General features: G+C 74.9%; 50 protein-coding genes and 1 pseudogene (1 of these 51 running past the window's edge). 15 read left to right on the forward strand and 36 right to left on the reverse strand.

The window, feature by feature from the left end:
• The 4 genes from AB0H75_RS20240 to AB0H75_RS20255 all read right to left on the reverse strand — a co-directional run.
• Positions 1-1,016, reverse strand: a 1,016-nt coding sequence (locus AB0H75_RS20240) for a HAMP domain-containing protein (RefSeq protein WP_367798207.1), incomplete at its 3' end; no start/stop codon positions are given.
• A gap of 146 nt (positions 1,017-1,162) precedes the next feature.
• Complete coding sequence (locus AB0H75_RS20245; RefSeq protein WP_367798209.1) at positions 1,163-1,519, reverse strand: STAS domain-containing protein; 357 nt, start codon at positions 1,517-1,519, stop codon at positions 1,163-1,165.
• Between the two features lie 143 nt (positions 1,520-1,662).
• On the reverse strand, positions 1,663-3,093 hold the full coding sequence (locus tag AB0H75_RS20250) for an MFS transporter (RefSeq protein WP_367798211.1): 1,431 nt from the start codon (positions 3,091-3,093) through the stop codon (positions 1,663-1,665).
• 110 nt (positions 3,094-3,203) lie between these two features.
• Positions 3,204-3,812: a TetR/AcrR family transcriptional regulator gene (locus AB0H75_RS20255; protein WP_367798213.1), complete on the reverse strand. Its 609-nt coding sequence runs from the start codon at positions 3,810-3,812 to the stop codon at positions 3,204-3,206.
• A 96-nt stretch (positions 3,813-3,908) separates the two neighbouring features.
• Between AB0H75_RS20255 and AB0H75_RS20260 the strand changes: the two genes are divergently transcribed.
• Positions 3,909-4,643 carry a MerR family transcriptional regulator gene (locus tag AB0H75_RS20260; protein ID WP_367798215.1) on the forward strand — a complete coding sequence of 245 codons (735 nt, stop codon included), beginning with the start codon at positions 3,909-3,911 and terminating at the stop codon, positions 4,641-4,643.
• 66 nt (positions 4,644-4,709) lie between these two features.
• Here the strand turns inward: AB0H75_RS20260 and AB0H75_RS20265 are convergent, their stop codons facing one another.
• From AB0H75_RS20265 to AB0H75_RS20280, 4 genes are all read right to left on the reverse strand, one after another.
• Positions 4,710-5,156, reverse strand: coding sequence for a CBS domain-containing protein (locus AB0H75_RS20265; RefSeq protein ID WP_367798217.1), 447 nt, complete (start codon positions 5,154-5,156; stop codon positions 4,710-4,712).
• A 176-nt stretch (positions 5,157-5,332) separates the two neighbouring features.
• Positions 5,333-5,995, reverse strand: a complete 663-nt coding sequence (locus AB0H75_RS20270; protein ID WP_367798219.1) for a TrkA family potassium uptake protein — start codon at positions 5,993-5,995, stop codon at positions 5,333-5,335.
• A complete protein-coding gene (locus tag AB0H75_RS20275; RefSeq protein WP_367798221.1) occupies positions 5,988-7,340 on the reverse strand; it encodes a TrkH family potassium uptake protein in 1,353 nt (450 codons plus the stop codon). The genes AB0H75_RS20270 and AB0H75_RS20275 overlap by 8 nt, the downstream gene beginning before the upstream one ends.
• A 343-nt stretch (positions 7,341-7,683) precedes the next feature.
• A complete protein-coding gene (locus AB0H75_RS20280; RefSeq protein ID WP_367798223.1) occupies positions 7,684-7,923 on the reverse strand; it encodes a DUF2945 domain-containing protein in 240 nt (79 codons plus the stop codon).
• A gap of 124 nt (positions 7,924-8,047) precedes the next feature.
• Between AB0H75_RS20280 and AB0H75_RS20285 the strand changes: the two genes are divergently transcribed.
• Complete coding sequence (locus tag AB0H75_RS20285; RefSeq protein WP_367799031.1) at positions 8,048-8,596, forward strand: NADAR family protein; 549 nt, start codon at positions 8,048-8,050, stop codon at positions 8,594-8,596.
• A gap of 175 nt (positions 8,597-8,771) precedes the next feature.
• Here the strand turns inward: AB0H75_RS20285 and AB0H75_RS20290 are convergent, their stop codons facing one another.
• Together AB0H75_RS20290 and AB0H75_RS20295 are read right to left on the reverse strand one after the other, a co-directional pair.
• A complete protein-coding gene (locus AB0H75_RS20290) occupies positions 8,772-10,904 on the reverse strand; it encodes an ATP-dependent RecD-like DNA helicase (RefSeq protein ID WP_367798225.1) in 2,133 nt (710 codons plus the stop codon).
• A 111-nt stretch (positions 10,905-11,015) separates the two neighbouring features.
• The gene (locus AB0H75_RS20295; protein ID WP_367798227.1) at positions 11,016-12,170 is read right to left on the reverse strand and encodes an acetate/propionate family kinase; all 1,155 of its coding nucleotides are present in this window, start codon (positions 12,168-12,170) and stop codon (positions 11,016-11,018) included.
• A 103-nt stretch (positions 12,171-12,273) separates the two neighbouring features.
• On the opposite strand from AB0H75_RS20295, the gene AB0H75_RS20300 reads away from it, so the two are divergent.
• The 4 genes and pseudogenes from AB0H75_RS20300 to AB0H75_RS20315 form a co-directional block, all read left to right on the forward strand.
• The gene (locus tag AB0H75_RS20300; protein ID WP_367798229.1) at positions 12,274-12,762 is read left to right on the forward strand and encodes a (2Fe-2S)-binding protein; all 489 of its coding nucleotides are present in this window, start codon (positions 12,274-12,276) and stop codon (positions 12,760-12,762) included.
• The gene (locus AB0H75_RS20305) at positions 12,759-13,730 is read left to right on the forward strand and encodes a xanthine dehydrogenase family protein subunit M (protein ID WP_367798231.1); all 972 of its coding nucleotides are present in this window, start codon (positions 12,759-12,761) and stop codon (positions 13,728-13,730) included. The genes AB0H75_RS20300 and AB0H75_RS20305 overlap by 4 nt, the downstream gene beginning before the upstream one ends.
• Complete coding sequence (locus tag AB0H75_RS20310) at positions 13,727-15,757, forward strand: xanthine dehydrogenase family protein molybdopterin-binding subunit (protein ID WP_367798233.1); 2,031 nt, start codon at positions 13,727-13,729, stop codon at positions 15,755-15,757. Before AB0H75_RS20305 ends, AB0H75_RS20310 begins: the two co-directional genes overlap by 4 nt.
• Before the next feature lie 42 nt (positions 15,758-15,799).
• Positions 15,800-16,222 (forward strand): annotated as a pseudogene (locus AB0H75_RS20315) (DUF6328 family protein); the annotation flags it as partial.
• Between the two features lie 44 nt (positions 16,223-16,266).
• On the opposite strand, the gene AB0H75_RS20320 reads toward AB0H75_RS20315, so the two are convergent.
• From AB0H75_RS20320 to AB0H75_RS20380, 13 genes are all read right to left on the reverse strand, one after another.
• Positions 16,267-16,656, reverse strand: coding sequence for a cation:proton antiporter (locus AB0H75_RS20320; RefSeq protein WP_367798235.1), 390 nt, complete (start codon positions 16,654-16,656; stop codon positions 16,267-16,269).
• The gene (locus AB0H75_RS20325; protein ID WP_367798237.1) at positions 16,653-16,925 is read right to left on the reverse strand and encodes a monovalent cation/H+ antiporter complex subunit F; all 273 of its coding nucleotides are present in this window, start codon (positions 16,923-16,925) and stop codon (positions 16,653-16,655) included. The genes AB0H75_RS20320 and AB0H75_RS20325 overlap by 4 nt, the downstream gene beginning before the upstream one ends.
• The gene (locus tag AB0H75_RS20330) at positions 16,922-17,512 is read right to left on the reverse strand and encodes a Na+/H+ antiporter subunit E (RefSeq protein ID WP_367798239.1); all 591 of its coding nucleotides are present in this window, start codon (positions 17,510-17,512) and stop codon (positions 16,922-16,924) included. The genes AB0H75_RS20325 and AB0H75_RS20330 overlap by 4 nt, the downstream gene beginning before the upstream one ends.
• Positions 17,509-19,074 carry a Na+/H+ antiporter subunit D gene (locus tag AB0H75_RS20335; RefSeq protein WP_367798241.1) on the reverse strand — a complete coding sequence of 522 codons (1,566 nt, stop codon included), beginning with the start codon at positions 19,072-19,074 and terminating at the stop codon, positions 17,509-17,511. Before AB0H75_RS20335 ends, AB0H75_RS20330 begins: the two co-directional genes overlap by 4 nt.
• A 28-nt stretch (positions 19,075-19,102) precedes the next feature.
• A complete protein-coding gene (locus tag AB0H75_RS20340; RefSeq protein ID WP_367798243.1) occupies positions 19,103-19,915 on the reverse strand; it encodes a Na(+)/H(+) antiporter subunit C in 813 nt (270 codons plus the stop codon).
• Positions 19,912-22,674 (reverse strand): Na+/H+ antiporter subunit A, encoded by a 2,763-nt coding sequence (locus AB0H75_RS20345; protein WP_367798244.1) that lies wholly within the window; start codon positions 22,672-22,674, stop codon positions 19,912-19,914. Before AB0H75_RS20345 ends, AB0H75_RS20340 begins: the two co-directional genes overlap by 4 nt.
• Before the next feature lie 124 nt (positions 22,675-22,798).
• Positions 22,799-24,049, reverse strand: a complete 1,251-nt coding sequence (locus AB0H75_RS20350; RefSeq protein WP_367798246.1) for an alpha/beta hydrolase — start codon at positions 24,047-24,049, stop codon at positions 22,799-22,801.
• Between the two features lie 296 nt (positions 24,050-24,345).
• On the reverse strand, positions 24,346-24,906 hold the full coding sequence (locus AB0H75_RS20355; RefSeq protein ID WP_367798247.1) for an AAA family ATPase: 561 nt from the start codon (positions 24,904-24,906) through the stop codon (positions 24,346-24,348).
• 40 nt (positions 24,907-24,946) lie between these two features.
• The gene (locus AB0H75_RS20360) at positions 24,947-25,366 is read right to left on the reverse strand and encodes a hypothetical protein (protein WP_367798249.1); all 420 of its coding nucleotides are present in this window, start codon (positions 25,364-25,366) and stop codon (positions 24,947-24,949) included.
• Positions 25,367-25,475: 109 nt separating this feature from the next.
• On the reverse strand, positions 25,476-26,483 hold the full coding sequence (locus AB0H75_RS20365) for a carbohydrate kinase (RefSeq protein WP_367798251.1): 1,008 nt from the start codon (positions 26,481-26,483) through the stop codon (positions 25,476-25,478).
• Complete coding sequence (locus tag AB0H75_RS20370) at positions 26,480-27,310, reverse strand: PIG-L family deacetylase (RefSeq protein ID WP_367798253.1); 831 nt, start codon at positions 27,308-27,310, stop codon at positions 26,480-26,482. The genes AB0H75_RS20365 and AB0H75_RS20370 overlap by 4 nt, the downstream gene beginning before the upstream one ends.
• 102 nt (positions 27,311-27,412) lie before the next feature.
• Complete coding sequence (locus AB0H75_RS20375) at positions 27,413-28,807, reverse strand: tyrosine-type recombinase/integrase (RefSeq protein ID WP_367798255.1); 1,395 nt, start codon at positions 28,805-28,807, stop codon at positions 27,413-27,415.
• Between the two features lie 305 nt (positions 28,808-29,112).
• Complete coding sequence (locus tag AB0H75_RS20380) at positions 29,113-30,504, reverse strand: tetratricopeptide repeat protein (RefSeq protein ID WP_367798257.1); 1,392 nt, start codon at positions 30,502-30,504, stop codon at positions 29,113-29,115.
• 109 nt (positions 30,505-30,613) lie between these two features.
• On the opposite strand from AB0H75_RS20380, the gene AB0H75_RS20385 reads away from it, so the two are divergent.
• On the forward strand, positions 30,614-31,423 hold the full coding sequence (locus AB0H75_RS20385) for a DUF1206 domain-containing protein (RefSeq protein WP_367798259.1): 810 nt from the start codon (positions 30,614-30,616) through the stop codon (positions 31,421-31,423).
• Between the two features lie 107 nt (positions 31,424-31,530).
• Here the strand turns inward: AB0H75_RS20385 and AB0H75_RS20390 are convergent, their stop codons facing one another.
• Together AB0H75_RS20390 and AB0H75_RS20395 are read right to left on the reverse strand one after the other, a co-directional pair.
• Positions 31,531-32,625: a glycerophosphodiester phosphodiesterase family protein gene (locus tag AB0H75_RS20390; RefSeq protein ID WP_367798261.1), complete on the reverse strand. Its 1,095-nt coding sequence runs from the start codon at positions 32,623-32,625 to the stop codon at positions 31,531-31,533.
• Between the two features lie 99 nt (positions 32,626-32,724).
• Positions 32,725-34,662, reverse strand: a complete 1,938-nt coding sequence (locus AB0H75_RS20395) for a DUF2264 domain-containing protein (protein ID WP_367798263.1) — start codon at positions 34,660-34,662, stop codon at positions 32,725-32,727.
• Positions 34,663-34,729: 67 nt separating this feature from the next.
• On the opposite strand from AB0H75_RS20395, the gene AB0H75_RS20400 reads away from it, so the two are divergent.
• From AB0H75_RS20400 to AB0H75_RS20410, 3 genes are all read left to right on the forward strand, one after another.
• Entirely contained in the window at positions 34,730-36,091 is a 1,362-nt protein-coding gene (locus tag AB0H75_RS20400; RefSeq protein ID WP_367798265.1) for an OFA family MFS transporter, read from the forward strand.
• Between the two features lie 235 nt (positions 36,092-36,326).
• The gene (locus tag AB0H75_RS20405; protein WP_367798267.1) at positions 36,327-38,405 is read left to right on the forward strand and encodes a glycogen debranching N-terminal domain-containing protein; all 2,079 of its coding nucleotides are present in this window, start codon (positions 36,327-36,329) and stop codon (positions 38,403-38,405) included.
• Between the two features lie 202 nt (positions 38,406-38,607).
• On the forward strand, positions 38,608-40,209 hold the full coding sequence (locus AB0H75_RS20410) for a BBE domain-containing protein (protein ID WP_367798269.1): 1,602 nt from the start codon (positions 38,608-38,610) through the stop codon (positions 40,207-40,209).
• Here the strand turns inward: AB0H75_RS20410 and AB0H75_RS20415 are convergent, their stop codons facing one another.
• From AB0H75_RS20415 to AB0H75_RS20455, 9 genes are all read right to left on the reverse strand, one after another.
• Positions 40,210-40,887, reverse strand: a complete 678-nt coding sequence (locus tag AB0H75_RS20415; RefSeq protein ID WP_367798271.1) for a response regulator transcription factor — start codon at positions 40,885-40,887, stop codon at positions 40,210-40,212.
• Entirely contained in the window at positions 40,827-42,806 is a 1,980-nt protein-coding gene (locus AB0H75_RS20420) for a sensor domain-containing protein (protein WP_367798273.1), read from the reverse strand. Before AB0H75_RS20420 ends, AB0H75_RS20415 begins: the two co-directional genes overlap by 61 nt.
• Positions 42,807-43,010: 204 nt before the next feature.
• On the reverse strand, positions 43,011-44,375 hold the full coding sequence (locus tag AB0H75_RS20425) for an amidase (RefSeq protein ID WP_367798275.1): 1,365 nt from the start codon (positions 44,373-44,375) through the stop codon (positions 43,011-43,013).
• Between the two features lie 126 nt (positions 44,376-44,501).
• Positions 44,502-45,296, reverse strand: a complete 795-nt coding sequence (locus tag AB0H75_RS20430; protein WP_367798277.1) for an amino acid ABC transporter permease — start codon at positions 45,294-45,296, stop codon at positions 44,502-44,504.
• Positions 45,293-45,961 carry an amino acid ABC transporter permease gene (locus AB0H75_RS20435; protein WP_367798279.1) on the reverse strand — a complete coding sequence of 223 codons (669 nt, stop codon included), beginning with the start codon at positions 45,959-45,961 and terminating at the stop codon, positions 45,293-45,295. Before AB0H75_RS20435 ends, AB0H75_RS20430 begins: the two co-directional genes overlap by 4 nt.
• Before the next feature lie 4 nt (positions 45,962-45,965).
• Complete coding sequence (locus AB0H75_RS20440) at positions 45,966-46,796, reverse strand: glutamate ABC transporter substrate-binding protein (RefSeq protein WP_367798281.1); 831 nt, start codon at positions 46,794-46,796, stop codon at positions 45,966-45,968.
• A gap of 12 nt (positions 46,797-46,808) precedes the next feature.
• Positions 46,809-47,552: an amino acid ABC transporter ATP-binding protein gene (locus AB0H75_RS20445; RefSeq protein ID WP_367798283.1), complete on the reverse strand. Its 744-nt coding sequence runs from the start codon at positions 47,550-47,552 to the stop codon at positions 46,809-46,811.
• Between the two features lie 122 nt (positions 47,553-47,674).
• On the reverse strand, positions 47,675-48,523 hold the full coding sequence (locus AB0H75_RS20450; RefSeq protein ID WP_367798285.1) for a glutamate ABC transporter substrate-binding protein: 849 nt from the start codon (positions 48,521-48,523) through the stop codon (positions 47,675-47,677).
• The gene (locus tag AB0H75_RS20455; protein ID WP_367798287.1) at positions 48,520-49,206 is read right to left on the reverse strand and encodes a response regulator; all 687 of its coding nucleotides are present in this window, start codon (positions 49,204-49,206) and stop codon (positions 48,520-48,522) included. Before AB0H75_RS20455 ends, AB0H75_RS20450 begins: the two co-directional genes overlap by 4 nt.
• A 156-nt stretch (positions 49,207-49,362) precedes the next feature.
• On the opposite strand from AB0H75_RS20455, the gene AB0H75_RS20460 reads away from it, so the two are divergent.
• Positions 49,363-52,302: a response regulator gene (locus tag AB0H75_RS20460; RefSeq protein WP_367798289.1), complete on the forward strand. Its 2,940-nt coding sequence runs from the start codon at positions 49,363-49,365 to the stop codon at positions 52,300-52,302.
• Here the strand turns inward: AB0H75_RS20460 and AB0H75_RS20465 are convergent.
• Positions 52,245-53,276, reverse strand: a complete 1,032-nt coding sequence (locus AB0H75_RS20465) for a DUF5685 family protein (protein WP_367798291.1) — start codon at positions 53,274-53,276, stop codon at positions 52,245-52,247. The two genes, AB0H75_RS20460 and AB0H75_RS20465, sit on opposite strands and share 58 nt — an antisense overlap.
• Positions 53,277-53,437: 161 nt before the next feature.
• Between AB0H75_RS20465 and AB0H75_RS20470 the strand changes: the two genes are divergently transcribed.
• Genes AB0H75_RS20470 through AB0H75_RS20485 form a run of 4 tightly spaced genes read left to right on the forward strand, consistent with a single transcriptional unit; the run spans position 53,438 to position 57,008 of the window.
• Positions 53,438-54,346 (forward strand): ATP-binding cassette domain-containing protein, encoded by a 909-nt coding sequence (locus tag AB0H75_RS20470; protein ID WP_367798293.1) that lies wholly within the window; start codon positions 53,438-53,440, stop codon positions 54,344-54,346.
• Positions 54,343-55,152, forward strand: coding sequence for an ABC transporter permease (locus tag AB0H75_RS20475; protein ID WP_367798295.1), 810 nt, complete (start codon positions 54,343-54,345; stop codon positions 55,150-55,152). Before AB0H75_RS20470 ends, AB0H75_RS20475 begins: the two co-directional genes overlap by 4 nt.
• 9 nt (positions 55,153-55,161) lie before the next feature.
• Positions 55,162-56,373 (forward strand): sensor histidine kinase, encoded by a 1,212-nt coding sequence (locus AB0H75_RS20480; protein ID WP_367798297.1) that lies wholly within the window; start codon positions 55,162-55,164, stop codon positions 56,371-56,373.
• On the forward strand, positions 56,364-57,008 hold the full coding sequence (locus AB0H75_RS20485) for a response regulator (protein WP_367798299.1): 645 nt from the start codon (positions 56,364-56,366) through the stop codon (positions 57,006-57,008). The genes AB0H75_RS20480 and AB0H75_RS20485 overlap by 10 nt, the downstream gene beginning before the upstream one ends.
• Before the next feature lie 3 nt (positions 57,009-57,011).
• On the opposite strand, the gene AB0H75_RS20490 is transcribed toward AB0H75_RS20485, so the two are convergent.
• Positions 57,012-57,128: the end of a sulfotransferase family protein gene (locus tag AB0H75_RS20490; protein ID WP_367798301.1), read on the reverse strand. Its footprint extends 588 nt past the window's final position; only the last 117 of its 705 coding nucleotides appear in the window; its start codon lies off the right edge, out of view; the stop codon is at positions 57,012-57,014.

Here is a 57,128-nt window from a genome sequence, read left to right on the forward strand (position 1 = left end):
GTCTGCGCCAGCGCGGCCACCTCGCCCTTGGCCTCCACCGTGATCTTCTGCGACAGGTCGCCCCGCGCCACCGCCGTGGCCACCTGCGCGATCGAACGCACCTGATTGGTCAGGTTGGACGCCATCACGTTGACGTTCTCCGTCAGGTCCTTCCACGTCCCCGACACGCCGCGCACGGTCGCCTGGCCGCCCAGGTTGCCCTCGGTGCCGACCTCCCGGGCCACCCGCGTCACCTCGTCGGCGAACGACGAGAGCTGGTCCACCATCGTGTTGAGGGTGTTCTTCAGCTCCAGGATCTCGCCGCGCGCCGAGACGGTGATGCGCTGCGACAGGTCGCCGCGCGCCACCGCCGTGGCCACCTGCGAGATGTTGCGGACCTGGTCGGTGAGGTTGCCCGCCATGAAGTTCACCGAGTCGGTCAGCGCCCGCCAGGTGCCGGCCACGCCCTTGACGTCGGCCTGCCCGCCGAGCTGACCCTCGGTGCCGACCTCGCGGGCGACGCGAGTCACCTCCTCCGCGAAGGAGGAGAGCTGGTCCACCATCGTGTTGACGGTGTTCTTCAGCTCCAGGATCTCGCCCCGGGCGTGCACGGTGATCTTCTGTGACAGGTCGCCGCGCGCCACCGCCGTGGTGACCTGGGCGATGGAGCGCACCTGGTCGGTGAGGTTGCCGGCCATCGCGTTGACCGACTCGGTCAGGTCCTTCCAGGTGCCCGAGACCGCCGGCACCTCGGCCTGGCCGCCCAGCCGTCCCTCGGTGCCGACCTCGCGGGCCACCCGGGTGACCTCGGAGGTGAACAGCGACAGCTGGTCCACCATGCCGTTGAAGACCGAGGCGATCTCCCCGAGCAGGCCGCCCGCGTCGTCCTCCGGGAGCCGGGTGCGGAAGTCGCCGTCCCTGACCGCCGTCAGGCCCGCGAGGAGCCGGCGCAGCTCGGGCTCGCCGACCTCGCCGGAGCCTCGGGCACGCTTGCCTCGCGTGGTCGGACGGGACGTGCCGACGGTGGGGTCGTTCATGACCGCTCCTCCGTGTCGCCCGGGGGGCCGATACTCAGGTAGCGGAGAGACTAGCCGTCCGCGCCCCTCCCGTACGCTAACCGCACGTTGTCATCCCCGTATCACACCCCGTGCACGTTCCCCTCCGCAGGGTCCCCGCAGGGCGGTCAGCCGGAACGTTCCGCCGACTCCAGCGCCGCCGCCACCGCGTCGTCCACCGTCTCGTGGACCGGGACGTGCGACAGGACGCCCGTCACCTCGAACAGGCGGGCCGGGAGGGGCTGGACGCCGGCCAGGCGGGCCGTGCCGCCGCTGCGCAGGCAGGTGGTGGCGCACATCAGCAGGACGTGCAGGCCGGAGCTGTCCATGAACGGCACCCGGGACAGGTCGAACACGACCTGGCCGCCGGGAGGCTCCAGCACGTCCCTGACGTAATCCTCGAGCTGGGCGCGGTTGGTGGCGTCCATCTCGCCGGCCACGGCGATCACGGTCACCCCGGGCAGGCGCTCGCAGGCAAGCGTCAAGGACGGCATCTACCTCGTCACCGCTCTCGCCGGCAGTTCTTGAGCATCAATGAAGGATAGTCCGCCGGAGTCATCCGCGATATCCCGCATTTAACGGCCCGCCCGTCCTCGGGGATGCGGTCCGCCCGGTAACGCGAGAAAGGTCAGTGCCCGTGACCGTGCCCATGACCATGACCGGTACCGGTGGGCCTGCCGGGCGGCACCAGCCCAAGCGACACCAGCGCCGCCGCCCCGGCCGCCGCGGCGCACACCACCAGCCCGGCGGCGAACCCGCCGGTGCCCGCCGCGCCGCCGGGCACGAGGCTGGACGCGGCGACCGTGGAGACCACCGCCACGCCGATCGAGCCGCCCAGCTCGTGGAAGGTGCTGATCACGCCGCCGGCGACGCCGTTCTCGCCGGGCGGGACGTTGGCCAGGGTGGTCGTGGTGGCCGCCACGAACGCCGGCCCGATCCCCAGCGCGGCCAGGACGAACCCGGGCAGCAGCGTGGCGTACGGGCCGGCCTCGGGGGAGATCCGGGTCATCAGCGCCGCCCCCGCCGCCGCCAGCACGAACGCCGCCACCGCCACCGGCCGCCCGCCGATCCTGGGGACCAGACGCCCGCCCGCGTGCGCGCCGAGCGTGATCGCGACCGCCACGGGCAGGAAGAGCAGGCCGGTCTCCAGGGCGCTGAACCCCGCCACGTGCTGCAGGTAGAGCGAGCTGAGGAAGAACAGCCCCAGCATGAGCCCGGTGGCCACCAGCATGACGAACATCCCGGAGATCACCGGCCGCCTGGCCAGGGTCGCGGCCCGCACGAGCGGGGCCCGTACCGACCGCTCGACCACCACGAACAGCGCGTAGAGCAGCGCCGCCCCGGCCAGCGGCAGCAGCGTCCCGGCCGCGCCCCACCCGGCGTCGCCCGCCGTCACCAGGCCGTAGATGAGCAGCGCGGTCGCCGCGGTGACCAGCAGCGCGCCGGGCACGTCCACCCGGCCGGCCCGCCCGGGAACGGCCGGCACGACGGCCGGTACGGCGGCCAGCACCAGCAGCCCGACGGGCACGTTCACGAAGAACACCCAGGTCCAGCCGGGACCCGCCGTCAGGACCCCGCCGAGGAGCACGCCGAGCGCGGCGCCGGAGCCGCCGACGGCCGCCCACACGCCGAGCGCCCGCGCGCGCCGCTCCCCGTGGAAGACGGTGGTGATGACGGCCAGGGCGGCGGGGGAGAGCAGGGCCGCGCCCGCTCCTTGCAGCGCCCGCCCCGCGATGAGCGCCGCGCCGCTCCCGGCCAGCCCGCACAGCAGCGAGGCCACGGTGAACAGGCCGAGCCCGGCCAGCAGCGTCCGGCGGGCGCCGAGCGCGTCGGCGAGCCGCCCGCCGAGCACCATGAGGCCGCCGAAGCACAGCGTGTACGCGGTCACCACCCAGGTCAGCGCGCCGCGGCCGAGCGCCAGGTCCGTCCCGACGGCGGGCAGCGCGACCTGCACGACCGTGATGTCGATGATCAGCATGAACTGGGCCAGGCAGAGCAGCGCCAGCACGCTCCACCCGGCCGCGTGCCGCACCCCGGCGCGGGACGTGTCGACTTCCATCCGTCACTCCTTAACTCGAACAGTGGTGTTCAAGTTAGCACGCGTGACGGTACCCCGGTAGGGTTCAAGGGTGCGTGCTGGACGCCAGGCGGGGGCGTCAGGTGGGCGCGTCAGGCGGAGCCGCGCGCCCCGGACGTCAGGAGCGACAGCACGGTGGTGACCAGCACGTGCTCCACCTCCTCCGGCGCGAGCCGCCCGGCCTCCCGCTCCTGGGCGGCGCTGTGGACGACCGAGAAGAACGCCGTCACCAGCCACTGCAGCGGCAGGTCCGTACGGAAGTCGCCGCCGCGCCGCCCGCGCTCGATCAGCCGCTCCACCCGGCGCAACGGGCCCTCGTGGTGCTGCCTGATCCGCTCGGTGGCGATGACCCGGTCGGCGGCCACGAACAGCCGGCGATGCCGGTCGAGGATCTCCCACGACGAGCGCAGCAGCCGGATCATGGCCTCCGGCGGCGGCGCGGTGTCGAGCGAGGGGTCCTCCAGGACCGCGTCCGCCAGGCCGACCGCGTGGTCCATCACCGCGTCCACCAGCGCCTCGCGCGAGGGGAAGTGCCCGTACAGCGTGACCCTGCCCACCCCGGCCGCCTTGGCGATGTCGGCGACGCTCGCGGACGGGTCGGAGCTGAGCAGCCGCGTGCCGGCCTCCAAGATGGCGGCGATGTTGCGCTCGGCGTCGGCCCGCCGGGCGGGCACGGGCTGTCGGGGCGCGGTCCTCACCATGCTCCCCACCCTACGACGCCGCCCCCCGCCTCCCGGCGAGCCCGTCCGGCGACACGCTTGCACCGGACGCGGCGTCAGGTCCTAGCGTCGTCGGATGTGAACGCAAGACGCTGGAGGATCGGCGAGCTGGCCGCCGCGACGGGCGTGACCGTCCGCACCCTGCGCCACTTCGACCAGATCGGCCTGCTGCGTCCCGCCGGGCGCTCGCCCGCCGGGCACCGCGTCTACACCGGTGACGACGTGCGCAGGCTCTACCGGATCCTGGCGCTGCGGGAGCTGCGGCTGCCGCTGGCCGAGATCGCCCGGTCGCTGGAGGCCGGCACCGACCTGCGGGCCATCCTCGCGCGCCAGCTCGGACAGGTGGAGCGGCAGCTCGCGGCGCAGCAGGACCTGCGCCGCCGGCTGCTGGGCCTGGCCGGGGCGCTCGGCGGCACCGGCCGCCCGTCGATCGACCAGCTCATCGAGACGATGGAGGCGATGATGCAGGCCAGGCACTTCACCCGGGAACAGCTCGCCCGCTTCGAGGAGCGCCACCGCGAGCTCGGCCAGGACGGCCTCGCCCGGCGGATGCGGGAGCTGGGCGACCTCGCCGCCGAGGCCAGGGAGCACGCAGGACGCGGCACGGACCCCGCCGACCCGGCGGCGCAGGACCTCGCCCGCCGCTGGACGGCCGCCCTCACCGCGCTGACGGGCGGCGACCGGAGCGCGGTGTCCGCCGTCTACGCCAAGATCGAGGCCCGCGGCCCGGAGGCGGCCACCAAGGGCGTCCTCAGCGAGCCCGCCTGGGCCTTCCTCACGCGGGCCTTCGCCGCCGGCTTCCCCGCCACCTGACCCGGCTCCGCCCGGACCCGGCCCCGCCCCCGGACCCGGCCTCGCTCGGACCCGGCCTCGTCCCGCTCAGGGTCGCAGCGCGTGGTCCATGAGGGACTGCAGCGTCACCGCGCCCGCCAGCCGCCCGCCGGCGTCCACGACCGCCACCAGGGGGCTGCGGGTGCGGGCCATGAGCGCGGCCAGCTCCAGGACGGTCGCCTTCACGTCGGCGACCGGCAGCTCGCGGGGCTGCTCGGGCAGGCACTCGCGTACCGTCCGGTCGCCCAGCTCGCGCAGGAACAGGTCGGCGTGGGCCTCGTCCACCACCCGCGCCAGCGCGGGGTCGTCCTGGCAGTACGCCGGCACGGCCAGCCGCAGCACCTGCGTGCCGGGCAGGATGCTCAGCGGCCGGCCGTCGTCGTCGACGAGGACGAGCCCCGGCAGGTCCTGGTCGGCCAGCAGCCTGGCCGCCTCCAGCGCCGGCGTGTCCAGGGTGACCGTCGGGAAGCCGACGGCGAGATCGCGTGCGCGCATCGATGTCCTCCGGCCCACAGCCTAGCCACGGCCCGCCCGCCCGCGAGCGCGCCCGCCCGATCTGCCGCCGCCGCGGCGCGGCGACCCCGACGGCTGCGCGGACACTGGGCGACCACTGGGCCATCACCGGGCGATCACTGGGCCATCACGGGGCCATCACGGGGCCATCGCTCCGCTCACGGCAGCTCCGCGAAGCGCTCGACCTCCTCCGTCCGCCCCGACACCAGGATGACGTCGCCGTAGGACAGCTCGGTCTCGGCGGTCGCGTACGTGAACGGCTCGCCGGGCGGCTTGACCGCGACGATCGTGACGCCGCGCTTGCGCCGCAGGTTGGACTCGCCGAGCGGCACGCCCACGTACTCCTTCGGCGGCTTGATCTTGGCCAGCGCGAAGTCCCCGTCCACCTGCATGAAGTCCAGCATCCGCCCGCTGACCAGGTGCGCGACCCGCTCGCCCATGTCGTGCTCGGGGAAGACGACGTGATGGGCGCCGATGCGGTCGAGGATGCGGCCGTGCTGGGAGCTGACGGCCTTGGCCCAGATGTCGTTGATCTCCAGCTCGACCAGCAGCGACGTGGTGAGGATGCTGGCCTCGATGTCGCTGCCGACGGCCACCACCGCCCGGTAGAAGTCGGGCACGCCGAGCTGGCGCAGCGCCTCCATGTCGGTGGCGTCGGCGGTGGCGATCTGGGTGATCTGCCCCGACAGCGCCTGCGTGATCTTCGGCCGGTGGTCGATGGCCAGGACCTCGGTGCCGCGCCGGGTCAGCTCCAGCGCCAGAGAGGTGCCGAAGCGTCCCAGCCCGATGACGACGACCGGATTGCTCTTGTACTCAGCCAACGATGACTCGCTCCTCGGGTAGCTCGTAGCGGCGGGTGCGCCGGTTGAGCGCCAGCGCCGACCCCAGCGTCAGCGGGCCGATCCGGCCGACGAACATCAGCAGGGCGAGCAGCACGTGCCCGGCCGTGCCGACGTCCGCGGTGATGCCGGTGGACAGCCCGGCGGTGCCGAAGGCCGAGATGACCTCGAAGAGCACCTGGTCCAGCCCGTGCGGGGTGAGCGCGAGCAGCACGTACGTCGAGACCGCCACCAGCGTCACCCCCAGCACCGTGATCGTGACGACCTGGCGCTGCGTGGTCTCCGGCAGCCGCCGGCGGCCGATGTTGACCCGGCTCTCGCCCCGCATCTCGGCCCAGACGATGAAGGCGAGCATGCCGAACGTCGTCACCTTGATGCCGCCCGCGGTGCCGGCGCTGCCGCCGCCGACGAACATCAGCAGGTCGGTGGCCAGCCAGCTCGACGGGTACATCTGCGAGATGTCCAGGACGTTGAAGCCCGCCGAGCGCGGCATGACGGCGGTGAAGAAGGCGGCCATCACCTTGGTGCCGTCGTCGAGCGGGCCGAGCGTCGCGGGGTTGCGCCACTCGGTGGCCAGGAAGACGAGGGTGCCGAACGCCAGCAGGATCGTGCTCGTCCCGACGGTGACCCGGGTCAGCACCGTCCACTTGCGCGGCTGCCGCCAGTGCCGGGCCAGCTCGAACACCACCGGGAACCCCAGCCCGCCGACGATCGCCGTGAGCGCCACGGTCAGGCAGATCCAGGGGTCGGTGACGAACCGGACGAGGCTGTCGGGCCACAACGCGAACCCGGCGCTGTTGAACGCCATGATCGCGTGGAACCCGCCCAGGTACAAAGCGCGCCCCAGCGGCTCGCCGTAGCCGATGAGGAACCGGCCGGTCAGCACGACGGTGGTCACCGCCTCGCAGACCAGGCTGAAGGTCACCACCTTGAGCACCAGCCGGCGCACGTCGCTCATGCTGAGCGTCTTGGTCTCGGCCTGGGCGGCGATCCGCGCCCGCAGCCCGAGACGGCCCGACACGAGCAGGGTGAACACCGTGGCCAGCGTCATGATGCCGAGGCCGCCCACCTGGGCCAGCCCGGCGATGACCACCTCGCCGAGGACCGACCAGTGCGCCTCGGTGTCGACCAGCACCAGCCCGGTCACGCAGACGGCCGAGGCGGCGGTGAACAGCGCGGCCGGCCAGCCCGCCGACACGCCCTCGGTGGTGGCGGCGGGCAGCGACAGCAGCAGCGCGCCCAGCCCGATCGCCACGGCGAACCCGGCCACCACGACCTGGGCGGGATGCGTGAAACGCGCTAAGAGGGCGGGAGCGGCACGCATCATCGACCGCCGCCATGAGCCCAGCGCATCGCGCAACACCCTCCGGAGAACTCGGCCGGCGGTCTCCGGCCGACCGGACCTCCCGGCGCATCGCGCCTCACCATAACAACCCCCGCGAACGCCGGCGCACGCCGCTCGGCACCGGTCACTTGAGCAGGTCGTGCCCCTGATTCAGCAGAGAGTACCGCCACCGCGCCCGGGTCGCGTCACCGGAGGGCCATCCATGATCCGCGGCCGGTCGCCGGCGCCGGTCGCCGGCGGCGGTCGTCCGCGCCAGTCGTCCGGGCCAGTCGTCCGGGCCGGTCGTCCGCGCCGGTCGTCCGGGTCGGTCGTCCGCGACGGGTCGTCAGCCGCCCCGCTTCTTCTGCTTCTTCAGGGCCTGGCCCTTGTGGACGGCCTCGCCGCCGCTCTTGTCGCTGCGCACCACGTACTGGGGATCCTCGGGGGAGGCGGCCACGGTGCGGTTCGCCGCCTTCGTCCGCTTGGTGATCTTCCGCTCCACGGTGCCCTCGGCGGTGCCGCCGTGACTGCGCCAGGTGACCTGGTCGCCCTTGTCGAGCTTGTCCTTGTCGTCCTTCTTTGGCATGACCTGCGGCTACCCGTCCCGGGAGGGGATAGCCGCAGGTCGCAGCGGGTTTGCCGGTTATTGGGGCGCGCCGGGGCACGATCTGTGGCACCTTGGGCCCGTGCCCGAGGAACCCGCGCTCCCCATGACCGTCGAGGAGGCCGTCGCCGCCGAGCGTGCCGGCCGCCGGCTCAAGTACCTGTACTTCTGGGGCCACCGCCCGGCCCGTGGCGGCGGCCCGGGGCCGGGCTGCCTCAGCCAGTGGTGGCCGGTCACCTTCACCGAGGACGGGCACTCCTACGCCTCGGCCGAGCACTACATGATGGCGCACAAGGCGTGGTTGTTCGGCGACGACGAGACCGCGGCGAAGGTCCTCGCGGCCGCGCACCCGGCCGAGGCCAAGGAGCTCGGCCGCACCGTGCGGGGCTTCGACGAGGAGACGTGGCGGGCGCACCGCTTCGCCATCGTGGCCCGCGGCAACGCCGCCAAGTTCGGGCAGCGCGCCGAGCTGGGGGCGTACCTGCTCGGGACGGCGGGGCGGGTCCTGGTCGAGGCCAGCCCGCGCGACCGGGTGTGGGGCATCGGCCTGGCCGCCGCCGACGAGCGCGCCGCCTCGCCGTCCACCTGGCAGGGCCTCAACCTGCTCGGCTTCGCCCTGATGGCCGCCCGCGCCACCCTCCGCCCGGCCCCGTAGCCCTCGGCCCCGTAGCCCCCGGCCCCTAGCCCCCGCCCCGCAGCCCCCGCCCACCCGCGTAGCCGTCTCGCGGTCGGCCGACAGGCGCACGAGGGTGAGGCCGATGCGGCCCGGATCGTGGCGCAGGTGGCGGGCGAGGTATTTCGAGACGCGGACCAGCCGCCGTTGGTCCGTCTCACGCCTCCAGGCTCAGGGACAGGCGGCGGGCCAGGCCGGTGTTGCGGCGCGGGCCGACGCGGTGGACGGCCAGCTCCAGCGCCTCGCGCTGGCCCACCAGCACCACCCACGCCTTGGCCCGGGTCACCAGGGTGTAGAGGAGCTTGCGGCGCAGCATGATGCCGCCCGACTCGGCCACGACGGGAGCGACCACGAACGGGTATTCGCTGCCCTGCGAGCGGTGCACGCTGATCGCGTAGGAGTGGGTGAGGTCGTCGAGCTCGTCGAAACCGTAGTCGACGCTCTCGCCGTCGTCGGTGCGGATCGTGAGCGTGCGCTCGGACGGGGTGACCGCCGTCACCGTGCCCGTCTCGCCGTTGAAGACGCCCTTGTCGTAGTTGTTGCGGATCGGCATGACCCGGTCGCCGACCCGGAACACCGTGGCCCCCGACCAGTGCTCGGCCTTGCCGTCGGCGGCCGGGTTGAGCTGCTCCTGGATGAGCCGCCCGAGCGCCGTGGCGCCGGTCTCGCCCTTGCGCATCGGGCACAACACCTGGACCTGGCCGGGCTCGACGCCCTGCTTGCGCGGGATCGCGACCATGGCCAGGTGGGCCACCCGCCGCGCCACCTGCTCGGGGTCGTCCAGCTCCTCGAACCAGAAGCCGCCGCGGCCCGGCGTGACCGGCATCCGGCCGGCGCGGATGCGGTGGGCCGCCTCGACGATGCCGCTGCCGCCCGCCTGCCGGAAGACGTGGGTGAGCCGCACACGCGGGACGGCGGGCACCCGCAGCAGGTCGGCCAGCACGTCGCCGGGCCCGATGCTGGGGAGCTGGTCGCTGTCGCCGATGAGCAGCAGGTGGCTGCCGGCGGAGACGGCCGCCACCAGCCGGGTGGCCAGGTGCAGGTCGAGCATGGACGCCTCGTCCACCACGATGAGGTCGGCCTGCGACGGCCGCTCGTCGAACAGCGTCTCGGGATCGGGGTCGGACTGCTGGGCCAGCATGCGGTGGACGGTCATCGCCGGCATCCCGGTCAGCTCCGACAGCCGCTTGGCGGCCTTGCCGGTGGGCGCGGTGAGCGTGACCGTGCCGCCCGCCTGCCGGACCACGGTGGCGATGGCTCTCACCGTGTGGCTCTTGCCGACCCCGGGCCCGCCGGTGATCACCGAGACCGTGCTGGTCAGCGCCATGGTGACGGCCGCCCGCTGGTCGTCGTGGAGCGACGGGTCCTCGCGGAAGGAGCGCACCGGCAGCGTCGAGCGGGCCTGGAACAGCCGGGCGAGCTGGGCGGCCAGCGCCTGCTCGCGGGCGTGCACGTGCTTGAGGTAGGCGACCATCTGCCCCGGCTGCGCGGGGGAGGTCTCGACCACCAGGCGGCGCTCGGCGACCAGCGCGTCGAGCGCCGGGCGGACGAGGTCGGGGTCCTGCTCGATCAGCTCAGCCGTCTCGCGCACCAGGACGGGCACCGGAAGGTAGCAGTGGCCGTCGCGGCTGCCGGCCGCCTCCAGCCGGTCGAGCAGCGCCGCCCTGACCCGCTGCGGGCTGCGCTCGGGCACCCCCGACTGCAGCGCGATGCGGTCGGCCACCCGGAAGGCGATGCCGCGCACCCGCCCGATCAACCGGTAGGGGTCGGTCGCCAGCACCTCGTCGGCGTCCTGCCCGAACGCCTGGTAGATCTTGGCCGCCAGCAGCGGGCTCACCCCGAGCCCCTGCAACGTCACCATCAGCGCGGCGATCGCCTTCTGCTCCCGCCACGCCTCCACGATCTGCGCCTGCCGCAGCGGCCCGATGTTGACCACCTCGGTCAGCCGCTCGGGCTCGGCGTCGATCACCTTGAGCGTGGCCTCGCCGAAGTGGTCGACGATCGCGTACGCCAGCCGCGGCCCGATGCCCCTGACCAGGCCCGACCCCAGGTAGACGCGGATCGCCCGCACCGACGACGGGGTGATGCGCTCGCACCCCGACACCGCGAAGCGCCGGCCGTAGCGGGGATGGCGGCCCCACTCGCCGTGCAGGCGCAGCGTCTCGCCCGGCTGCACGCCCGACAGCGCCCGGCCGGTCGCCACGAAGCCGGGCTCGCCGTCGGCGCTCATGCGCGCGACGGTGTAGGCGTCCTCCCGGACGTAGACGAGCTGCTCGACCGACGCTTCCACAGGGACGATCAAACCATCCCGCACCGACAAACCCCGGCGAACGGGCAGGCCGCGGGGCGCTCCAGGAGGGCGGGGCGGGTCATCCGGCGCCCGGGCGCGTCCCCGGCCCGGTCACGAGTCCTCCTCGCCGAGCACGCGCAGGCATTCGCGGGCGAGCTGCAGCTCCTCGCGCACCTGGACGACCAGGACGGGGACGGCGGCCCCGTCCGCGCTGACCGGCCCGTCGTCGCCGCGCCCGTCCCGCGCCGGCGGCTCGACGCCGAGCAGGCCGAGCCGCCGGCAGACCGCCTCGCGCACCTCGGGCTGGTCCCAGCCGATCTCCCCGGTGAACACCAGCGCGTCGATCCGCGGCAGCGACGTGGCCGCCGCGGCGATCTCCCGCGCCACCCGGTGGGCGAACACGCGCAGCGCCAGCCCGGCGTCCTCGTCGCCCGCCCGCTCGGCGGCGACCAGCTCGCGGGTGTCGCCGGAGGTTCCCGACAGGCCCAGCAGCCCGGAGTGCCGTTCCAGCCCCTCGCCCAGCTCGGCGACGCTCAGGCCGCCCTCGCTCAGCAGCCACACGAGCATCCCCGGATCCACGCTGCCCGAGCGCTTGCTCATGGGCATGCCCTCCAGCGGCGTGAACCCCATCGAGGTGTCCACGCTGCGCCCGCCCGACAGCGCGCACACCGAGCAGCCGCCGCCCAGGTGCGTCACCAGCAGCTCCAGCTCCGCCAGGGGCCGTCCCAGCAGCTCGGCCGCGCGGTCGGCGGCCCAGCCGTAGGACAGGCCGTGGAAGCCGTAGCGGCGCAGGCCGTGCCGCTCGCGCCACTCGCGCGGCAACGGGTACACCGCCGCCTCCTCGGGCAGCCCGGCGTGGAAGGCGGTGTCGGGGCACAACACGTGCGGCACCGCGGGAAGCTGCTCTCTGGCGGCCTCCAGCAGCGCCAGCGCCGGCGGCAGGTGCAGCGGCGCCAGGCTCGTCACGCCGCGCAGCGCGGCCACCGTCTCGTCGTCGGCCACCGCCGGGGCGCGTACCACCTCGCCGCCGTGCACCAGCCGGTGCGCCACCGCACGGACGTCCCGGTCGAAGTGCCCGCCGAGGAAACGCGCCAGCTCCTCCCGCGCCGAGGACGGGTCCACGGCCCGCTCGGCGTGCGCGCTGTCCAGCACGCAGCCGCCCTGCACCAGATCCAGACGCAGGCTGGACGAGCCTGCGTTGACGGTGAGCACCGCCGCCGACTCCGCCGCCGATTCCGCCGCCTGTTCGCCGAACGCCAGCCCCATGCGTCCCGGCTACCCGTCCCCGCCCCCGCAAAACGGACGCTCCGGGACGGACATTACGGGCCTCGGAGGTTGCCCCGCGATCAACGCGGGTAGGCGTGCGCCTATGGACATCACCCTTCAGGTGAACGGCAGGCCGCACACGATCGACGTGGACCCCCGCACGTCGCTGCTCGACCTCCTGCGCGAGCGGCTGGGCCTGACCGGCTCGAAGAAGGGCTGCGACCACGGGCAGTGCGGCTCCTGCACGGTGCTCGTCGACGGGCGGCGGGCCAACGCCTGCCTGGCGCTGGCGGTCGCGATGGACGGCCGCGCCGTCACCACCGTCGAGGGCCTGGCGGACGGCGAGGAGCTGCACCCCCTCCAGGCCGCCTTCATCGAGCACGACGCCTTCCAGTGCGGCTACTGCACCCCCGGCCAGCTCTGCTCGGCGGCCGGCATGCTGGGCGAGCCCGGCCCGAGCGCCGTCACCGGGGACCTCATGGCGGACCCCGCGCTCACCCCCGAGGAGATCAGGGAACGCATGAGCGGCAACCTGTGCCGCTGTGGCGCCTACGTCAACATCGTCAGCGCCATTTCCGAGGTCGCCCGATGAGGCCCTTCGACTACACCCGCGCCGCCAGCGCCGCCGACGCGGTGCGCGACTATCGGCCCGGCACCATGTATCTAGGCGGCGGCACCAACCTCGTCGATCTCATGCGCCTGGGCGTGGCCCGTCCCGATCGCCTGGTGGACGTCAGCCGGCTGCCGCTGGACGCGATCCAGGAGGTCCGCGGCCGGCTGCGCGTCGGCGCCGCGGTCCGCAACACCGACCTGGCCGCCCACCCGCTGGTGCGCGCCCGCTACCCGATGCTGGCCCGCGCCGTGCTGGCCGGCGCCTCCGGCCAGATCCGCAACATGGCCACCGTGGCCGGCAACCTGCTGCAGCGCACCCGCTGCCCCTACTTCCAGGACGTGAGCCGGCCGTGCAACAAGCGCCGCCCCGGCTCCGGCTGCCCCGCCATCGAGGGCGACCACACCAACCTCGCGGTGCTCGGCCACTCCGGCGCCTGCGTGGCCACGCACCCGTCCGACATGGCGGTCGCGCTGGCCGCGCTGGACGCCGAGGTGCACGTCACCGGGCCCGGCGGCGACCGCGTCGTCCCCATGCCCGGCCTGCACCGCCTGCCCGGCGACGCGCCCGAGCGCGACACCGTGCTGGAGCCCGGCGACCTGATCACCGCGGTCGAGCTGCCCCCGCCGCCGCCCGGCGCCTCCGCCTACCGCAAGGTACGCGAGCGCGCCTCGTTCGCCTTCGCGCTGGTGTCGGTGGCGGCCGTGCTCGACGTCGGCGCCGACGGCACGGTGACCGGCTGCCGCATCGCGCTCGGCGGCGTCGCGCACGCGCCCTGGCGGGCCGGGCGGGCCGAGCGGGCGCTGATCGGCGGCCCGGCGACCGGCGCGGCGTTCCTGGCCGCCGCCGAGGCCGAGCTGGAGCAGGCCGGCCCGCTGCCGCGCAACGCCTACAAGGTCCCGCTGGCCCGCAACCTGATCGTGCGCACGCTGGAGGAGCTGGCACCGTGAACCGCGTCGAAGGCCACGTCAAGGTCACCGGGCTGGCCACGTACGCCGCCGAGTACCCGATCGAGGGCGTCGTGTACGCCTATCCCGTCCAGTCGCTCATCGCCAGGGGCCGCGTCGCCCGGGTGGACGCGAGCGACGCCCTGGCCATGCCCGGCGTGCTCGCCGTGCTCTCCGTCGCCGACCCGCCCGAGCTGGCCGAGGACGCCGACGCCGAGCTGGCCCTGTTCCAGCGCCGCGAGGTCGCCTACCGCGGCCAGCTCGTCGCCGCCGCCGTCGCCGGCACCTACGACGAGGCCCGCGCCGCCGCCGACGCCGTCCGCGTCGAGTACGAGCCCGCCGACCACGACGTCAGCCTGCGCGCCGACCACCCGGGCCTGTACCGGCCGGAGGTGGTCAACCCCAACCTGCCGGCCGACACCGGGCAGGGCGACGTGGAGGCGGGGCTGGCCGAGGCCGTGACCACCGTGGACGTGACGTACACGACGCCGGTCCTGCACAACAACGCGATGGAGCCGCACGCCTCGCTGGCCCTGTGGGACGCCGAGGGCAGGCTGCTGGTCTACGACTCCACGCAGGGCGCCACCACCGACCGCGACATGATCGCCAAGACGCTGGGCCTGCCGCCCGGCCGGGTCCGGGTGGTCTCCCGGCACGTCGGCGGCGGTTTCGGCTCCAAGGGCACGACCCGGCCGCAGGCGGTGCTGGCCGCCCTCGCCGCCAGGGCCGTCGGCCGCCCGGTCAAGGTGGCGCTGACCAGGCAGCAGATGTTCGACGTGACCGGCTACCGCACGCCCACGATCCAGCGGCTGCGCCTCGGCGCCGACGGCGAGGGGCGGCTGACCGCGCTGGAGCACGTGGCCCTCAGCCAGAGCTCCACGCTGAAGGAGTTCGCCGAGCAGACCGCCACCCCGACCCGCGTCATGTACGCCGCGCCCGCCCTGCGCACCGCGCACCGCCTGGTCCGGCTGGACGTGGCCACCCCGTCGTGGATGCGCGCCCCGGGCGACTGCCCCGGCATGTACGCCCTGGAGTCGGCCATGGACGAGCTGGCCTGCGCCGCCGGCATCGACCCGATCGAGCTGCGGGTGCGCAACGAGCCCGAGGTGGACCCGGACACCGGCCTGCCGTTCAGCTCCCGCAACCTGGTCGCCTGCCTGCGCGAGGGGGCCCGCCGCTTCGGCTGGGACCGGCGCGACCCGCGGCCCGGCGTCCGGCGCGAGGGGGAGTGGCTGGTCGGGACGGGGGTCGCCGCCTCCACCTACCCGGCCAAGCGGCGGCCGTGCAAGGCCGTGGCGCGGGTGCTCGACGGGGGTTTCCTCGTCCAGGTGGCCGCGGCCGACATCGGCACCGGCGCGCGTACCGCGCTGACCAGGATCGCCGCCGAGACGCTCGGCGTCGCCCCCGACCGGGTGCACGTCGAGATCGGCGACAGCGACCTGCCGGACGCCCCGGTCGCCGGCGGCTCGATGGGCACCGCCTCCTGGGGCTCGGCCGTCGTCCGCGCCTGCGAGGAGCTGAAGAAGGACGGCCGGGAGGGCCGCGCCGACACCACCGAGGAGATCAGGCAGGACTCCCGGCTGACCCGGCAGGCGTTCGGCGCGCAGTTCGCCGAGGTGCGGGTCAGCTCCGTGACCGGCGAGGTACGCGTGCCGCGGCTGCTCGGCGTGTTCGCCGCGGGCCGGATCGTGGACGCCAAGCTCGCCCGCTCCCAGCTCATCGGCGGCATGACGATGGGCCTCGGCATGGCGCTGATGGAGGAGACGCTGACCGACGAGGAGTTCGGCGGCTTCCTGCGCCGCGACCTCGCGCAGTACCACGTCCCGGTCTGCGCCGACGTGCCGGACGTCGAGGCGGTCTGGCTGGAGGAGCACGACGAACGCCTCAACCCGATGGGCGCCAAGGGCATCGGCGAGATCGGCATCGTGGGCACCGCGGCCGCGATCGGCAACGCCGTCCACCACGCCACCGGCCACCGCGTCCGCGAGCTGCCGATCACTCCGCCCAAGATCCTCATGGCGAGGTTTTGAGCTTTCTTTACGTGGCAGTAGAGCCCTCTTCATGTCGTGTTCATGGGAGGGCGAGTGAGCCGGGAGTCGGAGCAGGAGCGGGCGGACCGCAATTTCGTGGAGCTGCTGCAAGGAGCGCGAGTCGCGGTCACGGGTGTGCAGGTGTTGTTCGCGTTCCTGCTGACCGTGCCGTTCTCGAACGGTTTCGGCAAGCTGGACCTGCCCGACCGGTGGTTGTTCTACGTGGCACTGGTCGGCGCCGCGGTGGCCTCGATCTGCTACATCGCGCCCACGGCGCAGCACCGGGTGCTGTTCCGGCAGGGCCACAAGGAGACGCTGGTCCACCGCTCGAACTTCTACGGCATTCTGGGCGCGCTGGCCCTGGTGGTGTCGATGACGGCGGCCACCGGGCTGGTGGTCGACTACCTGTTCGGCCCCTCGGTGGGCTGGCCCACCGCCGCGGTGATCGCCGTGCTGGCTCTGTGGACGTGGTTCGGCCAGGCGGCGCTCAGCCGCGCCAACGGCGACGATCAGGGCCCGTCCGGTTCCTCGGGGTCGGGGTCGGGGCCGGGGTCCGCCTCCGGAGGCAGCGCCGTCCCGTCGTCCTCGTCCTCGCTGCCGGAGGAAGGGTCGCGGGACGGGTCGCGCGCGTAGGCGGCCCGCGCCACCATGTAGGCCGCCACCGCCACGGTGATCACCTGCGAGGCCGCGACCAGCGCGAGCGGCCCGGCGTTGCGCCAGGTGGGCCGGTGCAGCCACATGGCCAGCAGCACCAGCAGCACGCCGGCCACCTGGGGTTTGGTGCCGGCGTGCATGCGCTCCAGCGTGCGGCGGAACTTGACCAGCCCGGCGCCCGCCGACAGCGCCAGCCCCGCGCCCAGCAGCAGGCAGGCCCCGGCCGCCGGGTCGAGCGCGCTCAACGCGGCCCCCGCGGGGAGCGGCCGGCGAAGAAGCGGGCCAGCGACACCGACCCGACGAACCCCAGCAGCGACAGCACCAGCAGGATCGGCAGGTCCGAGTAGTCGTCCCTGACCACCGCGAACGTCCCCACGCCGCACATCGCCAGCGACGTCATCACGTCCAGCGACACCGCCCGGTCCAGCATCGACGGGCCGCGCGCGGCCCGGTACAGGGCCAGCGCGGCCGCCACCCCGAGCAGCGCCAGCGTCAGCGCGTACACCGGCGTCATCCCCGGTCCAGCTCCTCCCGGTCGGCGCGGGTGCCGAAGGCGGCCACCACGCGCGACTCCATCGCGGCCACGTCGGCCCGCACCGCCGCCGCCACGTCCTCCGCGTCCCCGGACACGCCGAGGACGTGCAGCATCAGGCACCGCTCGGGGAAGTACACCTCCACGACGAGGCTGCCGGGCACGTTGGACAGCGCCGTCATGACCAGCACCGTCATGGCCTCCGACGAGGTACGCAGCCGCACCCGCACCAGCCGCACCGGCGGCGGCCCCGGCCGGAACACGTAGAACACCACCCGCGCCGTCGAGCTGGCCATGTCCCAGGCGAACGTCAGCAGGAAGCGCACCAGCGCCAGGGGACGGACCCTGATGCCGGGATCGAGCACGGGCAGCGGCAGCAGCCACGTCACCACGGCCCCCGCCGCCACCCCGCCCAGCACGTTGCCCGGCGACACCTCGCCCCACAACGTCACCCACACCAGCGCCAGCCAGGCCACCAGCGGCAGCGGCACCCGGCGGCCCAGCACGCTCGGAGCCAGCAGCCGCCCGGCCGGCCCCCTGGCCGGTCGCCCGGTGCGCCGCCCGGTCACCGCCGCCCGCCCAGCACCGCCGCGATGTACGGCTCGCGCGCCATCAGCTCCCCGGCCGTGCGCCGGGTCAGCGCCGACAGCGGCCCGGCCAGCAGCGTGAACGCCAGCCCCAGCGCCACCAGCGCGGCCACCGGCGCCGACAGCACCAGCGGCAGCGCGGGCGTGGTGACGGTCGGCTCCTCGCCGGTGTCCTCCTCGCTCTCCACCACCGTGCCCGCCCGCGCCTCCCTCGGCGCCCGCCAGAACGCCTTGCCCCAGGTCCTGGCGACGGCGTACAGGGTGAGCAGGCTCGTCAGCAGCCCGGCCGCGACGAGCGCGACCGGCAGCGGCCCGCCGAGCGCCAGCCCCGCCTGCACCAGCATCAGCTTGCCGAGGAAGCCCGACATCGGCGGGATGCCGGACAGGTTCATCGCCGGGACGAAGAACAGCACGGCGATCAGCGGCGCCGTGCGCATCAGCCCGCCCAGCCGGGACACCGACGTCGTCCCGGTCCGCCGCTCGATGAGCCCCGTGACCAGGAACAGGCTGGTCTGCACGGTGATGTGGTGCACCACGTAGAAGATCGCGCCGGCCATGCCGGCCACCGTGGACAGCGCCACCCCGAAGACCATGTACCCGATGTGGCTCACCAGGGTGAAGGAGAGCATGCGTTTGATGTCGCTCTGCGCCACCGCGCCCAGCACGCCGGTCAGCATCGTGGCCATCGCCACCCACATCAGCAGCGTCGAGACCGGCCCGCCGGGGAACAGCAGCGCCTCCAGCCGGATGATCGCGTACACGCCGACCTTGGTGAGCAGCCCGGCGAAGACCGCCGTGGCCGGGGCGGGCGCGGTCGGGTAGGAGTCGGGCAGCCACGCCGACACCGGGAACAGCGCCGCCTTGATCGCGAACACCAGCAGCAGCGTCAGCTCCACCAGCATCCTCACCTGCGGGGGCAGCGTGGCGAAGCGCTCGGCGAGCTGGGCCAGCGACAGGGTGCCCGTCGCCGCGTACGTGATCGCCAGCGCGATGAGGAACAACATCGACGAGGCCAGCGCCATCAGCGTGTACGTCGCCCCGGCCCGGATCCTGGCCTCCGTGCCGCCGAAGGTCAGCAGCACGTACGAGCCGCTCAGCAGCAGCTCGAACGCCACGAACAGGTTGAACAGGTCGCCCGACAGGAACGCGTCGGCCACCCCCGCCACCATCACCAGGAACGCCGGATGGAAGATCGCCATCGGCGCGTCGTGCTCCTGCTCGTCGTAGGCGCTGGCGACCGAGTACACCATCACGCACAACGTCACCGCCGACGACACCAGGAGCACCAGCGTGGAGAGCCGGTCGGCCACCAGGCAGATCCCGACCGGCGAGGACCAGCCGCCCAGCCCGGTCACCAGCGGCCCGCCCGTGTCGGCCGCCACCAGCAGCAGCGCCGACACCGCCAGCGACACGCTCATCGTGCCGATGCTGATCATCGACTGCAGCCCCCGCAGCCGCCCGGCGATGGCCAGCTTCACCCCGGCCGCCAGCAGCGGCAGCAGCACGGGCACGCACACCAGCCCCTCCAGCAGGCCACGCGTCACGACTCCTCACCCTCCAGCAGGCCACGCGTCACGACTCCTCACCCTCCAGCTCCGGGTCCTGCGCCAGCGCCTGCCGCTCCAGCTCCCGGCGGATGGCGGCCCGCATCTCGCGCCGCGCCTCCCGCTGCCGCGCCTTGAGCGTCCTGAGCAGCTCCCGCTCGCCGGCCGCCTGCGCCGCGCGGCGCCGCTCGTGCTCCTCCCGCAGCTCCTCGATGCGCAGCACGTTGTCCACGGCGGCCGGCTCCTCGCGCTGGCCCACCTCCTCCAGGCTGCGTTGCAGCTCCTCGTCGGTGACGCCCTGCTGGTGCAGCTCGCGCGTCCACTGCTCCAGCTCGACGTGCACGCGGGCGATGCGCCGCTCCAGGTCCGCCTCCTCCAGCCGCTCCCGCTCGGCCTGCTCGGCCTCCAGCCGGGCCAGCTCGGCCCGCTGCTCGGCGACCAGCCGCCGGTAGGCGTCGCGGCGGCGGCGCACGGCCTGGCTCAGCTCGCCGCGCCGCGCGCGCAGCCGCACCCGCCGGTCCTCGGTGTCGTCCTGCACCTCGTCGCTGCCGCCGAGCTGCCACGAGCGGTGCACCAGGGCCAGCAGGAACGCCGTCACGCCCAGCGTGATGACGATCGCGGTCAGCACCATGGCCTGCGGCAACGGGTCGGCCATGCCCGGCGTGCCCACGAACGGCGGCCGGCCCGCGTTGCCCCCGGCGGTCACGATGAGCAGGTTCACCCCGTTGCCCAGCATGATCACCCCGGCCAGGACGCGCACCAGGCTCCGCTCCAGCAGCAGCGTCACCCCGGCCGCGAGCAGCGCGCAGCAGGCGGCGAAGGGCACCAGCGGCGGGGTCACGGGCCCTCCCCGGCGTCGATCTGCCGGTCCAGCTCCGCGCCGAGGCCGCGCAGCACGTCCTGCACCATGCCGACCACGGACACGTACACGCCGGTGTCGAACAGCAGCCCCGTGGACAGGTGCAGGTGCCCGGCCAGCGGCACCGCCACGTCGGTGGCGAGCATGTCCAGCGCGGCCCGCCCGAACAGCAGCCCGGCCAGCGCGGTCGCCGTGGACAGCGTCAGCCCGACGCCCATGAGCACGCCCGCGTGCACCGGCACCGCCACGGCCAGCTCGTTGCGGCCGCCCGCCAGGTAGCGCACGGTGATCGCCAGCCCGGCCACGATGCCGCCCGCGAACCCGCCGCCCACCCCGCTGTGCCCCACGAACAGCAGGAACACCGACAGCGCCAGCACCGTGTGGAACGTCAGCCGGGCCGCCACCTCGAACGCGATCACCCGCTGCCCGCGCGGCAGCGTCGAGGCCAGCCAGTGCGTGCGCCCGGCCGGCGCCGGCTCGCCCCGCTCGATCCGGTACGACCGGCGCCGCAGGAACACCAGGCTCGTCACGCCCAGCGTCAGCACCACCAGCACCGTGCTCTCGCCCATCGTGTCCCAGGCGCGGATGTCCACGATGAGGGCGCTGACGATGTTGCGGGTGCCCGCCTGCCGCGCCGCGGCCTCCATGAGCCCGCCCACCGGCGCGGCGTCGCGGGCGCTCATCGCCACCATGCCCGCGCCGGTCGCCACCACGCCCACGGCCAGGCCGAGCCCGGCGCGCAGCGGCATCGGCAGCCGCCCCTTGACCGGCTCGACCGGCAGCCGCCGCAGCACCAGCGCGAAGACCACCAGGCTCAGCGTCTCGGCCAGGAACTGGGTGAGCGCCAGGTCCGGCGAGCCGTGCGCGAGGAACAGCAGCGCCGTGCCGTACCCGGTGAGGCCCACCGCGAGGGCCAGGAAGACGTACGCGCGGGCGAACAGCGCCACCACCGCCGCCGCCACCATCAGCACGGCCACCACCGGCTGCTCCGGCCGCTCCCACCACACCACCGGCCCCTCCAGCCGGGGCGGGCCGCCGTAGGCGATCGAGAACAGGCCGACGCCGACCGTGGCCACCAGCGTCAGCAGCAGGTAGTCGGGCACCGAGCCGCGCTGGACCATGCCGGTCACCTGGATCGCCATCCGGTCCAGGCGGCGGATCAGCGACCAGTAGACCTGCCCGGAGTCCAGCACGTGCAGCGCCGCCCCCAGCCGGGCCACCGGCTCCCTGGCCAGGAACAGCGCCGCGCCGCCCGCCAGCGCCACCGCCGACAGCAGCAGCGGCAGGCCGAACCCGCCCCACACCGCCAGGTGGGCCGGGCGCCCCGGGTCGCGCAGGGCATCCGCGTAGCCGGCCTCCATCACGTGGCCGTACCAGGACGAGAACGGCACCAGGACCAGCCCCAGCACCGCCAGCAGCACCACGGGCACGGCCATCGCCGCCGGCGTCCGGTGCGTCTCCCGCGGCGCGACGCCCGGCTTCGCGGCGAAGGCCCCCCACAGGAACCGCAGCGTGTACGCCGCCGTCAGCGCCGACCCCGCCACCACCCCCGCCAGCGCGAGCGGGCTGCCGCGCAGCGCCTCCAGCGCCGCCTCCTTGCCGACGAACCCCGCCAGCGGCGGCACCCCCGCCATCGACGCCCCGGCCAGCACCGCCGCCCCGCACGCCCACGGCATCGCCCGCCCCAGGCCGCTCAGCTCCCGCAGGTCCCTGGTGCCCGCCGCGTGATCGACCACCCCCACCAGCAGGAACAGCGCAGCCTTGAACAACGCGTGCGCCAGCAGCATGCCGGCGCCCGCCAGCGCCGCGCCGCGCGTGCCCGAGCCGAACAGCGCCGTCAGGAAGCCGAGCTGGCTGACCGTGCCGTAGGCCAGCAGCCGCTTCAGGTCCGTCTCGCGCAGCGCCCGCCAGCCGCCCAGCACCATCGTCAGCAGGCCCAGCGGCACCGCCAGCGCCCGCCACAGCGCCAGGTCCCCGGCCGCCGGCCCCAGCCTGGCCACCAGGTAGACGCCCGCCTTCACCATCGCCGCCGCGTGCAGGTACGCCGACACCGGCGTCGGCGCCGCCATGGCCGCGGGCAGCCACGTGCTGAACGGCAGGACCGCCGACTTCGCCAGGGCGCCCGCCAGGATCAGCGCGACCGCGGCCGAGCCGAGGTCGCCCGGCCCGATCCCCGAGATCCGGTACGTGCCCGCCGCCTGCCCCGCCAGCACGAACCCGGCCAGCATCGCCAGGCCGCCGAACGCGGTGACCGTCAGCGCCTTCATCGCCGACTGCCGGCTGGCCCGGCTCTCCGGGTCGTGCCCGATGAGCAGGTACGAGAAGACGGTGGTCAGCTCCCAGAAGACGTACAGCAGGAGCAGGTCGTCGGCCGTCACCAGGCCCAGCATCGAGCCCGCGAAGGCCACCATGACGCCGCCGTAGCGGCCGAGCCCGCTCTCGTCCCGGGAGAAGTAGCGGGCGCTGTAGACCAGCACCAGCACCCCGACCCCGGTGACCAGGGCCGCCATCAGCAGCGACAGCGCGTCCACCCGGAAGGCCAGCGCCAGCCCCAGCTCCGGCGCCCACCGGGTGAGCCAGGCCGCGGGCACCTGCCCGGTCACGCCCAGCCACACCGCCCAGCCGAGCCCGGCCGCCGGCGCCAGCGCCAGCACGGGCAGGGCGCGGCGGCCGCCCAGACGGCGCGCCAGCCAGGGCGCGCACGCCGCCGCCACCGCGTGCAGGATCAGCAGCGACTCCATGGGCTCCTCGGGCGGGGGCGGGCATTCCGGTCTCGTCCGCCCAATCTCGCCCACGCCGCGACCCCGGCCGCGCAGGCGCGGCCGGGGTTGACCACTCCCTCACCAGGGGGAGGGACCGGCGGTGTCAGGTCTTGGGAGAAGCGTGGCAGGCGCGGCGCGCGGGCGCCCTGGCCGTGATGAGATAGCGGTCCACCTGGCGCTCCACGCAGGACGAGCCGCCGCCGTAGGCGGTGTGGCCGTCGCCGTCCTTGGTCAGCAGCACGCCGTGCTGGAGCTGCGCCGCCAGCGACCTGGCCAGCGCGTACGGGGTGGCCGGGTCGCGGGTGGTGCCCACCACCACGATCGGCGGCGAGCCCGCGGCGGTGATCTTCCTGGTGAACCTCCTGCCCTTGACCGGCCAGTGCGGGCAGGCCGCCTCGGGGTGGTCGACGCAGGTGATGGCCAGGTGCGCCATCGCCATGTTGCTGTAGGTGCCGTCCGGCCGGCGCTGGTTGTAGTAGTCGGACAGGGCCAGCAGGTTCGTGCCGTCGCCACGGAACGCGGTGGCCAGCGCCCCGCGCAGGAACTTCCAGAGCTGCGTCGAGTACAGCGCGGCCGTGATGCCGGTGTCCGCGATGGCCTCGGTCACCTGCCGGCCGTCCATCGTGTTGCGCAGCGGGGCGCGGTCGGCCCGGCGCAGCAGGGCTCGGATCCGCTTGTGCGCCGCGGGCAGCGTGTGCTCGGTGAAGGGGCAGTCCGCGCGCTTGAAGCAGTCGCGCAGGAACGCGTTCATCGCCGTCTCGAAGCCCTGGGCCTGCGAGCGCGCGAACTCCGACTGCGTCTGCCGGGGGTCCTCGGCGCCGTCCAGCACCATGGCCCGGATCCGGCGCGGGAACAGGTCGGCGTAGCGGGCGCCGAGGTAGGTGCCGTACGACCAGCCCAGGTACGTCAGGCGGGCGTCGCCCAGCGCCGAGCGCATCACGTCCAGGTCGCGGGCGGCCTCGGCGGTGCCGACGTGCCGCAGCAGGTCCTTGCCGGAGTTGGCGGCGCAGGAGCGGGCCAGCGCCTTGCTCCACTGCTTGGCCGAGGCCACCTCGCGCTTGTCGTCGGGGGTGTTGTCGGCGGCCAGGTAGGCGTCCATGCCGAGCGTGCCCAGGCAGCGCACCGGCGCCGAGCGGCCCACCCCGCGCGGGTCGAACGACACCACGTCGAAGCGCCGCCGCAGAGCCGGCGAGACGATCGCCGGGTTGGCCCGGAGCTGGTCCAGCCCGGAGGCGCCGGGACCGCCGAAGTTCAGCACCACCGAGCCGATCTTCCTGCCGGTGGCGGGCAACCGAATAAGCGCGATCTTGATCTGCTTGCCACGCGGCTTCGAATAGTCGAGGGGAACCCGCAAGGCGGCGCACTGGAATCCACCACCGCACGACGACCAGGAAAGCCGCTGACCGTCATAAGGGGACGCGGAGGCGGTGGTGGCCGCCCTCGCCGCGCCGGTGACGCCGGTCATCGCGATCAGGCACGCGATGACGGCGGAAATGACATTGAATGAGCGTCGCATGATGGAACGCTGAACGCGAAACCTTGCGATGCCCTTTAATCAGGCTAAATTCGATCGTTTGCAAGAATGGAGTGAAGATCGGTAATAATCCGGCGAGTACGGAAAACGCCAGGCCCGCGCGGCCCCCGGCCCCCTCACGCCGTGCCGGTGGTGCCCTCAGTGGCCCTGTCGCCGGCGGCCGCGAGGCCGGAGTGGCCCAGGACCAGGCGTACGGTCTCCTCCAGCGTGCCGGTCTCCGGCACGACCGTCTCCGCGACCCCGGGGAGCAGGTCGCGCGGGACGTACCACTGGCGCATGTCCTCCGGCCCGAACCGCTCGCGCTGCGGCCGGGTGCCGTGCCGCCGCACCGTCTCCTCCCACGAGACGTCCAGGTAGAAGCAGCGGGTGGTGCCCCGGTGGTCGCGGCACAGCGCCCGCAGCATCTCGCCGTAGCGGCTCGCGGCCAGGATGCCCTCCAGGATCACGTGGTGGCCGGCGTCCAGGGTGTGGCGGCACATCACGTCCAGCAGGCCGATGTTCACGCCGCCCGGCCGGTCCAGCTCGCGCAGGATGTCGCGGCGGACCACGTCCTGGGAGATCAGGGCCAGGCCGCGGCGGCCGTACGCCTCCCGCGCGGCCCGCGCCACGCTCGACTTGCCCGAGCCCGAGTTGCCCCGGACGACGATCAGCACGGTGTCGGGTGATCCGGTGAGCACCGCACGACCGTACCGGACCGCCGGGCCGTCCGGCGCCGGGTCAGGCGGAGCCGTCGACGCGCCGGCTCACCTCGTCGGCCAGGCGGTCGAGCGAGAGGTCGAGCAGCTCGCGCACCTCGTCGGCCCGCGCGCCCGAGCCGGGCTCGTCCAGCAGGGAGATGTGGACGGTGACCTCGCTCCTGCCGTCGGCCGAGTCGAAGACCTGGAGCCAGCCGGCGTAGTCGGGGTGGTCGCGCCCGCCCCACTCCACCCGGAGCTGGTCCTCCTGCGCGCGGAACAGCCCCTCGTGGGCGCCCTCGCCGGGCACCAGGTCGCCCTCCGCCTCCACCGTGTTGGGGCCGGAGCCGGAGACGTGCAGCCCTCGCGGCAGCCAGCGATCCATCACGGCGACGTCGGAGGCGACGCCGTACACGAGCCCGCTCTCGGCCGGCATGCCACGAGTCGCTTCGAATTCCGCCATCTCAACCCCCTGGATGCTCGCACTCGGTCTTGTCCACTGACCCGCCGTACCCGGGCGATCCCCCCACAAACAGCTCCGCCCCTCCCGCCGGGGGAGGGGAGCCGGGTGCTCAGCCGGACGGGGCGAGCTGGGCGGGCCACGGGGGGTCGGCGCCCGGGACCGAGCAGGTCAGGGCCGAGACGCGGGTCGCGAACGCCGCCGCCTCGGCCGCCGCCGCCAGGTCCAGGCCGTCCAGGCGCCCGCCCAGGTGGCCGCCCGCGTGCAGGCCGTGCAGGAGCCCGGCGGTGAAGGAGTCGCCCGCCCCGACCGTGTCCACGACCTCGACCCGCGGTGCCGGCACGGCGGTGCGCCGCCCGTCCAGCGAGACCAGGGCCCCCGCCGCCCCCCGGGTGACCACGACGAGCCGGGCTCCGGCGTCGTGCCAGAGGTCGCAGGCGCGTTCCGGCGGCACGCCCGGCAGCAGGAACTCCAGGTCGTCGTCGCTGAGCTTGAGGATGTCGGCCCACTCGCACCACCGCTCCACCTGGTAGTCCTGCCTCGTGGCGAGGCTGGGCCGGACGTTGGGATCGACCGAGATCGTCGCCCCGCCCGACGCGGCCCGCGCGAACTCCTCGACCAGCGCGCGGCCCGGCTCCTTGACCAGCGCGAGCGAGCCGGTGTGCAGGCAGGCGGCCGGGCCGAGGCGGGCAGGGGTCAGCTCGCCGGGGTGCCACTGCCAGTCGGCGGTGCCCTCGGCGTAGAAGGTGTACTCGGCCCGGCCGGCGGAGTCCAGGGCGGCCACGGCGAGGGTGCTCGGCTCGTCGGCCTCGGCGCACGCCGACAGGTCAACGCCCGAGGACGCCAGGTGCTCGCGGAAGAGGCCGCCGAAGACGTCCCGGGAGAGGCGGCCGAGGAAGCGGGCCGGGGTGCCGAGCCGGGCCAGCGCCACGGCCGTGTTCGCGGGCCCGCCGCCCGGCAGCACCCGAAGCCCCAACCCCGCGCCCCCGTTCCCGCCCGCGCCCCCGCTCCCGGCCGCGCCCCCGCTCCCGGCCGCGCCCCCGCTCCCGCCTTCGTCCGAGGTCGCGGCGGGGCGGGTGGCGAAGGCGTCGGCGACGCACTCGCCCAGGACGGTGATCATCTGCCCTCGCGCAGGCCCGCGAACAGGTCGTCCTCGTGGGCGGCCGTCGGCACCCTGGACAGCACCCGCTCGAACGCCTCGTGCGAGAACGCCTGCTGCTGGGCCTCCTCCGGCATGCGCAGCAGGAAGATGTTGTCGCCCTGGCTCTCGTGCGCCCGCAGCGCCTTGAGCTTGCGCTCGGTGTAGGCGGCGACGTCGACGATCGTCGTGACGCGCTCGTCGGGGGTGCCGAAGTCGTCGGAGGGCTCGAAACCGCCGAGATCCACCCCGCTGTCGCGCATCAGCTCGAACATCCGCGTGATCGACGACCTCGGGATGGCCGTGTAGTAGAACTTGTCGGGAATGCCGGTCGCCTCCACCGCCGCGGCGGTGACGCGGTGCGTCTGCACGTGATCGGGGTGGCCGTAACCGCCGCCGCCCGTCTCGTCGTAGGTCACCACGACCTGGGGACGGTAGCGCTCCATCAGCTCGGCCAGCCTGCCCGCCGCCGCCTCCACCGGGACGTTGGCGAACGCGTCGGGATGGCCGTTGCCCGGCCAGCCGTCCATGCCCGAGTCGCGGTAGCCGAGCAGCTCCAGGTGATCGACGCCCAGGTGGGCGACCGACTCGCGCAGCTCGGCCAGGCGGCGCTCGGCCACCGCCGCGTCGTCGTGACCCTCCTCGCCAGGCTTGACGCCGCCCTGGTCGTCGCCCTGCTCGCCGTTGGTGCAGGTGACCAGGACGGTGCGGATGCCCTCCTCGGCATAGCGGGCCAGGACGCCGCCGGTGCTGAGGCACTCGTCGTCGGGGTGGGCGTGGACGACCATGAGGGTGAGTTCCCGATCCATGGGCCGAAACCCTACCCGGCCCCACCGACAGTTCCCGGCCCGCCCGTCACTCGCCGCCCGCCCGCTCGACCGGCGGGGGCGGACGGCGGGCGGCGGGCGGGCTCAGCCCAGCGTGGACGGGGGCGGGAAGGAGCCCTGGTCGTTGAGGAGGTCGGTGACGTTCGTCGCGCGGAGCATGGCGGGGGTCAGGCAGCGGGCCCGCCGCTCCGGGACGCCACCGGCGAGGGCGGCGTCCACGAGGGCGGCGGTCAGCCAGGCCGTGTCCAGGGCGCGGCCGTCCGGACGGCGGATCAGCGGCTCGCCGGGCGGGCGGCTGGCGCACAGGACGCGGAGCAGCGGGCGGGCCAGCGGGGTGACCAGGAAGGCGGTGACCTCGTCGCGGCCGTGGTTCACGGTGACGACGACGGGCTGGCTGACCGCGCCGTCGGGCACGCCGCGGACGTCCTGGCGGGTCAGCCCGGCCAGCGCCTCCACCGCCGCGCCCGTCAGCTCCAGCAGCGCGACGGCCGCGGCCTCCGCGGTGCGGCCGTCGGCGGCCAGGCGGGCCACGCCCGTGCGCAGGAGCCGCCGCTCCTCGGCGGTCAGCGTCCGCCCGTCGGACGGGCGGCGCGGCCGGCCCGCCTTCGGGCCGGGCACCTGGTTGTGCCGGACGACGCCGCAGCGCCAGGCGAAGGAGTAGAACGACAGCAGGGCGGCGCGTTTCCTGCTCACCGTCTTGCTGGTCAGCGGCCTGCCAGGAGTGGGGGTGGCGGCGCCGGTGCGCGCGGCCTCACAGAACGCCTCCAGGTGCGCGCCCGTGACGGCCAGCAGCTCGACCGCCGGCTCCGCCCGGTGCAGCCAGCGCAGGAACGACGCCAGCACCTGCAGGGCCACCTGGCGGGTGGCGGCGGACGGCTTCTCCCGCAGCCAGGCGGCCACCGTCCGCCAGGTCAGCGGGTCGAGGGCGTCCACCAGGTCCACGTCGGCGCCGGGGACCTCGCCCCCGTCGCGGGGGCGGCGGCGCGGCCGGAGCCCGGGGATGCGCCCGACGCTCGTCAGCTCGGCGGGGAGGGGCGGCACCTGGCCGTCCTCGGCGGCGGCGGTGGCGGCGGGAGGTGCGGGTAACCGGTGGGCGGCCTGGACCGGCGCCGGGGCGGCGGCGGAGGGCACGGCGGCCGGTGCCTCCGCGAAGGGCGGGGGCGACGGCCGGTGGGTGGGATCGGAGGACGGGTGGGCGTCCGGCCGGGCGGGCGGGCGCGGGGTCTCGCGGCGGGGCAGGCGGGGCTCTCCCCGTTCCTGGACCTGCGGGCTCTCCCGCCACGGGACGCCCGGCGCCGCCTCGGCGGAGGCGGAGGAGACGGGGGAGACGGGGGAGGAGGCCGGGGCGCCGGGGGAAGCGGCGGAGGCGGGGGAAGCGGCGGGGGTGGGGGAAGCGGCGGGGGTGTCCTCGGGGAAGGCGGAGGAGGGGTGCGGGGGCTTGGCGGGGGAGGGGCCGGGGCGGGGGTTGCCTTCGTGCATGGTCAGCATGTGATCGGGATCGGGATCGGGCAGGCGGGGGAGGGTCCGAGCGGGCCGCGGGCACCGTCACCGGCACGCGCGCCACGCGTACGGCCGGGCGGGACGTCGGCGGCGGCGGCCGTCCATGGGCACGGCACGAGCATCACGGAGGTGGCCGTCGCGGCGGCATGGCGAGTGCGACGACCCGAGCCTGGCAGACCGATCATAATGTGGATCTTCTCACGAACACCGCCCGCGGAAGACCTCGTACGCCCCGCGTGTCCCACGCGAATCGGCGGTGGCACGGCCACCCGCTGAGCCGCGGCTCAGGCGGCCCCGGCGAGCGCCCGCGCCCGCTCCCGCGCGGCCGCCGCCGCGGCCCGGTCGCCGAACGCCTCGGCCACCGCCGCCTGCTTCAGCCAGTTGTACGGGCTGCACGGCCGCACCCCGATGCGCTCGCTCGCCAGCGTCCTGGCCACGTCCCTGGCCCCGGCCCGCAGCGCCGACTCCAGCAGCGTCCGCTGCACGGCGTCGCGCTGCGCGTGGCTGCCGCCGAACTCGTTGACCCGGTGCCGGATCGGGTACAGCAGCTCGACGACCGACCGGTGCTCGCCCCGCCCGAACGCCACGATCGCCCGGCACACCGGCAGCCCCACCCGCAGCGTCATGGCGGCGTTGGTCACCCCGGGCCGCGGCTCGGCGACGTACGCCTCCCGCGAGGCGATCAGCCTCTCCGCCTCGCCCAGCCGCCCCGCGCCCACGTACGCCATGACCGCGTGCATGTCGTTGAAGGCGTAGAACGGCTCGGCCACACGCGGCGGCCAGGCGTCGGCCAGCGCCTCCCACCGCGCGGGCTGCTCCGACCCCTCCAGGTGCAGCCGCCACAGCAGCGCGGACGCGTCCAGCAGCTCCAGGGACGTCCGGCCGCCGGCCATGACCGCGTCGTAGATCGCCAGCACCCTGGGCACGTCCCCGGTCTCCAGCGCGTACAGGCAGTAGTGCCACCAGGTGTGGACGTTGAAGAACGTCCCGGTGGACCAGTCGGGCACCCGCGCGTCGAGGTAGCGCAGCCCGTCGCCGAAGCGGCCCCGCATCTCGTACGTGTGCGCCACCGCGTGGATCCCCCACACGTCGCGCGGGTCCAGCTCGACCGCCCGCAGCCCGGTCTCCTCCGACCGGTCGTAGTGCCCGGACTCCTCCAGCCCGAAGGCGTACATGCCGAGCACGTGCCCGTAGTGCGGGTCGTCCGGGTGCCAGGCGGTGAGCGCGCCGCCGATGCGGTCGCGCAGCGAGCGGGCGTCGCCGGTGAAGAAGTCGACCTGGTGCCCGACGATCAGCGCCAGCGCGTCGCGCGGATGCTCGACGGTGATCTCGCCGAGCAGCGCCCCGCAGGTCAGGAAGTCGCCGCGGAGCAGCGCCCGCACGGCCGCCAGGTGGGCCCGCTCGCGGGGCGGCAGGGACGACTCGTCGAGGCGGCGGTGGAAGTCGCCGAAGCGGGCCCGCGCCGCGCGCGCGTCGTCGGCCTCGGTGGTCAGCAGCCCCAGGTAGGCGGCCAGGACGTTGCCCAGGGGGAAGCCGGGCGAGTCGGCCAGCGCCGCGCGCGTCTCGGCGACGACCTCGGCCCTGAAGTGCAGCAGCTCGTCGATCGCGCGGTCGTAGTGCCGCGCCGCGGCGGCGCTCGCCCCGCTCATGGCCAGTCCGTGCTGGTCGGTGGTCACCCGGCCACTGTAGACCGGCGCCCTGCCTGGCACCGCCGCCCCCGGTGAGGCGTAGAACGGCGTTTCCCGGGCACTTCGGAGATCCCCTGGAATCCCTTTGGAGGCGACGATGAGCACGGCGGGAAGCGAGGTGCGCGGTGCCGCGCGGCGGGCCGCCCGCAGCCCGGTCATGGACATGGCCACCCGGGTGGGCCTGGCCTGCCGCGGCGTGCTGTACGGACTGGTGGGCGCGGTGGCGGTGCAGGTCGGCCTCGGCGAGCGCTCGAAGGAGGCCGACAAGGCCGGCGCCATCGAGACGCTCGCCGAGCTGCCCTTCGGCTCGGTGCTGTTGTGGATCATGACGGTCGGGTTCGTGGCGCTGGCGCTGTGGCAGGCCACGGAGGCCGCGTTCGGGGGCGGGGAGGTGATCGAGCGGGTCGAGGCCGCCGCCCGGGTCGCGGTGTACGTGCTGGTCATCGTCACCCTGGTCAGCGTCCTGACGAAGGGGAAGGCGTCGTCCGACGACGAGAAGTCCCGTGACCTGACCGCCACCCTGCTCGACCTGCCCGGCGGGCAGGTGATCGTCGGCGCGGCCGGGCTCGGGCTGGTCGTGCTCGGCGCGTACTGGGTGCGCCAGGGCCTGACCAAGGGGTTCTGGAAGGAGCTGGACCGGGCGGGCATGCCCGCGCCGGCCCGCGCCGTGATGGAACGCCTCGGCGTCGGCGGGTACGTCGCCAGGGGCGCGGTCGCCGCGCTGGCCGGGATCCTGGTCGGCCGGGCGGCGATCACGTTCGACCCGGACAAGGCGGGCGGCATCGACACGGCGCTGCGGGAGTTCGCCGGCACGCCCGCCGGGCCGTGGCTGCTGGTCGTGGTGGCGCTGGGGCTGCTGCTGTTCGCCGCCTTCTGCTTCGGCGAGGCCCGCTGGCGCCGCGCCTGACCGGGGCCCCGCCCGCCGGGGCCGGGCCCGATCGGCCGTGCCCGTCCGCCGGGCCGGTCCCGCCGGGCGCGGTCCCGCCGGGCGCGGGCCCGTCAGGTGCGGGTCCGTCAGGCGCGGGCCCGTCGGGCGATCACCGCGCGGCCCGTCCCCGGGTCGTCGCAGAACGCGCCGTCGATCCCCAGGTCCAGCAGCTTCGACAGCCAGCCCATGACGTTCCCGGTGGCCCGCGGGTAGGCCGGGCTGGCCGGGTTCCCCATCCGGTAGTCGGCCGGGAGCTGGGAGTTCTCGTTGCGGATCGTCCACACGTGCACGTCCAGGCCCCGGCGGTGGGCGTCGGCGACGAGCGTCGTGGGCGGCAGCGTCGCGCCGCCGGCGTCCTGCGGCACCACGCGGCGGGTGTCCACGCCGATGCCGTCGGCGTACCGGGCGACCTCGCGCAGCCCGTCCGGCGTGACCATGTCGTCGTAGGTGCGGGGGTCGCCGGCGGCGACCCAGTCGTAGGGCGCGCCGCCGTACGTGATGAGCTGGATCAGCGGCAGCCGCGTCCGGCGGCGCAGCTCGCGCAGGTTCGCCGTCTCGAAGGACTGGATGTACGCCTTGCGCACCCGGTACCGGTCCAGGACCTCCAGCAGCGGCTCCTCCAGCGACAGCCCGATGGAGTCGAAGTACGTCGGGTGCTTGGTCTCGGGGTAGACGCCGACGCCGGCCCGCAGCGCGAGCCGCACGACCTCCTCGAACGTCGGGATCTCGGCCAGCCCGTCGAAGGCGGTGTTGTCCGGCCGCAGGTCGGGCACCCGCTCCTTGGCGCGCAGCGTCTTCAGCTCGGCCAGCGTGAAGTCCTCGGTGAACCAGCCGGTCACCTGCCGGCCGTCCACGGTCTTGGTGGTGCGGCGGCCGGCGAACTCGGGGTGCGCGGCCACGTCGGTGGTGCCGGAGATCTCGTTCTCGTGCCGGGCCACCAGCACGTGGTCCTTGGTGGAGACCAGGTCGGGCTCGATGTAGTCGGCGCCGAGCGCGATGGCCGCCTCGTAGGACAGGAGAGTGTGCTCGGGCCGGTGCGCGCTGGCGCCGCGGTGACCGATCACGACGGGCTCGTGGCCGCGGCGCTCGGCCGTGGCGGGCGGTGTCTGGATCACGAGGGCGACCGTACCGCCGGCCAGGACCCCGGCCAGCACGCTCGCGAGTAACCTGCGCATCGTCATGGGCGCACGGTAGACCGGGCAGGTGGCCGGCGGGTTACGGGTGAGCGCCCGGTGAAGGACGGGCTTCCGGGTGACGGGAGAGGCCGATCGGGTTCGCCGTCAGTGGGGGTCCAGGTCGATCCGGTCCGTCGTTCCGTCCGGCCAGGTGATCGTGGTGTCCTGGACCTTGGGCGGGTCGTCGCCGGTGCCCAGCAGGAGGGCCGCGTGGTACCAGCGGCCCGGCTCGGCCGCGTCCGGGGTCGCGCACCACGGGACCAGGGTGCGCTCGGCCAGCGGGGTGGCGGCGACGGCCAGGCCCGTCTCCGTCAGCCCCGGCCCGCCCACGACCCGGGTCGCGGGGCCGCCCTCCGGCGCGGGCCACCCGCCGAAACGCAGTCGGCCGCCCTCCGGCCCGGCCTCCCCGCCACCCGATCCCACCGCTCCGCCACCGTCCCTTTCCCAGCCGGTCTTTTCCGTGCCGGTCCCTTCCGCGCCGATCCCTTCCCCATCCATGCCGGAGGGGGCGGACGGGAGGCGGGCGAAGCGGACCTCCCAGGCGCCGCGGACCGCGGAGACGACCTCCATCCGGGGTCCGTCCCGCATCTCGCCGCCCGGCCGGCTGTGGCCGTGGTCCGGGCCGGGGCCCTGCTCGCCCCAGTGCGCCCGCCACCGCGACGAGCCCACCAGCGTGCCGGACGGCAGCGCGGACACGGGGCCCGCCTCGAACCCCGTCCGGTGGCTGGCCCGCCCCCGCTCGTCCAGCACCGTGACCGACTGGTCGAGCGGGTCGCCGGACAGCAGCGGGAACGTGGCCGTGGAATAACCGAGGCGGGCGTACAGCGGCGCGTCGGCCAGGCGCGACCCGGGCCGCGAGTGGTCGGTGCCGTGGTTGACGACCCGGACGATCCCGTCCGCCCGGGTCCCGCTGACCAGCCAGCCGGGGGCGCGGACCACGCGGGTGAAGTCGCCGGTCTCGACCGGCAGCGGCTCCTCCACGGCCGTCCACACCGGATGGCCGGCCGGCAGCGACAGCCCCAGCAGCCCCTTCGACGCCCAGTACGGCGAGCCGGGCCCCGAGTAGTCCTGCGCGATCCCCCGCCACTCCCCGTGCCAGCCGAGGGTCAGCACCCCGTTGCGGTCCGGCGCGCCGCGCTCGGCGAAGTGCCGCACGATGCCCGAGGCGGCCCGGCGCAGCAGCCCGGGGGAGCCGACCCCGGCCCTGGCCCCGACCCAGAACGGCGCGGCCGCGGCGAACCGGTAGGTCAGGCTGCGCCCCTGGACGAGCGGCGAGCCGTCGGCGCCCACCAGGCGCACGGCGTCGTCCAGGAAACGTTCCAGCCGGGCCAGCTGGGCGGGGTCGGGGTCCACGCCGGCCATCTCGCTCCACAGCAGCGGGTACAGGTGCAGCGCCCAGCCGTTGTAGTGGTCGTAGGAGCGCTCGGAGCCGTCGGCGTACCAGCCGTCCGCGCGCTCGAACGTGCGGGCCAGGGCGAGCCCGGCCTCGATGTCCTCCGGCGCGTACGGCCCGCCCACCGAGGCCAGGAACTGCTCGGTCACGATCTGGAACCACACCCAGTTGATCGGCGGGTAGGCGGCTCCCACGGCGGGCGCCAGCCAGTCCACCACCTGCTCGCGCACCCGCTCCGGCAGCCGGTCCCACAGCCAGGGCCGGGTCAGGTGCAGGACCAGCGCGATGGAGGCGGCCTCCACCTTGGCCTGGTCGTGCTCGTCCAGGCGCACCCAGCGCTCGGGCGAGGCGGGGTCCACCCCGGCGGCGATGCCCTCGGCGTACCACTCCATGAGGCCGAGCGGGTCGCGCCCGTCCTCGCCCGCGACCCGGAACCCGGCGGCGAGGAACGTGCGGGCGAAGCCCTCCAGGGCGTCGACGTCAGGGCCGTACCCGCCGGGCGGCCCGGGGAAGCCGACGCGGGCGTGCGCGGGGGAGGCGTGGGCGCGGGCGGCGAGGAGCAGGCGGTCGGCGAGCGCCGCCCAGTGCTCCCTGGTCCAGCCGGTGTAGGGGGAGATCACCAGCCCAGCAAACACGGGCGGACCGTTCATCGACAAGATCTGACCGCTCAACGTAAAGGGGGAAGACAGGCGAGATACGGCATACAGTATGGGCGGCGTGGCAGGTTTCCTCGCCCGTTCCCGCACCGTCGCCGATCCGTCGTGGAGCCGCTGGCTGGTCCCGCCCGCGGCGCTCTCGGTGCACCTGGCCATCGGCCAGGCGTACGCGTGGAGCGTGTTCAAGCCTCCGCTGGAGTCCGCGCTGGGCCTCACCGGCACGCAGAGCGCGCTGCCGTTCCAGCTCGGCATCGTCATGCTCGGCCTGTCGGCCGCCTTCGGCGGCACGCTGGTGGAGCGCAACGGCCCGCGCTGGGCCATGTTCGTCTCGATGGCCTGCTTCTCCTCCGGCTTCCTGCTGTCCGCGCTGGGCGTGGCCACCCGGCAGTACTGGCTGGTCGTGGTCGGCTACGGCGTGGTCGGCGGCGTCGGGCTCGGCGTCGGCTACATCTCGCCGGTCTCCACGCTCATCAGGTGGTTCCCCGACCGGCCGGGCATGGCGACCGGCATCGCGATCATGGGGTTCGGCGGGGGAGCGCTCATCGCCTCGCCCTGGTCGGCGCAGATGCTCGCCGGGTTCGGCGCGACCACGGGCGGCATCGCGCTGACGTTCCTCGTGCACGGCGTGGTCTACGCGGCGTTCATGACGATGGGCGTGCTGCTGGTCCGCGTCCCGCCGGAGGGCTGGCGCCCCCGGAACTGGACGCCCCCGCCGCGCCGCCCGCTGGTCACCGACGCCGACGTCTCGGCCCGCAACGCGGTGCGCACCCCGCAGTTCTTCCTCCTGTGGGTGGTGCTGTGCTGCAACGTCACCGCCGGCATCGGCATCCTGGAGAAGGCCGCGCCCATGATCACCGACTTCTTCGCCGGCACGCCCGCGGCGGTCGCGGCCGGCGCGGCGGCCGGGTTCGTCGCGCTGCTGTCGCTCGCCAACATGACCGGCCGCTTCGTGTGGTCCTCCACCTCCGACCTCGCGGGACGCAAGAACGCCTACCGCCTCTACCTGGGCGCCGGAGCGCTGCTGTACCTCGCCATCGCGCTGTCCGGCGCCGGCTCCAAGCCGCTGTTCGTCGTGTGCGCGCTCGGCATCCTGTCCTTCTACGGCGGCGGCTTCGCGACCGTCCCCGCGTACCTGAAGGACCTGTTCGGCACCTACCAGGTGGGCGCCATCCACGGCCGGCTGCTCACCGCCTGGTCCACCGCCGGCGTGCTGGGCCCGCTCATCGTCAACGCGGTCGCCGACGCCGGCGAGGCCGCCGGGCGCTCCGGCCCGGCCCTCTACATGACCTCGCTGTACGTCATGATCGGCCTGCTCGCGGTCGGCTTCCTCGCCAACGAGCTGATCCGGCCCGTGCACGACAAGTACCACGAGCACCCGTCCCGGGGGCCGGCCACCGGCGGGGAGAAGGGCAGGGCGGCATGAACAGGCGCATCGGTCTGATGGTGCTGGCGTGGGCCTGGGTCGGCCTGCCCTTCGCCTACGGCGTCCACAACCTGCTGCTCAGGCTGGCCCAGCTCTTCTGACGTGCCCGGCCGGACGGGCGCCCGGCACGGTCCGTCCGGCACGATCGGCCCGGGCATAATCTGATCGTTGGAAACGCCGTGGAACGGTGCACGATCCGCACCGCCGGCCTGTCCGCCGTCAGGAGGGAGTCGACGTGCCCCAACCGTTGTTGCACGACCTGGTCAGTACGGTCATGGCCCCCGCCAGTGCGCTCAGCGGCGCCGACGGCCAGATCCGGCGGTCCGGCGTGCAGGGGCTCTTCCGCGCCGACCGCCGGGTGCTGTCGCTGGCCCGGATCCTCGTGGACGGCAGGGAGCCCGAGGCCGTCCAGCACGCCCCCGCCGGGGCCGGGAGGGCACGTTTCGTGTCCCTGGCCCGCTGGCTCGGCGACCCGGGCTCCGACCCGACCGTCCGGCTCACCCGCACCCGCGAGCTGACCCCGCAGGGCATGCGCGAGGACCTGGAGATCGTCTCCGCCGCCGCCGTGCCCGTCGCCGCCACCGTGACCGTCGAGCTGGCCTGCGACCTGGCCGCCATCGAGGACGTCAAGTCCGGCCGCGCCGACGCCCCGCCCGTCCCCGCCGAGCCCGCCGGCGAGGGCCGCCTCGCCTGGAGCCCGCCCGGCCTCCGGGTCACCGCCGAGGGCCGGGGCGCGCGGGCGCGGGCGGGGGCGGAGGGGGCCACCCTGACCTGGGAGATCGCGCTGCCGCCGCGCGGCACCACGACGCTCGGCTGGAGCCTGTCCGTCGAGGACCCGGCCGCGGTCGTCGTGCCCGCCACCGCCCCCCTGGAGTGGAGCCCGCCGCGGGTCGCCGCCGCCGACCGCCGCATCGCCCGCCTGGTCGAGCAGTCCCTCGCCGACCTGCGCTCGCTGCGGCTGGCCGAGCCGGGCGCCCCCGGCGACACCTTCCTCGGCGCGGGCGTGCCCTGGTTCCTCACCCTGTTCGGCCGCGACAGCATCTGGGCCGCCCGCATGCTCCTGCCGCTCGGCACCACCCTGGCCGCGGGCACGCTGCGCGTCCTGGCCCGCCGCCAGGGCACCCGCCTCGACCCCTGCACCGGCGAGGCCCCTGGCAAGATCATGCACGAGCTGCGGCGCGAGGCGTTCCAGCTCGGCGAGGGCGACCGGCGGCTGCCCGCCGCCTACTACGGCACCGTGGACGCCACCCCGCTGTGGATCAGCCTCCTGCACGACGCCTGGCGCTGGGGCCTGCCCGCCGCCGAGGTCGCCGCCCTGCTGCCGCACCTGGAGGCCGCGCTCGGCTGGCTCGCCGAGCACGCCGACCCCGACGGCGACGGCTTCGTCGAGTACGTCGACACCAGCGGCCACGGCCTGGCCAACCAGGGCTGGAAGGACTCCGGCGACTCCGTGCGCTTCCACGACGGCGGCCAGGCCCAGCCGCCCATCGCGCTGGCCGAGGTCCAGGGCTACGCCCACCGGGCCGCCCTCGACGGGGCCGCGCTGCTGGACGCCTTCGGCCGCCCCGGCGCGGAGCGCTGGCGCGAGTACGCCGCGACGCTGAACGCCCGCTTCCGCGCCGCCTTCTGGGTGGACGGCGAGCACGGCCCCTTCCCTGCGCTGGCCCTCGACCGCGACAAGCGGCCGGTGGACGCCCTCACCAGCAACGTCGGCCACCTCCTCGGCACCGGCCTGCTGTCGCCGGAGGAGTCGGCCCGGGTCGCGGCGCTGCTGGCCGGGCCCGGCCTGTCCGGCGGCTTCGGGCTGCGCACGATGTCGGCGGCGGACGGCGGGTTCAGCCCGCTGTCGTACCACTGCGGCTCGATCTGGCCGCACGACACCGCGATCGTCCTGGCGGGCCTGGCCCGCGAGGGCTTCGCCGCCGAGGCCGCCGCGCTCGCCGAGGGCCTGCTGGCCGCCGCCGAGTCCTTCGGCTACCGCCTGCCCGAGCTGTACGGCGGCGACGTCCGCGACGGGTCCGGCGGCGCCGGCGGCCCGGTGCCCTACCCCGCCGCCTGCCGCCCCCAGGCGTGGGCGGCCGCCGCCGCGCTCACCGTCGTCCACGCCGCGCTCGGCCTCTACCCGGACGTGCCCGAGCGCCGCGTCCTGCTGCGGCCCCTGGCCGGGGCCCCGCTCGGCGCGCTGCGCGTCGGGGGGCTGCGGGTGGCCGGCCACGAGGTCGAGGCCGGCGTCGGCCACGACGGCCAGGTCACCGTCACCGGCCTGCCGGAGGATTTCCTCGTGCGGACCGCCGACCGGACGAGCGAGTCCTGAGCCACCGCCGGCACCACCGCCCACGTCACCGCCCACCCCACCGCCCACGCCACCGGCCTGAGGGCATGGGGCGGCGCACGCGGGAGCCGTGATCTCTCTGGGGGTTACCCCCCATCCCGGACGGGTGCCAAGGCGGTTCTGCGCCCGGTGCCCCCGCTCCTAGCGTTGCTCGCACCGACAAGGGAGCAGGAGGTGGTCGATCGTGAGCAGAGTGACCCGCCGCGGGTTCATGGGCGGCGCGGCGGCAGCCGGCGGGACGGCGGTGCTGGGCCTCGGCGCGCCGTCGAGGGCCGCCGAGGAGCTGGGGCCGGTCCGGGTCGCCCCGGGGGACCCGCGATACGAGGATCTGGCCGTGCGGCGGACGAACGAGCGGTTCACCCCCAGGCCGGAGTACTTCCACGTGGCCGGCTCGACCGAGCAGGTGGAGAGAGCCGTGCAGGAGGCCGTCAGGGCCGGCAAACGGGTCACGGTGCGCAGCGGCGGCCACTGCTACGAGAACTTCGTCGGCGACGGCGCGCAGGTCGTGATCGACCTGTGCGAGATGTCGCGGGTGTACTTCGACGACAGGCGGGGCGCGTTCGCGATCGAGGCGGGCGCGACACTGATGCAGGTGTACCGGACGCTGTACCTGGGCTGGGGCGTGACCGTTCCCGCGGGTCAGTGCGGCGGGGTGGCGGCCGGCGGCCACATCGCCGGCGGCGGCTACGGCCAGCACTCGCGCAGCCTGGGCTCGGTGGTCGACTACCTGCACGCGGTGGAGGTCGTGGTGGTGGACCGCTCCGGGCGGGCCAGGACGGTGGTCGCCACGAGGGACCCGTCCGACCCCCACCACGACCTGTGGTGGGCGCACACGGGCGGCGGAGGCGGGAACTTCGGGGTCGTGACGCGCTACTGGATGCGCGACCCGGAGGCGAAGGGCGACGACCCCCGTACGTTGCTGCCCAAGCCGCCACCGGCCCTGCTGGTCTGCCACCCGGCCTGGTCGTGGGGCGACATGACGAGGGAGTCGTTCACCGCCCTGCTGCGCAACCACGGCGAGTGGCACGAGCGCAACAGCCGGCCCGGCGTCCCGTACGCGGGGCTCTGGAGCGCGCTGATCGTGCAGAGCCGCGTCCAGGGGGCGGATCCGGGCGGCATGATCCTGCCGACCATGATGGACGCCTCGGTCCCGGACGCCGAGCGGCTGCTCACCGGGTACTTCGCGGCGCTGACGCGGGGGGTGGCGGCGCGGGCCCTCATCCCGCCGGTACGGCGGCTGCCGTGGTACCACGCGGTCAGGACGCAGGCGCTCGGCGCCGACCAGGAGTCCGGGAGGTTCAAGGCCAAGTCCGCGCAGGTGCGCCGGCGCTTCACCGACCGGCAGATCGGAGTGGCCTACGACCACCTGAGCGTGTCCGGGCCCGCCTCGTCGAGCGGGGTGATGCTGCTGGCGTCGTACGGCGGGCAGGTCAACACCGTGGCCTCCGGCGCGACCGCCGTGGCGGATCGTGACTCGGTGCTCAAGGCGCTGTTCGTGGGCACCTGGACCGAAGGGGAAGGAGCCGAGCGCGTCGCGTGGGTGCGGCGCTTCTACCAGGCGATGTACGCCGACACGGGCGGCGTGCCCGTCCCGGGCGGCGCCAACGGCGGCGCGTACGTCAACTATCCCGACGTCGATCTGGCCGACCCGGCGTGGAACACCTCCGGCGTGCCCTGGTCCACGCTCTACTACGGCGCCAACTACCCGCGGTTGCAGCGGGTGAAGGCCCGCTGGGATCCGCGTGGGGTCTTCCGGCACGCGCTGTCCGTGAGGCCGGCCCGCTGATCACGGCCCGGCGGGGCCCGGCGGCCCTGGCCGTGCGTGGTTGAGGAACGCCAGCACGGCCAGGACCCTGCGGTTGGTGTCGTCGGTGGCCTCCAGGCCGAGCTTGGCGAAGATGGCGGCGATGTGCTTGCCGATCGTGCCCTCGCTGACGTGGAGCGCGGCGGCGATGGCGGCGTTCGAGCGGCCCTGGGCCATGAGCTGGAGCACCTCGCGTTCGCGAGGGGTCAGCGACGCCACCGGGTGCAGCGGCGAGGTGCCGCCGAGCAGCTTCGCGATCACCTCGGGGTCCATCGCGGTGCCGCCGGCCGCGACGCGGCGCAGCGCGCCGACGAAGTGGCCGGTGTCGAACACCCGGTCCTTGAGCAGGTAGCCGACGCCTCCCGCGCCGTCGGCCAGCAGCTCGCGGGCGTAGATCTGCTCGACGTACTGCGACAGGACCAGCACGGGGAAACCCGGACGGCGCCTGCGGGCCTCGACGGCGGCGCGCACTCCCTCGTCGGTGTAGCCGGGCGGCAGGCGCACGTCCACGATCGCGGCCTGCACGCGGTGCCTGGCCAGGGCGTCGAGCAGCTCCTCGCCGGTGTCCACCGCGGCCACGACGTCGATGCCGTGACCTCTCAGGAGGTGGGTGAGCCCTTCCCTGAGGAGGTAGACGTCCTCGGCGAGGACAACCCGCATGGAACCTCCAAGGTCGCAACGGTCGGTCCGCCCGGCGGGCTGGACAGGGTCAGAGTTCCGTCGAATCCGCCGAGGCGGCGCCGGATGCCGTGCAGCCCGCCCCCGGGCCCGGCCCCGTTCCCGCCCCCGGGCCCGCCCCCGTGCCCGGCCACGGCGCCGCCCCGCCCGTCGTCGGCCACGGTGACCGTCAGCACGCCGTCCGCGTGGCGCAGCTCGACCAGGACCCTTGACGCGGCGGCGTGCTTGGCGGCGTTGGTCAGCAGCTCGGACACGGCGAAGTAGACCGCCGCCTCGATCGGCGCGGCCACCCGGCCCGGCAGGCGTACCCGTACCTCCGCCTCCAGCGGGGCGTCCATCGCCAGGGTACGAACGGCGTCGGCGAGCCCGCGGTCGGCGAGCACCGGCGGGCGGATGCCCCGGACGAGCTCGCGCAACTCGCCGAGCGCGGTCACCGACATGTCCTTGGCGCCGACGACCATCGCCTTGGCGGCCTCCGGGTCCCGGTCGATGAGCTCCTCCACCGCTCCGAGCGTCATCCCGACAGCCACCCACCGGGCCTGCGCGCCGTCGTGCAGGTCGCGCTCGATGCGGCGCAGCTCGGCGGCCTGGGCGTCCCGGATCCGGGCGCGGCTGCTGGTCAGCGTGTCCACCCGGCTCGTCAGCACCGCGGCCCTGGTCGGGCCGAGCAGCGCGCGGCTCAGCAGGGCGTGGCAGCGCAGCAGCGCCGGGGCGACCGCCATGCCGAGGGCCGCGGCGGCCAGCCCGGCCACCGGGGCGGGCACGTCCGGCAACGCCGGCACGGCGGCGCGCAGCAGGCGATCGGGCGACCACGCCGCCCCGGTGAGGAGACCCAGCGCCTCGGCCCACACCCACGACCAGCACAGCCCGGCCAGCCCGCCGGCGATCAGCACGGCCGGCCCCGCGAACAGCACGACCGCGACGGGCACCTCCAGGAACAGCCACGCCAGATCCCGCCACGACGCCCCGTCACGTGCCAGCCACTCGAACCGCCGCGCCCGTAGCGCGTCCGCCCGCGTCCGGTGGACGGTGCCGAACGGGCCCCACCCCAGCCGGTACGACCCGTCCGGACCGGGATCGGGCAGGGGCGGCTCGGGCCGGTACGGCTCGGCGATCCGCACGCCCGTCCACTCGCCGATCCGGGCCCGGCGCCAGGACACGAACCGGCGTGAGCCCAGCACCGTCTCGGGCCACAGCCGCACCGGCATCAGCCCCACCGCCACCAGTTGCGCCACGGCGAACACCATCGCCACCCCCGCCAGCACCACGCTCCCGCACAGCCGGGCCCCGGCGACGGCTCCCGACCTCGCGGCCCGCGCGAGGCGGCCTGGGGCGCGGCGCGCCGGCGGCGCGAGCAGCACCCGGGTCCAGCGGGCGTGCAGGCGCAGCAGCCGGGGGCCGAGCGCGAGGCCGAGCAGCGCCGCCGCGGCCCCTGCCGGTCGGCCGAGCGGCACCGCCACGAGCCCGACGCCGACCAGCGCCGGCGCGAGCCCCGCCAGCACGCCGCCGACCAGCGGGTTCAGCACCATCCACGCCAGGTCGCGCGCGGTCGCCGGATCGCCCGCGACCCACCGCAACCGCGCCAGGTAGGCGGGCAGGAACGCCGAGCGGAACAGCGCGTCGCCGTCGCGGTACCAGCCGTCGGGATCGCGTACGGGCGGCGGCGGAGCCGGACGGTACGGCGAGGCGATCTCCACGCCGCCCCACCGGGCGGCCAGCGACCGCGCCAGCGCCGGCAGCCGGCGGCCCTGCTCGACGAAGAACGCCGGGGACGGCAGCCCCGCGTGCGCCCCCACGAACATCACGACCAGGAGCGGCGGCCCCAGCAGCGCGACCCCGGCCAGCGCCAGACCGCGCAGCGGCGCGCTCACGTGATCGGCGAACCTGCTGCCTCGCGCCACCTCACGCCTCCACGAGCCGCGCGATCCCACCGCCCGGCTCCTCGATTCCGCGTCCGCACGATCAAAGCACGCCGGCGGGGGGCGACGGCATGGGTGCCAGCACCCAGACGCGGCGGAACGGCCGGGGCGCGCACGCGGCCGGAGGCGTACGGTGACGACCCGGCATCGACGTCGCCGCGCCAGGGGCACCGCCGCCGGCCCGGCCTAGGACTGATGCGCCCGGCCGCCCGCCCGCGCCCGCCGGGCCGCCGCGAACAGCAGCGGCTCGGCGCCGGGACGGGCCACCAGGTGCAGGCCGACCGGCAGTCCGTCCACCGTCCCCGCGGGGACGGTCAGCGCGGGGAGACCGAGCACGTTCCACGGGCTGGTCATGGCCAGCAACGCGGCCCGCACCTGGACAGGCCCGCCGCCGGCGCCGAGCTCGCGGGGGTCGAGCTCGCGGGCGCCGAGCGGCGGGGCGAGGATCGGCACGGTCGGCGTCGCCAGCACGTCGTGCTCCCCGAACAGCGCCTCGGCCCGCTCCGCCAGCGCCGGGCGCGCCTCCAGGGCCCGCACGTAACGCCAGCCGGGCAGCTCGGCGGCCAGGCGGAGCCGCTCCAGCAGCTCGGGGTCGAACAACTCGGGCGCGGCGGCCAGCCGGTCGGCGTGCACGGCCGCCGTCTCGCAGCTCTGGATCGCCAGGTACGTCTCCCGGAACGACGCCACGACCTCCTCCGGCATCCGCACCTCCGCCGTGACGTCCCCGGCGGCCGCGCGCGCCACCGCCGCCACCCGCGGATCGGTGGGGAACAGCCCGTCCGGCTCCAGCCACGCCACCCGCGCCCCCGCGCCACCCTCCGGCTCCCGGACGGGTGTGGCGGTCAGGCAGTGGTAGGCGAGGAGGCAGTCGTCCGGGGTGGCGGCCAGGACGCCGACGTGGTCGAGGGTGCGCGCGAGCGGGAAGACGCCGTCCGCGGGGATCGCGCCGTAGGCGGGCTTGAAGCCGGACACCCCGCACAACGCGGCCGGGATGCGGACGGAGCCGCCGGTGTCGGTGCCGAGCGCGAGGGGCACCAGACCCGCCGCGACGGCCGCGGCGCTGCCCGCGCTGGAGCCGCCCGTCATGCGGGAGGTGTCCCACGGGTTGCGGGCGGGCCCGCCGGCCGAGCGGTCGCCGGTCGGCCCGTACGCGAACTCGTGCGTCGTGGTGGTGCCCACGATGACCGCCCCCGCGCGGCGCAGCCGGGCCACGCACGCGGCGTCGTGCTCCGGCACGTGCCCGGCGAAGTGCCGCGACCCCATCGTCACCCGCAGCCCGGCGACCATGACGAGGTCCTTGACCGCGACCGGCACCCCGTGCAGCGGCCCCCGGTCGATCCCGGCCGCCAGCTCCTCGCCGGCCCGCCGGGCCGCCCGCGCCGCGCCGTCGGCGTCCACGGTGACGAAGGCGTTCAGCTCGGGGTCGCGCGCCGCGATCGCGTCGAGCGCCAGCGCGGCCAGCTCGGACGGGGTCGTGCGCCCGTCGCGCAGGTCGCGGGCGAGTCCGGGCAGGGTGCGACCGGTGAAAGGGCCGAGGGAGGGGATCGGCATGGGACCATTGTGGCCCCGGCGCAAGGCCGGGGCCGACGGGGACCGGCACTGGATCGGACGGGGCCGACGGGGACCGGCACTGGATCGGACGGGGCCGGGACCGGACGGTCAGGCCGGACAGGCCGGTCAGGCCGCGCCGAGCCGGTGGGCCAGGCGGTCCAGCGAGGTGTTGACGGCGATGAAGATCGCGGCGATGAGGATCGCGGCCGGGATGACGTTGGCGAAGTTCGCGGCGATGCCGTTCAGTCCCCGGTCCACCAGCTCGTCGTAGCCGACGATGAGCCCGAGCGCCGAGTCCTTCAGCAGCACGATGAACTGGCTGACCAGCGCGGGCAGCATCGCCCGCACCGCCTGCGGCAGCAGCACCAGCCGCATGACCTGGCCCTTGCGCATGCCGACCGCGTAGGCCGCCTCGCGCTGCCCCTTGGGCAGGCTCGCCACCCCGGCCCGGACGATCTCGGCGATCACCGACCCGTTGTAGAGCGTGAGCCCGAAGACCACCGCGGTGAACGCCGAGATGTTCGTCCCGATCAGCATGTACGAGCCGAAGAACGCGAAGAAGATCAGCAGCAGCAGCGGCACCGACCGGAAGAACTCCACCACCGCGCCCGCCGGCACCCGGATCCACCGGTGCTCCGACATCCGGGCCACCGCGAACACCAGCCCGAACGCCCCCGCCAGCAGCCCGCCGGCCACCGCCGCGCCGAGCGTCCCCGCCAGGCCGGGCAGGATGAAGGTGGCCCACACGTCGCCGCGCAGCAGCGGCAGCCACTTGTCGGCCGCCCACTGGTCCTTCTCGTCGAAGCGCGCGTACACCACGTAGGCGAGGGCGAGCAGCACGAGCGCGACGGCCGCGGCCAGCAGCCGGTTGCGGCGCGCCCCGCGCGGGCCCGGCACCTCGTAGAGGTTCGCATAGCTCATCTGGCCACCGCCATCCGCCGCGACAGCCAGCCGAACAGCAGGCCCATCGGCAGGCACAGCAGCACGAACCCGGCGGCGAAGCCGAGGAAGATCTCGATCACCTGGTCGCCGTACGTCTCGATCATCTCCCGCATCCGCACCGACGCCTCGCTCACGCCCACCACCAGCGCGATCGTGGTGTTCTTGGTCAGCGCGATGAGGATGCTGCCGAGCGGCGCCACCACCGCGCGGAACGCCTGCGGCAGCGTGATCAGCAGCAACGTCCGCACGAACCCGAGGCCCAGCGAGCGGGCCGCCTCGGCCTGCCCGACGGGCACGGTGTTGAGCCCGGAGCGCAGCGCCTCGCACACGAACGCCGAGGTGTAGGCGGTCAGCCCGATGCAGGCCAGCCAGAAGTTGTTGGTCGCGATGTCGTCCGACAGCTCCACGCCCAGGTTCGCGCCGACGCCGAGGCCGGTGAACAGCAGCACCAGCGTGAGCGGCGTGTTGCGGGCCACCGACACGTACGTGCCCGCGGCGGCCCGCAGCGAGGCCAGCGGCGCGACCCGCATGGCGGTCAGCAGCGTCCCCAGCACCAGGGAGCCGAGCGCGCTGACCGCCGTCAGCCTGATCGTCATCCAGAACGCGGCGAGGATCGTGTCGCGTTCGGTCAGCAGGGCCTCCATACGATCAGTACCGCTCCAGCGCCGGGGCCTGCGGCACGGTGAAGCCGGAGGAGCCGACGCTGGCCTGCAGCGCCTTGGCCCAGCTCCCGTCGGCGAACATCTTCTCCAGCGCGTCGTTGACCGCCTTGCGGCCGGCCGTGTCGTCCTTCTTCAGCCCGATGCCGTACTTCTCGGTGCTGAACGGCTTGCCGACGACCTTGAGCTTGCCGGCGTGCTGCGCGGCGTAGCCGGCCAGGATGACGTTGTCGGTGGTGAGGGCGTCGAGCTGGCCGCCGAGCACCCGGTCCACGCACGCCGAGTACGTGCGCTCCTCCTGGAGCTGCACCTCCTTGGCGTACTCCGTCTTGACCTTCTGGGCCGGGGTGGAGCCGGCGACCGAGCACAGCTTCTTGCCGTTGAGCGTCTCCGGCCCGGTCAGCGCCGTGTCGTCGGCCCGCACGAGGAGGTCCTGCCCGGCCACGAAGTACGGCCCGGCGAAGGACACCTTCTGCTTGCGGGCGTCGGTGATCGAGTACGTCGCCACCACCAGGTCCACCTGGCCCTGCTCCAGGAACGCCTCCCGGTTGGCCGAGACCGTCTCCTTGAACGTGATGCCGTCCGGCTCGACGCCGAGCTGCTTGGCCACGTACGTGGCGACCTCGATGTCGAAGCCGGTGAACGTGCCGTCCGGCGTGCGCAGCCCCAGTCCCGGCTGGTCCGCCTTCACGCCGATGACCAGCTTCTTGTCGTTCTTGGCCTTGTCCACGACCGAGGCGTCGCCCCCCTGCCCGCCGCCGCCGCAGGCGGTGGCCAGGACCAGAACGGCGAACACCGCGTACAGGGACCTTCCGAACATGACGTGCGCTCCTTAGTGGGTGAGGATCTTGGCGAGGAAGGACTGGGCGCGCTCGCTGCTCGGCGCGCCGAAGAAGCCGTCGGGGGTGGACTGCTCGACGATCTCGCCGTCGGCCATGAAGACCACCCGGTCGGCGGCCCGCCGGGCGAAGCCCATCTCGTGGGTGACGACGACCATGGTCATGCCGTCGCGGGCCAGCGAGGTCATGACCTCCAGGACCTCGTTGACCATCTCGGGGTCGAGCGCCGAGGTCGGCTCGTCGAACAGGATCACCTTCGGGTCCATGGCCAGGGCGCGGGCGATGGCCACCCGCTGCTGCTGGCCGCCGGAGAGCTGGGCGGGGAACTTGGCGGCCTGCCCGCCGATCCCCACCCGGTCGAGCAGCTCGCGGGCCTTGCGCGTGGCGGCGTCCTTCGGCCTCTTCAGCACGTGCACCTGGCCCAGGACGACGTTGTCCAGGACGGTCCTGTGCGCGAAGAGGTTGAACGACTGGAAGACCATGCCGACCTCGGCACGCAGCCGGGCCAGCGCCCTGCCCTCGGCCGGCAGCGGCGTGCCGTCCACGCTGATGGTGCCGGAGTCGATGGTCTCCAGCCGGTTGATCGCGCGGCACAGGGTCGACTTGCCCGCCCCGGACGGGCCGATGACCACCACGACCTCGCCGCGGCGGACGGTCAGGCTCACGTCCTTGAGCACGTGGTGGTCGCCGTAGCGCTTGTTGACCCGGTCCAGGACGATCAGGTCCTCCTGCGGCATGCGTCACGCTCCTTGTGTCGGTCCGCGATGGCGTAACCGTAGGAGCCGGGTGTGGCGCGGGAGGGGCTTGTGATCTTTCTGCTCAGGAATGCTCAGGAATGCTCGGGAATCGGGGCCGCTGGTCAGCGGGCGGCGGGCTTGGAGCTCTCGGACGTCGCCCCGGACACGCCGATGGTGTCCCGGTAGGCGCGGTCCCACTCGCCGCCGGCCAGCCAGCGGGCGATCAGCCCGTTGAGGTGGTCGCGGAAGGCGAGGTCGTCCTTGCGCACGCCCATCCCGTACGGCTCGCGCCCGAACGGCTTGCCCACCAGCCGCAGCGCGTCCGGATGCTGGGCCTGCAGGCCGAGCAGGATGGTGTCGTCGGTGCTGAGCGCGTCCACCCGGCCGGACAGCAGGGCGGGCACGCACACGCTGTAGCTGTCCACGATCTCCAGGCTGGCGCCGGAGACCTCGGTGCGCAGCCGGTCCACCGAGGTGGAGCCGATGGCCGTGCAGACGGTCTTGCCGTCGAGGTCGGACACGCCGTGGATGCGGGTGTCGGCGGTCCGGACGAGCAGGTCCTGCCCGGCGTAGTAGTACGGGTCGGTGAAGGTCACCAGGCGGGCGCGGGCCGGGGTGATCGAGTAGGTGGCGATGACCATGTCCACGATCCGCTGGGAGATGAAGTTCTCCCGCTCGCGCGAGACGGTCTCGACGAAGCGGATGTTGCGCTCGCTGCCGGTGAGGTCCCTGGCCACCAGGCGGGCGATCTCGGCGTCGAAGCCGGTGATGCGCCCGGTGGCCGGGTCCTTGTAGCCGAACATCGGCTGGTCGAACTTGATGCCCACCACCAGGACGCCGCGGTCCCTGATACGGGCCATGGTCGAGCCCTCGGGGAAGCGGTCGTCCTCGCCGCAGCCCGCGGGCAGCAGGCACAGCAGCACGGCGAGCACCACCCGGACGCCCGCGGCCGTCCCGAGCCGGCGGGTCACCGGGCGCGGTACCGGTGCTGGGGGCGGCCGGTGGGCCCGTACCTGGGCCGGGTCTCCACCAGCCCCCGGTCGGCCAGGTGCTCCAGGTAGCGGCGGGCGGTGGCGCGGCTGACGCCGATGGCGGCGGCCAGCTCGTGCGCCGAGACGTCCTCCTCGACGGCGCTCAGCGCGTCCAGCACCGCCTGCTCGGTGGCCGCGGAGATGCTCTTCGGGCGGAACGGCTGGTCGGTGTGCAGGGAGCGGAAGATGCGGTCGATCTCCTGCTGCTCGGCGAAGCGGCCGCTGGCCTCCAGTTGCGCGGAGGTGGCCGCGTACCGCAGCAGCGTCTGCTCCAGCGTCCCCGCGCGGGTGGGCTTGACCAGGTAGTACAGCGCGCCGCGCTGGATGGCGGCGCGTACCGTCGCCGACTCCTTGCGGCCGGAGATCACGATCACGTCGGCGGGCGGCTGGTCCGGACGGCGCAGCCGGTGCGCGACCTCCAGCCCCGGCAGGTCGGGCAGGTGCAGGTCGAGCAGGATGAGCCGCGGCGCGAACCGGGCGGCGGCGGCCAGCGCGGCGTGCCCGCTGTGGGCGATGCCCACCACCCTGAACCCGAGCACCCGGTTGACCTGCGCCTGCAACGCGGCCGTGACGACCGGGTCGTCGTCCACGATGAGTACGGTGATGTCCCTGGGCTGAGGCACCGCACCCTCCTCGCTCCATCTGACAGAGGTTCAGTGCAGCTTAGGTGGCTTTTGCGAAATAAGATCGACTTTAGCGCATTCTGCTCACGTCGATCCCCCCGCGCACCCGTGATCCCTCCTAGTCTTGACCCGGGCGAGGGGAGGAGGCGGACGCCGGTGAGATGGCTGCTCGCGGTGACGGCCCTGTGGACACTGCTCGGCCTGCTGCCGCTGGCGCTGCTGACCTCCTCCAGCATCAGCCTGTCCGAGCAGGCGGTCAGCAGCGAGGTCAGCGACCGGGTCAGGACCACCGCCTCGGTCAGCCGGGTCGTCGTCGAGCAGCAGATGGGCTCGCTGCGGCAGCTCGTCACCGCCTTCGCCGAGCAGCCCCGGGTGCGCGGGGCCGTCGAGGACGCCGCCTCCGAGAGCCGCACCTCCGCCACCCTGCGCGGCTACCTGGGCGAGCTCAAGCGCATGCGCGACGACGGCGTCAGCGGCCTCATCCTCACCTCGCCCGACGGCGCGATGCTGGGCGCCGAGCCGCCCAGCGCGCTGCCCCAGGACATCGGCAACACCGACTGGTACCGCGCGGTGCGCGACCGCAGGCAGACGCACGTCTCGCAGGCGTACACGCCGACCATGCGGGACGTCTCCCGCGCCGTCGCCGTGGCCGCCCCCATCCCCAGCGCCGACGGCAGGCGCATGCTCGGCATCCTCACCGTCGTCTACAGCCTCGACGCCATCCGGCGCTTCGCCGAGGAGGCCGCCGAGGCCCAGGACATCCGGCTGCTCATCACCGACCGGGCCGGCGTGCTCGTCGCCGACCCCGGCAGGAAGCTCTACGCCCTCACCTCCCTGCGCGAGGACCCGCGCGTGGACGCGGCGCTGGCCGGCCGCACCTGGAACGGCAGCTTCCCCGGCATCGACGGCACCGTCCTGTCGGCCTCCGAGCCCATCCCCAGCATCGGCTGGACGGTGACCGCCGAGGTCTCGGCGGACGAGGCGCTGGCCTCCGCCCAGCAGCTGCGCGCCAACGTCGCCACCGTCGCCGCCCTGCTCGCCCTGCTCATCCTCATCGGCCTCGGCATCCAGATCCACACCACCCGGGGCCGCCGCCGCGCCCAGGCCACGCTCGCCCGCTACGCCGCCGAGCTGGCCGCCGCCCGGGACGAGGCGGTCAGCGCCTCCAGTGCCAAGTCGGAGTTCCTGGCCAAGATCAGCCACGAGATCCGCACCCCCATCAACGGCGTGCTCGGCATGAACTCCCTGCTCATGAGCACCCGCCTGGACGACGAGCAGCGCCACTACGCCACCACCGCCCAGGAGTCGGCGCAGAACGTGCTGCGCCTGCTCGACGACTTCCTCGACCTGTCCAGGATCGAGGCCGGGCACCTCCAGGTCGAGGAGACGCCGTTCGACCTGCCGCGACTGTGCGACGAGGTCGTGGCGCCGCTCGCCCCGCTCGCCTACGAGCAGGGCCTGTGGCTGACGCTCCGGCTCGACGAGCACGTGCCCCGGCAGGTGGCCGGCGACCCGGCGCGGCTGCGGCAGATCCTGGCCAACCTGGTCGGCAACGCGCTGAAGTTCACCGTCCAGGGCGGCGTCGACCTGCACGTCACGCTGGAGGAGGGCGAGCCGGGCGAGCCGCGGGTGACGCTGCGCTTCGCCGTCTCCGACACCGGCGTCGGCGTCCCGCCCGACGACCGCGAGCGGGTCTTCGGCGTCTTCCGCCAGGTCGACTCGCCGATCACCCGCCGCACCGGCGGCAGTGGCCTGGGCCTGGCCATCGCCCGGCAGCTCACCGAGCTGATGGGCGGGGAGATCGGGCTCGACAGCGTGGAGGGCGTGGGCAGCCGGTTCTGGGTGCGGCTGCCGATGAACGTGCTGACCTGGTCCGAGCCGGACGCCGGGGCGCTGGAGGGGCTGCGGGCGCTGGTCGCCGACGCGCGCCCCGAGGACCGGGCGCTGGCCGGGCGCCACCTGTCCGGGGCGGGGCTCGCCGTGGAGGAGGTCAGGGACGCCCGCTCGGCGCTGGTCCTGCTGCGTACCGCGGCGGCCGCCGGGAGCCCGTACGAGCTGGCGGTGGTCGCCCTCGACCTGGGCGCCGAGGGCGGCGGCGAGAGCGGGTCGCTGGCCCACGCCATCCTCAGCGACCCGCTGCTCCAGGGCACCAGCGTCGTCGTGGTCGTCACGCCGGGCCGGGCGCGCTTCGCCTGGCCGGCCGCCGGCGAGCGGGCCGTGCAGTCGATCACCCGCCCGCTCAGCCGCCGCCGCCTGCTGGCCGCCGTCGAGAACGCCCTCGGCGTCGCCGAGGGCTGCCCCGGCGAGCCGCGCGAGCTCGTCCAGGACCTCGCCGGGCAGAGCGGGGGCGTGCGCGTCCTGGTCGCCGAGGACGACGAGGTCAGCCGCCAGGTGGCGATGCTGGTGCTGCGGCGGGCCGGCCACGAGGTGGACACCGTGGACGACGGCGCGCAGGCGGTGCGGGCCGTGCTGTCCGGCGGCTACGACCTGGTCTTCATGGACTGCCAGCTCCCCGTGCTCGACGGGCTGGCCGCCACCGCCGAGATCCGGCGGCGTGAGGAGCTGCGCACCCCCATCATCGCGATGACCGCCGCGGCCATGCCGGAGGACCGGGTCCGGTGCCTGGAGGCCGGCATGGACGACCACCTCACCAAGCCGGTGGACTGGCCGCGCGTGCTGGCCAGGATCCCGGAGTGGGCCTCCTACGGCGACCTGCCGCCCGAGCTGGCCGGGCTGTCGCCGGAGGCGGTCGCGGACGTGGCGCAGGCGTACCTGGCGACGGCGCGGCGCACGTTCGAGGAGCTGCGGGCCGTCGCGGCGGCCGGGGACCTCGCCCAGGTGGCGGCGCTGGCCCACCGGCTCAAGGGGAGTTGCGCGACCGTGGGGGCGGCGCGGGAGGCCGAGCTGTGCCGGCGGGTCGAGGACCTGGCGCGGGTGGGCTCGGTCGAGCGCGAGGCCGTCGAGGAGCTGGACGGGCTGCTCCGGCACGCGCCCCAGTGGATGAACGGCTGGAGCACGAGGAGCGGCGGGCCGGCGGGTCAGCCGCAGGAGCAGTCGCAGGTGCAGCAGTCGCAGCAGCTCCCGCCCCGGAAGTAGCAGCGCTCGTCGCACCCGTGCCCGGCCCTCTTGCTCCACCGCGGGCGCCACACGCCGCAGGTGAGGAAGGTCGCGATCCCGGCCGCGGACTTCCTGATCCAGCCCGGCCGCTGGTAGGAGGCGGCCGGGGCGCCGAACGCGCGGGTGACGGCCCGCCGCACCTCGGTGCCGAGCAGCGCGTCCACCAGGTGCCGGTCCTCGAACTCGGCCTCCTCCAGCGCGAGGGCCAGCCCGTGTGCGGCGTCCTCGCACAGCCGCCGCGCCTCCCGCGGCGAGGTCGCGGTGGCGGTCAGCGGGTTGAACGCGCCGCGCGCCTCGTCCCCGGCGCGGTCCTCGACCGCGTCCAGCAGGTGCGCGAGCCGGCCGAAGAAGCGGCCCGCCTCGGCCAGCGGCGCGGCGTTCCCCGGCCGCCCGGCCAGCACCGCCGTGTGCGCGAACGCCGCCGCCACGGCGTCCTCCGTCGGCGCGGTCAGGGCGAGCAGGCCCGTCGCCGGCCCTGCGGACCGTTCCACGTCGAGCTGGCGGTCCACCGTGGCGGCCAGCGCGGCGGCGTCGAAGCCGACCCCGGCCGCCATCCTGGCCCCGCCCCGCTGCCAGCGGGCCGCCAGCCGCCGCCGCGCCGCGACCGTCCCGAACGCGGCCTCGCCGTCGGCCACGTGGTCGCGCAGCTTCCCGGCCGCCAGCACCAGCGAGACCGCCGCCGCCAGCCGGGCCCCGTCCGCCCGCGCGTCCAGCACCTCGGCCGGGCGGAAGCCGCGCAACGCGCACGGCCCCGCCGTCCGGCGCGGCGCGGCCGACGGGAGCTGGGCCTCGGCGAGCACGGAGACGACCAGCGTGTCGTAGTTGGTGGCCAGCCGCGCGCCGTGGCCCTGCCCGTCGCGCAGCGTCAGGCACAACCCGCACAGGTGCGCCCGCCACGCCCGCATGAGCGACGGGCAGCCGTGCGCGGCGCACGGGCGGAGGATTCCGAACACGAGGACCTCATTGGGGGAAGAAGAATCCGGCTGGCGGGCATCGTAGAGCCCTCCGCCGCGCCCCGCCGCACCGGGTCCGGCGCCCTGGGGGTTTTCCGCCATCGAGGTCGGCGGTCCGCCCCCATGTCCGCCGCCCGCCCGGCCCCCTAGCGTGGGACGGCGTGATCAGCTTGAAAGGTTTGAGCAAGCGGTACGGTGACCGCCTGGCGCTCGACGACCTGACGCTCGACGTGCGCCCCGGCGCGGTGACGGGGTTCCTCGGGCCGAACGGCGCCGGCAAGTCCACCACGATGCGCCTGGTGCTGGGCCTGGACCGGCCCACGGCGGGGGCGGCCCTCATCGGCGGCGTCCCGTACCACCGGATCAGGAACCCGCTGCGCACGGTCGGCGCGCTGCTGGACGCGCGGGCGCTGCACCCGGGCCGCACCGGCCACGCCCACCTGGTGGCGCTGGCCCGCAGCAACGGCATCCCCCGCGGACGGGTGGAGGAGGTGCTGGAGTCCGTCGGCATGGCGGGCGCGGCACGCAGGCGGGCCGGGGCGCTGTCGCTGGGCATGAGCCAGCGGCTCGGCATCGCGGCGGCGCTGCTGGGCGATCCCGGGGTGCTGCTGTTCGACGAGCCGGTCAACGGGCTCGACCCGGACGGCGTGCGCTGGGTGCGCGGGCTGATGCGGTCGCTGGCCGCCGAGGGCCGGACCGTGCTCGTCTCCAGCCACCTGATGAGCGAGATGCAGCTCACCGCCGACCACCTGGTGGTGATCGGGCAGGGCCGGCTCATCGCCGACGCGCCGCTGGCGGAGGTCATCGCGGGCAGCTCGCTGACGGCGGTGGTCGTCCGCACCCCGCACGCCAGGGAGCTGGCCGCCCGGCTGCGCGCCGACGGGGTCGAGGTGACCAGGTCGGGCGAGAACGAGCTGGTCGCCACCGGCACGACCGCCGAGCGGGTGGGCGACCTGGCCCACGAGGCGGGCGTCAGGCTGCACGGGCTGCGGACGCGGGAGGCGTCCCTGGAGCAGGCCTACCACGAGCTGACCGAGCAAAGCGTCGAGTACGGGGCGGGAAGGGCATGAGCGTGCGGATCCTGTGGCAGGCCACGGCGGCCGAGTGGGGCAAGCTCTGGTCGGTGCGGTCCACGTGGTGGTGCCTGGCGGGGGCGTTCGCGCTCATGGTGCTCGCCGCCGTGACGCTCGGCGGCGCGTCGGTCACCGACGCCCTGCGCGCCGCCGAGGACGGCGGCCCGCCCGCCGCGCCGGTCGTGGCCAGCGAGGCGGCGGTCTCGGCGACGATATTCGCGCAGTTCGCCCTGGTGGCGCTGGCGATGCTGACGATCACCGCCGAGTACGCCTCCGGCTCCGTCCGCGTCACCCTCCAGGCCGTCCCGGTGCGCGGCGTCATGCTGGCGGCCAAGGCGCTGGTGCTGGCGCCCGTGATGGCGGTGGCGGGCGTGCTGTCCGGCGCGGTGGCGACGGCGGCGGTCCACGCGCTGCTGTCGATCGACGTGTTCGGCGGCCTGTCCGTCCTGCCGCCCGGCGAGGTGGCGCGGGACCTGCTCGGCGTCGGGGTCTTCTTCGCGCTGGTGTCGGTGCTGACCCTGGGCGCGGGCGCCGCCCTGCGCAGCGCGGCCGGGACGCTGACCGTCGTGTTCCTGCTGCTCCTGGGCCTGCCGCTGATGCTGCTGATGACCGGCAGCCCGGTGGCGGTGGCGGCGTCGCTGCGGATGCCGCTGTTCGCGGGGCTGGCGTTCATGGGCAGCACGGACAACCTGACCGGCGGGCCGCTGCCGTACTCGGCGGGGGAGGGCCTGGCCTGGCTGGTGGCCTGGACGGCGGCGGCGCTCGCGGCCGGCCACGCGGTCCTGCGCCGCCGCGACGCCTAGACTGCGCCCGTGTCAGTCGCAGCCGAACACCACCGCGCCGGGCCGGGCCCCCGGGTCGCGCGGGCGCTGACGGGGGTGCTCACCGGGGCGGTGCTCGGCGCCGCCGAGCTGGCCGCTCTCTGCCTGGCGTGGCCCGCCTCCCTCGTGCCCCCGTCCCTCGTCCCCGCGGCCCGGCCCGCCGCCGGGCGGCTCGTCGGCCGGCTGACCCGGCTGGAGCGGGCCAGGCTCGCCCGCTGGTACGGCCACGAGAGCGCGGGGGAGGGCGGCGGGCCCGGCTTCCTCGCCGCGCGGGCCGCGCTGGGCCTGCTCGCCGGGTACCTCTGCGCCTCGGCCCTGTTCCTGACCGTCCTGCTGCTGCTCGGCGGGTTGTGGGACCTCGCGTGGGGCGGCTCGGAGCCGGTGCCGGTCACCCTGCCCGGCGTGCGGATCGTCACCAGCAGCGGCGTGCTCGGACTGACCGGCGGCCTGGCCATGCTGAGCGTGACCGTGGCGCTGATCCTGGCCGCCGCCGCGCTCGAACGCCGCCTGGCCGCGCGCTTCCTCGGCCCCGGCCCCGAGGAGCGCCTGCGCCTGCGCATCGCCGAGCTGACCGCGACCCGCTCCGGCATCGTCAGGGCCGTGGACGACGAGCGCCGCCGCATCGAGCGCGACCTGCACGACGGCGTCCAGCAGCGCGGCGTCGCCCTGGCCATGCTGCTCGGCCGCGCCCGCCACCTCGCGGCGAGCGCGGAGCAGGACGCCCGCCACCGCGTCAGCGGGCTGGTCGACCAGGCGTACGCCGAGTCGCGCCAGCTCCTCGACGAGCTGCGCAGCGTGGCCTGGCGGGTCTACCCGACCGCCCTGGACGAGCTGGGCCTGCGCGCCGCGCTCGACGGGGCCGCCGAGCGGTCCGGCGTGCCGGTCACCGTCCACTACGGCCTGGCCGGGCGGCCGGCGTCCGAGATCGAGACCGCGCTGTACTTCGTGGCCCGCGAGGCGATCACCAACGCGGTCAAGCACGCCGGCGCCCGTGACATCCTGGTCGTGCTGAGCGAGGACGAGCGGACGGTGAGCGTGGCCATCTCGGACGACGGCAGGGGCGGGGCCGACCCGGCGGGCGGCGGCCTGTCCGGCCTGGCCCGGCGGGTGCTGGCGCTGGACGGCGCCTTCGCCGTGCACAGCCCGCCCGGCGGCCCCACGAGGATCACCGCCACCCTGCCGAAGGCGCCGCCGTGCGGGTGATCCTCGCCGACGACTCCGTGCTGCTGCGCGAGGGGCTGACGCGGCTGCTGGAGGAGGCCGGGCACGAGGTGGCCGCCGCGGTCGCCGACGCGCCCGCCCTGCTCGACGCGGTCGAGCGGCACCGTCCCGACGTGGCGGTGATCGACGTGCGGATGCCGCCCACCCACCGCGACGAGGGGCTGCGGGCGGCGCTGGAGATCCGCGAGCGCCGCCCTGAGGTGGGCGTGCTGGTCCTGTCCCAGTACGTCGAGCAGCACTCCGCCGCCAGGCTCCTGGCCGGCTCCACCGAGGGGCTGGGCTACCTGCTGAAGGACCGCATCTCGGAGGTGGCCGAGTTCCTGGGCTCGCTGGAGCGGGTGCACGCGGGCGGCACGGCGCTCGACCCGGAGGTCGTCCGGCAGCTCATGGCCCGCACCACCCGCGCCGACCCGCTGGCCCGGCTCAGCCCGCGCGAGGCGGAGGTGCTGCGCCACCTCGCCCAGGGCCTGACCAACGCCGCCGTCGCCGAGCGCCTGCACGTCTCGCTCAGCACCGTCGAGAAGCACGTCAACGCCGTCATGGACAAGCTCGACCTGCCCCGCGACCCGGGCTACAGCCGCCGGGTGCTGGCGATCCTGCGCTACCTCGGCGGCTGAGCCTCACTCCGGCAGGAAGGAGGGGGAGTCGAACGTGCCCTTCCCCCACAGCCTGTCCAGGGTGGCCCGCAGCGACGCGGCGTCGTTGAGGTGCGGGAACCTCTCGCCCTCCGGCACGTC

This window comes from Nonomuraea sp. NPDC050783, from assembly GCF_040802095.1.
Taxonomy (GTDB): domain Bacteria; phylum Actinomycetota; class Actinomycetes; order Streptosporangiales; family Streptosporangiaceae; genus Nonomuraea.

What these genes read in the sequence shown, in the direction of transcription:
- AB0H75_RS20250 (WP_367798211.1), bottom strand. Translation starts at nt 3,093, where the DNA reads ATGGAAGTCGACACGTCCCGCGCCGGGGTGCGGCACGCGGCCGGGTGG.
- AB0H75_RS20255 (WP_367798213.1), bottom strand. Translation starts at nt 3,812, where the DNA reads ATGGTGAGGACCGCGCCCCGACAGCCCGTGCCCGCCCGGCGGGCCGAC.
- AB0H75_RS20265 (WP_367798217.1), bottom strand. Translation starts at nt 5,156, where the DNA reads ATGCGCGCACGCGATCTCGCCGTCGGCTTCCCGACGGTCACCCTGGAC.
- AB0H75_RS20275 (WP_367798221.1), bottom strand. Translation starts at nt 7,340, where the DNA reads ATGATGCGTGCCGCTCCCGCCCTCTTAGCGCGTTTCACGCATCCCGCC.
- AB0H75_RS20280 (WP_367798223.1), bottom strand. Translation starts at nt 7,923, where the DNA reads ATGCCAAAGAAGGACGACAAGGACAAGCTCGACAAGGGCGACCAGGTC.
- AB0H75_RS20285 (WP_367799031.1), top strand. Translation starts at nt 8,048, where the DNA reads ATGACCGTCGAGGAGGCCGTCGCCGCCGAGCGTGCCGGCCGCCGGCTC.
- AB0H75_RS20295 (WP_367798227.1), bottom strand. Translation starts at nt 12,170, where the DNA reads ATGGGGCTGGCGTTCGGCGAACAGGCGGCGGAATCGGCGGCGGAGTCG.
- AB0H75_RS20300 (WP_367798229.1), top strand. Translation starts at nt 12,274, where the DNA reads ATGGACATCACCCTTCAGGTGAACGGCAGGCCGCACACGATCGACGTG.
- AB0H75_RS20305 (WP_367798231.1), top strand. Translation starts at nt 12,759, where the DNA reads ATGAGGCCCTTCGACTACACCCGCGCCGCCAGCGCCGCCGACGCGGTG.
- AB0H75_RS20325 (WP_367798237.1), bottom strand. Translation starts at nt 16,925, where the DNA reads ATGACGCCGGTGTACGCGCTGACGCTGGCGCTGCTCGGGGTGGCGGCC.
- AB0H75_RS20345 (WP_367798244.1), bottom strand. Translation starts at nt 22,674, where the DNA reads ATGGAGTCGCTGCTGATCCTGCACGCGGTGGCGGCGGCGTGCGCGCCC.
- AB0H75_RS20360 (WP_367798249.1), bottom strand. Translation starts at nt 25,366, where the DNA reads ATGGCGGAATTCGAAGCGACTCGTGGCATGCCGGCCGAGAGCGGGCTC.
- AB0H75_RS20365 (WP_367798251.1), bottom strand. Translation starts at nt 26,483, where the DNA reads ATGATCACCGTCCTGGGCGAGTGCGTCGCCGACGCCTTCGCCACCCGC.
- AB0H75_RS20370 (WP_367798253.1), bottom strand. Translation starts at nt 27,310, where the DNA reads ATGGATCGGGAACTCACCCTCATGGTCGTCCACGCCCACCCCGACGAC.
- AB0H75_RS20375 (WP_367798255.1), bottom strand. Translation starts at nt 28,807, where the DNA reads ATGCACGAAGGCAACCCCCGCCCCGGCCCCTCCCCCGCCAAGCCCCCG.
- AB0H75_RS20385 (WP_367798259.1), top strand. Translation starts at nt 30,614, where the DNA reads ATGAGCACGGCGGGAAGCGAGGTGCGCGGTGCCGCGCGGCGGGCCGCC.
- AB0H75_RS20390 (WP_367798261.1), bottom strand. Translation starts at nt 32,625, where the DNA reads ATGACGATGCGCAGGTTACTCGCGAGCGTGCTGGCCGGGGTCCTGGCC.
- AB0H75_RS20395 (WP_367798263.1), bottom strand. Translation starts at nt 34,662, where the DNA reads ATGAACGGTCCGCCCGTGTTTGCTGGGCTGGTGATCTCCCCCTACACC.
- AB0H75_RS20415 (WP_367798271.1), bottom strand. Translation starts at nt 40,887, where the DNA reads ATGCGGGTTGTCCTCGCCGAGGACGTCTACCTCCTCAGGGAAGGGCTC.
- AB0H75_RS20425 (WP_367798275.1), bottom strand. Translation starts at nt 44,375, where the DNA reads ATGCCGATCCCCTCCCTCGGCCCTTTCACCGGTCGCACCCTGCCCGGA.
- AB0H75_RS20430 (WP_367798277.1), bottom strand. Translation starts at nt 45,296, where the DNA reads ATGAGCTATGCGAACCTCTACGAGGTGCCGGGCCCGCGCGGGGCGCGC.
- AB0H75_RS20435 (WP_367798279.1), bottom strand. Translation starts at nt 45,961, where the DNA reads ATGGAGGCCCTGCTGACCGAACGCGACACGATCCTCGCCGCGTTCTGG.
- AB0H75_RS20440 (WP_367798281.1), bottom strand. Translation starts at nt 46,796, where the DNA reads ATGTTCGGAAGGTCCCTGTACGCGGTGTTCGCCGTTCTGGTCCTGGCC.
- AB0H75_RS20445 (WP_367798283.1), bottom strand. Translation starts at nt 47,552, where the DNA reads ATGCCGCAGGAGGACCTGATCGTCCTGGACCGGGTCAACAAGCGCTAC.
- AB0H75_RS20475 (WP_367798295.1), top strand. Translation starts at nt 54,343, where the DNA reads ATGAGCGTGCGGATCCTGTGGCAGGCCACGGCGGCCGAGTGGGGCAAG.